Origin of the sequence: Mesorhizobium sp. M7A.F.Ca.US.008.03.1.1 (assembly GCF_003997495.1) — a bacterium.
Classification (GTDB): domain Bacteria; phylum Pseudomonadota; class Alphaproteobacteria; order Rhizobiales; family Rhizobiaceae; genus Mesorhizobium.
In genome coordinates, this window is record NZ_RZRU01000014.1 from 1 (window position 1) to 55953 (window position 55953).

The 55953-nt window shown below is 63.7% G+C and carries 56 protein-coding genes and 1 pseudogene (1 of these 57 only partly in view); 36 read left to right on the forward strand and 21 right to left on the reverse strand.

The annotated features are described in order from the left end of the window. Nucleotides 1–266: 266 nt before the first annotated feature. From EOA16_RS19565 to EOA16_RS19580, 4 genes are all read right to left on the reverse strand, one after another. Complete coding sequence (locus EOA16_RS19565; RefSeq protein WP_127259751.1) at nt 267–785, reverse strand: YcnI family protein; 519 nt, start codon at nt 783–785, stop codon at nt 267–269. A 40-nt stretch (nt 786–825) separates the two neighbouring features. After that, nucleotides 826–1365: a copper chaperone PCu(A)C gene (locus tag EOA16_RS19570; RefSeq protein ID WP_127259752.1), complete on the reverse strand. Its 540-nt coding sequence runs from the start codon at nt 1363–1365 to the stop codon at nt 826–828. 97 nt (nt 1366–1462) lie between these two features. Then, on the reverse strand, nt 1463–1819 hold the full coding sequence (locus EOA16_RS19575) for a hypothetical protein (RefSeq protein WP_127259753.1): 357 nt from the start codon (nt 1817–1819) through the stop codon (nt 1463–1465). Nucleotides 1820–2016: 197 nt separating this feature from the next. Beyond that, nucleotides 2017–2919, reverse strand: coding sequence for a GntR family transcriptional regulator (locus EOA16_RS19580; RefSeq protein ID WP_127259754.1), 903 nt, complete (start codon nt 2917–2919; stop codon nt 2017–2019). A gap of 228 nt (nt 2920–3147) precedes the next feature. On the opposite strand from EOA16_RS19580, the gene EOA16_RS19585 reads away from it, so the two are divergent. The 6 genes from EOA16_RS19585 (at nt 3148) to EOA16_RS19610 (ending at nt 10865) form a co-directional block, all read left to right on the forward strand. Further along, complete coding sequence (locus EOA16_RS19585; protein ID WP_127259755.1) at nt 3148–4653, forward strand: altronate dehydratase family protein; 1506 nt, start codon at nt 3148–3150, stop codon at nt 4651–4653. A gap of 60 nt (nt 4654–4713) precedes the next feature. Then, complete coding sequence (locus tag EOA16_RS19590; protein ID WP_127259756.1) at nt 4714–5712, forward strand: aldo/keto reductase; 999 nt, start codon at nt 4714–4716, stop codon at nt 5710–5712. 333 nt (nt 5713–6045) lie between these two features. After that, a complete protein-coding gene (locus EOA16_RS19595) occupies nt 6046–7038 on the forward strand; it encodes an ABC transporter substrate-binding protein (protein ID WP_013529529.1) in 993 nt (330 codons plus the stop codon). 195 nt (nt 7039–7233) lie between these two features. Then, nucleotides 7234–8787 (forward strand): sugar ABC transporter ATP-binding protein, encoded by a 1554-nt coding sequence (locus EOA16_RS19600; protein ID WP_127259757.1) that lies wholly within the window; start codon nt 7234–7236, stop codon nt 8785–8787. Continuing rightward, nucleotides 8784–9749: an ABC transporter permease gene (locus tag EOA16_RS19605; RefSeq protein WP_027037769.1), complete on the forward strand. Its 966-nt coding sequence runs from the start codon at nt 8784–8786 to the stop codon at nt 9747–9749. Before EOA16_RS19600 ends, EOA16_RS19605 begins: the two co-directional genes overlap by 4 nt. A 66-nt stretch (nt 9750–9815) precedes the next feature. After that, nucleotides 9816–10865 carry a zinc-binding alcohol dehydrogenase family protein gene (locus EOA16_RS19610; protein ID WP_127259758.1) on the forward strand — a complete coding sequence of 350 codons (1050 nt, stop codon included), beginning with the start codon at nt 9816–9818 and terminating at the stop codon, nt 10863–10865. 309 nt (nt 10866–11174) lie between these two features. Here the strand turns inward: EOA16_RS19610 and phnF are convergent, their stop codons facing one another. Continuing rightward, nucleotides 11175–11924 (reverse strand): phosphonate metabolism transcriptional regulator PhnF, encoded by a 750-nt coding sequence (gene phnF / locus EOA16_RS19615; RefSeq protein ID WP_127259759.1) that lies wholly within the window; start codon nt 11922–11924, stop codon nt 11175–11177. Between the two features lie 120 nt (nt 11925–12044). Between phnF and phnG the strand changes: the two genes are divergently transcribed. The 11 genes from phnG to phnE (EOA16_RS19675) all read left to right on the forward strand — a co-directional run bounded on the left by phnG (nt 12045) and on the right by phnE (EOA16_RS19675) (nt 22135). After that, nucleotides 12045–12506, forward strand: coding sequence for a phosphonate C-P lyase system protein PhnG (phnG, locus tag EOA16_RS19620; RefSeq protein ID WP_127259760.1), 462 nt, complete (start codon nt 12045–12047; stop codon nt 12504–12506). Next, complete coding sequence (gene phnH / locus EOA16_RS19625) at nt 12506–13117, forward strand: phosphonate C-P lyase system protein PhnH (protein ID WP_127259761.1); 612 nt, start codon at nt 12506–12508, stop codon at nt 13115–13117. Before phnG ends, phnH begins: the two co-directional genes overlap by 1 nt. A 2-nt stretch (nt 13118–13119) precedes the next feature. Continuing rightward, on the forward strand, nt 13120–14232 hold the full coding sequence (locus EOA16_RS19630) for a carbon-phosphorus lyase complex subunit PhnI (protein WP_127259762.1): 1113 nt from the start codon (nt 13120–13122) through the stop codon (nt 14230–14232). Continuing rightward, nucleotides 14229–15209 carry an alpha-D-ribose 1-methylphosphonate 5-phosphate C-P-lyase PhnJ gene (locus EOA16_RS19635; protein WP_245455981.1) on the forward strand — a complete coding sequence of 327 codons (981 nt, stop codon included), beginning with the start codon at nt 14229–14231 and terminating at the stop codon, nt 15207–15209. The genes EOA16_RS19630 and EOA16_RS19635 overlap by 4 nt, the downstream gene beginning before the upstream one ends. Further along, nucleotides 15206–15982 (forward strand): phosphonate C-P lyase system protein PhnK, encoded by a 777-nt coding sequence (gene phnK, locus EOA16_RS19640; RefSeq protein WP_127259763.1) that lies wholly within the window; start codon nt 15206–15208, stop codon nt 15980–15982. The genes EOA16_RS19635 and phnK overlap by 4 nt, the downstream gene beginning before the upstream one ends. 208 nt (nt 15983–16190) lie before the next feature. Next, nucleotides 16191–16898, forward strand: coding sequence for a phosphonate C-P lyase system protein PhnL (phnL, locus tag EOA16_RS19650; protein WP_127259765.1), 708 nt, complete (start codon nt 16191–16193; stop codon nt 16896–16898). Further along, complete coding sequence (locus EOA16_RS19655) at nt 16895–17512, forward strand: DapH/DapD/GlmU-related protein (RefSeq protein WP_127259766.1); 618 nt, start codon at nt 16895–16897, stop codon at nt 17510–17512. The genes phnL and EOA16_RS19655 overlap by 4 nt, the downstream gene beginning before the upstream one ends. A gap of 380 nt (nt 17513–17892) precedes the next feature. Beyond that, entirely contained in the window at nt 17893–18750 is an 858-nt protein-coding gene (phnC, locus tag EOA16_RS19660) for a phosphonate ABC transporter ATP-binding protein (protein WP_127259767.1), read from the forward strand. A 91-nt stretch (nt 18751–18841) separates the two neighbouring features. Beyond that, nucleotides 18842–19750 carry a phosphonate ABC transporter substrate-binding protein gene (gene phnD, locus EOA16_RS19665; protein WP_127259768.1) on the forward strand — a complete coding sequence of 303 codons (909 nt, stop codon included), beginning with the start codon at nt 18842–18844 and terminating at the stop codon, nt 19748–19750. Between the two features lie 58 nt (nt 19751–19808). After that, entirely contained in the window at nt 19809–20765 is a 957-nt protein-coding gene (phnE, locus tag EOA16_RS19670) for a phosphonate ABC transporter, permease protein PhnE (RefSeq protein WP_127259769.1), read from the forward strand. A gap of 2 nt (nt 20766–20767) precedes the next feature. Further along, on the forward strand, nt 20768–22135 hold the full coding sequence (gene phnE, locus EOA16_RS19675) for a phosphonate ABC transporter, permease protein PhnE (RefSeq protein WP_127259770.1): 1368 nt from the start codon (nt 20768–20770) through the stop codon (nt 22133–22135). A 295-nt stretch (nt 22136–22430) separates the two neighbouring features. Here phnE (EOA16_RS19675) and EOA16_RS19680 read toward each other — a convergent pair whose 3' ends face one another. The 3 genes from EOA16_RS19680 to EOA16_RS19690 form a co-directional block, all read right to left on the reverse strand. Next, on the reverse strand, nt 22431–23282 hold the full coding sequence (locus EOA16_RS19680; RefSeq protein WP_127259771.1) for a sugar phosphate isomerase/epimerase: 852 nt from the start codon (nt 23280–23282) through the stop codon (nt 22431–22433). A 36-nt stretch (nt 23283–23318) separates the two neighbouring features. Beyond that, nucleotides 23319–24506: a Gfo/Idh/MocA family oxidoreductase gene (locus EOA16_RS19685; RefSeq protein WP_127259772.1), complete on the reverse strand. Its 1188-nt coding sequence runs from the start codon at nt 24504–24506 to the stop codon at nt 23319–23321. 148 nt (nt 24507–24654) lie between these two features. Next, nucleotides 24655–25710 (reverse strand): sugar phosphate isomerase/epimerase, encoded by a 1056-nt coding sequence (locus EOA16_RS19690; RefSeq protein WP_127259773.1) that lies wholly within the window; start codon nt 25708–25710, stop codon nt 24655–24657. 400 nt (nt 25711–26110) lie between these two features. Between EOA16_RS19690 and EOA16_RS19695 the strand changes: the two genes are divergently transcribed. Genes EOA16_RS19695 through EOA16_RS19710 form a run of 4 tightly spaced genes read left to right on the forward strand, consistent with a single transcriptional unit; the run spans nt 26111 to nt 29933 of the window. Further along, nucleotides 26111–26998 carry a sugar phosphate isomerase/epimerase gene (locus tag EOA16_RS19695; RefSeq protein WP_023812461.1) on the forward strand — a complete coding sequence of 296 codons (888 nt, stop codon included), beginning with the start codon at nt 26111–26113 and terminating at the stop codon, nt 26996–26998. A gap of 60 nt (nt 26999–27058) precedes the next feature. Further along, nucleotides 27059–28228: a mandelate racemase/muconate lactonizing enzyme family protein gene (locus EOA16_RS19700; protein WP_127259774.1), complete on the forward strand. Its 1170-nt coding sequence runs from the start codon at nt 27059–27061 to the stop codon at nt 28226–28228. Between the two features lie 2 nt (nt 28229–28230). Continuing rightward, complete coding sequence (locus EOA16_RS19705) at nt 28231–28947, forward strand: FadR/GntR family transcriptional regulator (protein WP_127259775.1); 717 nt, start codon at nt 28231–28233, stop codon at nt 28945–28947. Nucleotides 28948–28952: 5 nt separating this feature from the next. Continuing rightward, entirely contained in the window at nt 28953–29933 is a 981-nt protein-coding gene (locus tag EOA16_RS19710; RefSeq protein WP_127259776.1) for a hydroxyacid dehydrogenase, read from the forward strand. 48 nt (nt 29934–29981) lie between these two features. On the opposite strand, the gene EOA16_RS19715 is transcribed toward EOA16_RS19710, so the two are convergent. Further along, nucleotides 29982–31277 carry an amidase gene (locus EOA16_RS19715; RefSeq protein ID WP_127259777.1) on the reverse strand — a complete coding sequence of 432 codons (1296 nt, stop codon included), beginning with the start codon at nt 31275–31277 and terminating at the stop codon, nt 29982–29984. 107 nt (nt 31278–31384) lie between these two features. Between EOA16_RS19715 and EOA16_RS19720 the strand changes: the two genes are divergently transcribed. Further along, entirely contained in the window at nt 31385–31732 is a 348-nt protein-coding gene (locus EOA16_RS19720; RefSeq protein WP_127259778.1) for a GFA family protein, read from the forward strand. A gap of 61 nt (nt 31733–31793) precedes the next feature. On the opposite strand, the gene EOA16_RS19725 is transcribed toward EOA16_RS19720, so the two are convergent. Next, nucleotides 31794–32702 (reverse strand): SDR family oxidoreductase, encoded by a 909-nt coding sequence (locus EOA16_RS19725; protein ID WP_127259779.1) that lies wholly within the window; start codon nt 32700–32702, stop codon nt 31794–31796. A gap of 98 nt (nt 32703–32800) precedes the next feature. On the opposite strand from EOA16_RS19725, the gene EOA16_RS19730 reads away from it, so the two are divergent. From EOA16_RS19730 to EOA16_RS19750, 4 genes and pseudogenes are all read left to right on the forward strand, one after another. Then, nucleotides 32801–33379, forward strand: coding sequence for a TetR/AcrR family transcriptional regulator (locus tag EOA16_RS19730; RefSeq protein WP_245455982.1), 579 nt, complete (start codon nt 32801–32803; stop codon nt 33377–33379). A 226-nt stretch (nt 33380–33605) separates the two neighbouring features. Further along, nucleotides 33606–33764 (forward strand): annotated as a pseudogene (locus EOA16_RS19740) (AraC family transcriptional regulator); the annotation flags it as partial. Between the two features lie 270 nt (nt 33765–34034). Further along, nucleotides 34035–35006 (forward strand): AraC family transcriptional regulator, encoded by a 972-nt coding sequence (locus EOA16_RS19745; RefSeq protein WP_127259781.1) that lies wholly within the window; start codon nt 34035–34037, stop codon nt 35004–35006. 147 nt (nt 35007–35153) lie between these two features. Further along, nucleotides 35154–35585 (forward strand): DUF4437 domain-containing protein, encoded by a 432-nt coding sequence (locus EOA16_RS19750; RefSeq protein WP_127259782.1) that lies wholly within the window; start codon nt 35154–35156, stop codon nt 35583–35585. A gap of 13 nt (nt 35586–35598) precedes the next feature. Here the strand turns inward: EOA16_RS19750 and EOA16_RS19755 are convergent, their stop codons facing one another. The 7 genes from EOA16_RS19755 to EOA16_RS19785 form a co-directional block, all read right to left on the reverse strand. Then, nucleotides 35599–36702: an ABC transporter ATP-binding protein gene (locus EOA16_RS19755; RefSeq protein WP_127259783.1), complete on the reverse strand. Its 1104-nt coding sequence runs from the start codon at nt 36700–36702 to the stop codon at nt 35599–35601. 106 nt (nt 36703–36808) lie between these two features. After that, nucleotides 36809–37912, reverse strand: a complete 1104-nt coding sequence (locus tag EOA16_RS19760) for an ABC transporter ATP-binding protein (RefSeq protein WP_127259784.1) — start codon at nt 37910–37912, stop codon at nt 36809–36811. After that, nucleotides 37909–38130, reverse strand: a complete 222-nt coding sequence (locus EOA16_RS19765; RefSeq protein WP_127259785.1) for a hypothetical protein — start codon at nt 38128–38130, stop codon at nt 37909–37911. The genes EOA16_RS19760 and EOA16_RS19765 overlap by 4 nt, the downstream gene beginning before the upstream one ends. After that, nucleotides 38127–39086, reverse strand: a complete 960-nt coding sequence (locus EOA16_RS19770) for a carbohydrate ABC transporter permease (protein ID WP_127259786.1) — start codon at nt 39084–39086, stop codon at nt 38127–38129. Before EOA16_RS19770 ends, EOA16_RS19765 begins: the two co-directional genes overlap by 4 nt. Before the next feature lies 1 nt (nt 39087). Beyond that, entirely contained in the window at nt 39088–39993 is a 906-nt protein-coding gene (locus tag EOA16_RS19775; protein WP_127259787.1) for a sugar ABC transporter permease, read from the reverse strand. 68 nt (nt 39994–40061) lie between these two features. Then, a complete protein-coding gene (locus EOA16_RS19780; protein ID WP_127259788.1) occupies nt 40062–41378 on the reverse strand; it encodes an ABC transporter substrate-binding protein in 1317 nt (438 codons plus the stop codon). Nucleotides 41379–41737: 359 nt separating this feature from the next. Then, complete coding sequence (locus EOA16_RS19785) at nt 41738–42433, reverse strand: TetR/AcrR family transcriptional regulator (protein ID WP_127259789.1); 696 nt, start codon at nt 42431–42433, stop codon at nt 41738–41740. 111 nt (nt 42434–42544) lie between these two features. Here EOA16_RS19785 and EOA16_RS19790 point away from each other — a divergent pair, with 111 nt between their 5' ends. Genes EOA16_RS19790 through EOA16_RS19800 form a run of 3 tightly spaced genes read left to right on the forward strand, consistent with a single transcriptional unit; the run spans nt 42545 to nt 45041 of the window. Beyond that, the gene (locus EOA16_RS19790; RefSeq protein ID WP_127259790.1) at nt 42545–43741 is read left to right on the forward strand and encodes a Tm-1-like ATP-binding domain-containing protein; all 1197 of its coding nucleotides are present in this window, start codon (nt 42545–42547) and stop codon (nt 43739–43741) included. Nucleotides 43742–43754: 13 nt separating this feature from the next. After that, nucleotides 43755–44618, forward strand: coding sequence for a phosphoenolpyruvate hydrolase family protein (locus tag EOA16_RS19795; RefSeq protein ID WP_127259791.1), 864 nt, complete (start codon nt 43755–43757; stop codon nt 44616–44618). Between the two features lie 6 nt (nt 44619–44624). Continuing rightward, the gene (locus EOA16_RS19800) at nt 44625–45041 is read left to right on the forward strand and encodes a cupin domain-containing protein (RefSeq protein ID WP_127259792.1); all 417 of its coding nucleotides are present in this window, start codon (nt 44625–44627) and stop codon (nt 45039–45041) included. 206 nt (nt 45042–45247) lie between these two features. Here EOA16_RS19800 and EOA16_RS19810 read toward each other — a convergent pair whose 3' ends face one another. Beyond that, nucleotides 45248–46438 (reverse strand): Xaa-Pro peptidase family protein, encoded by a 1191-nt coding sequence (locus EOA16_RS19810; protein WP_127259793.1) that lies wholly within the window; start codon nt 46436–46438, stop codon nt 45248–45250. Nucleotides 46439–46812: 374 nt separating this feature from the next. Between EOA16_RS19810 and EOA16_RS19815 the strand changes: the two genes are divergently transcribed. The 6 genes from EOA16_RS19815 (at nt 46813) to EOA16_RS19840 (ending at nt 52871) form a co-directional block, all read left to right on the forward strand. Continuing rightward, nucleotides 46813–48423: an ABC transporter substrate-binding protein gene (locus EOA16_RS19815; protein WP_127259794.1), complete on the forward strand. Its 1611-nt coding sequence runs from the start codon at nt 46813–46815 to the stop codon at nt 48421–48423. Between the two features lie 264 nt (nt 48424–48687). Then, entirely contained in the window at nt 48688–49674 is a 987-nt protein-coding gene (locus EOA16_RS19820) for an ABC transporter permease (RefSeq protein ID WP_127259795.1), read from the forward strand. Continuing rightward, nucleotides 49671–50495 (forward strand): ABC transporter permease, encoded by an 825-nt coding sequence (locus EOA16_RS19825; RefSeq protein WP_127259796.1) that lies wholly within the window; start codon nt 49671–49673, stop codon nt 50493–50495. Before EOA16_RS19820 ends, EOA16_RS19825 begins: the two co-directional genes overlap by 4 nt. After that, on the forward strand, nt 50492–51493 hold the full coding sequence (locus EOA16_RS19830; protein WP_281035898.1) for an ABC transporter ATP-binding protein: 1002 nt from the start codon (nt 50492–50494) through the stop codon (nt 51491–51493). Before EOA16_RS19825 ends, EOA16_RS19830 begins: the two co-directional genes overlap by 4 nt. Beyond that, a complete protein-coding gene (locus EOA16_RS19835) occupies nt 51490–52266 on the forward strand; it encodes an ATP-binding cassette domain-containing protein (protein WP_127259797.1) in 777 nt (258 codons plus the stop codon). Before EOA16_RS19830 ends, EOA16_RS19835 begins: the two co-directional genes overlap by 4 nt. A 62-nt stretch (nt 52267–52328) precedes the next feature. Beyond that, nucleotides 52329–52871: an L-2-amino-thiazoline-4-carboxylic acid hydrolase gene (locus EOA16_RS19840; RefSeq protein ID WP_127259798.1), complete on the forward strand. Its 543-nt coding sequence runs from the start codon at nt 52329–52331 to the stop codon at nt 52869–52871. Between the two features lie 139 nt (nt 52872–53010). On the opposite strand, the gene EOA16_RS19845 is transcribed toward EOA16_RS19840, so the two are convergent. Next, a complete protein-coding gene (locus EOA16_RS19845; RefSeq protein WP_127259799.1) occupies nt 53011–53622 on the reverse strand; it encodes an NAD(P)-dependent oxidoreductase in 612 nt (203 codons plus the stop codon). Nucleotides 53623–53663: 41 nt separating this feature from the next. Next, a complete protein-coding gene (locus tag EOA16_RS19850) occupies nt 53664–54302 on the reverse strand; it encodes a DsbA family protein (protein WP_127259800.1) in 639 nt (212 codons plus the stop codon). A 131-nt stretch (nt 54303–54433) separates the two neighbouring features. On the opposite strand from EOA16_RS19850, the gene EOA16_RS19855 reads away from it, so the two are divergent. Next, nucleotides 54434–55351 (forward strand): LysR family transcriptional regulator, encoded by a 918-nt coding sequence (locus tag EOA16_RS19855; RefSeq protein ID WP_127259801.1) that lies wholly within the window; start codon nt 54434–54436, stop codon nt 55349–55351. Nucleotides 55352–55363: 12 nt separating this feature from the next. On the opposite strand, the gene EOA16_RS19860 is transcribed toward EOA16_RS19855, so the two are convergent. Next, on the reverse strand, nt 55364–55953 hold the final stretch of the coding sequence (locus EOA16_RS19860) for a GMC family oxidoreductase (protein ID WP_127259802.1). Its footprint extends 1027 nt past the window's final position; the window shows 590 of its 1617 coding nt (coding positions 1028–1617); the start codon falls outside the window, past its right edge; it ends in the stop codon at nt 55364–55366.

A 55953-nucleotide genomic window follows, 5' to 3' on the forward strand; every position in this document is an offset into this window, starting at 1 on the left:
CGCCGACAACTCCAGACATGCCAGCCCTTGGGCTGCAAAGGTCTATCAGGACGCCAGAAAGCGAGGGTGCAGACACCCTCATGCCGTTCGCATCCTTGCCAGAGCTTGGCTCAGAATCCTCTGGCGCACCTGGCAGGACGGTACACTCTACAATCCAGACAGACACCCCGCCGCAGCCGTCTTGCTCGCCAAAGGTTGACACAGGAAGTCTCATGTCACCGCCACGAAAAGAGCGGCGCGCTCGAAAGAGCGCGCCGCCTGGGAAATCATTTCTTCGGCAGCAGCTTGATGCCGGGTGCCGGGCTTTCCAGCGCGTCTTCATCCTGCCCTGCCGCTGGAATCTCGATCCAGCGATCGGCCGCACCGTCGCATTCCTGCACCACCGGGAAATAGAGTTTTTGGCCGACAGGGAGATCGGCCGTCAGCGTCGCGCGGAAGACGAACTCGTCGTAGAATTCATCGGGCAGGCTGCCGCCGCTCCAGTCGACCTCCTTGACCCCGTCGGCAACCGCCTGACCATAGAGCTGGTAGGATTTGTCGTACTTGCCCTTCTTGGTCTGCAGCGTCCAGCCAGGCTTCGGCATCGGCTTCACCGCGATCACTCCTTCCGGAATCTGCACGCGCACGGCGGTCGTCGCCTTGCCGTCGCAGCCATGCGGCACCCGCAAAACGGCCTTGTAGGTCGAGCCGGCCGCCGCCTCCTGGGTTTCGAACGTGATATGCGCGAAGGCGGCACTGGTTCCGAGCGCGAGAAGTGCGCCGGCCGAGAAAAGATATTTGTTCATGATGGTCCCTCGGATTTTCAAATATGTCGACCTGGCCGGATCAATTGGCGTGATCGTCCATGGCGCCACCGCCCATGCCTTCGACAGCGAAATCGACACTGACGGGGCCGGCCTTTTCGAAAGTCAGCGTGGCGGAAAACTTCTCGCCCTGCTTGGGTTGCCGCTTCAGGCCGATGAACATCAAATGATAGCCGCCGGGTGCAAGGGCGACCTTGCCGCCGGCCGGAATCTCCAGGCCGCCGGCAACCGGCCGCATGGTCATGACGCCGTCCTTGACGCCCATCTCATGCAGCTCGGCCTTTTCAGAAACATCGGAGGAAATCGACACCAGCCGGTCCGGCGCGCTGCCGTTGTTGGTGATGGTGAAATAGCCGCCGGCCACCTTGGCACCGGCCGGCGTGGCGCGCGACCAGGGGTGGCCGATCTCGAGATCGCCAAGCTTGAACTCATGCGCAAAGACGGACGGGCCGCCGACGAACGACAGCGCAAGAGCCAGCACGGCAATGCCGACACGCTCTTCAAGGCGTGACAGAATGCGGCCGAGCGTATCGCCCGCCGCTATACGGAAAAAATAGGACATGGTTGCTCCATGAAGTGAAAGGCGCGCCGTTGCCGGTCGCGAGCAGTTTGATCTTTGGATGGGTACGCCCACGAAAGGTTCCGCCGGGCAAACAGGCTCAGGCCGTCAGCGGCGGCGCGCGCGGGTTCGACGGCGAGCGCTCACGCGCAAAGTCGAGATGGATGGCGGCCGGAAAGACAAAGGCGACCGTTTCAAGGGAAAGGCTGCCCAGCGCCAGGCCAGCGCCGGGCGGCGGCGCAAAGGCCGCCGAAACCATGCTGCAGCCGAGCACGCAGCATGCCGGAAGATGGGACGGCGGCTGGTTGCCGCCCGGAAGCCGGGTAGCGCCCTCATGGGTGCAGATGACGTTGCCGAAGGCATCGAGCTGCGATGCATTGGGACCGGCGCCGAAGGCGAATGCTCCGAGCGTCGACTGGAGCAACAGCAGGTAGGCCGCGACAAGCGCGACCGGCATGCTCCATCGTCTCCTCGATACGCCCAATGCCCTGCCTCTTCGCAGCAACGAACCATATCTAGCACGGGGCCGGCGGGTGGAAAATCGCCAAATCGCCGCGGCGCCGACGCGGCGGGCTCAATGCATGTCGCCCAAAAATGTATAGCGGTTTTGGGACGACGACATGCATGAAACGAGACTCTGAACCGCGATGCGGTTCAGTGTTTTTGCAGCGACCGGCTCTCCGGGATCGAGGTCAGCAATGTCTGGCGCGCCGACTTCAGGTGCTTGCGGCAAGCGGCGTCGACCTTGCCGAGATCGCGTGATTTCAGCGCCTCTATGTAGACCAGATGCTCACCGATCGCGACTTCGTTGCGCTCGCGTTCCTGCGCCTTGTTCCACTGGTAGTGGTAGTGGAAGATCATGGCGATGACATCGTAGAAATCGACGATGAAGCGGTTGCGCGACGCCCGGTGGATGAGCCGGTGGAAGCGCTCATCGAGCTCGGAGAATTCGGTGAAGCGGGCGGCTATGTCGTTTGCCAACTGGCGATGCTCGTCTTCCAAGCGGTCAAGATCGGTCCAGACCGCGCTGTCCTGCGGCAAAGCGGCAAAGGCGGCCGCCGAGCGCAGTTCGAACATCTCGCGGATTTCGGTCAGCTCCAGCGCGAAGGCGCGCGTAAAGCCCTTCAGCACCCAGTGGCTGTTGCGACGCTTCTCGATCAGGCCGAAACGGGAGAAGCGGATCAGGAACTCGCGCACGCTGGTGGTGCCGACGCCGATCTCACGCGCCAGTTCGAGTTCGTTGATCTGCATGCCGGCTTCGGCGCCGCCGGCGAGCAACCGACGCATGAACGACCGTTCGATGATCTCGGCCAGTGTGTCGGTCTCTTCCTCGGGGAAGAAATCATCGGGACGCGGTTCGCGCAGCACCGTCTTGGCGCGCTTGTTCCAGGCGATCAGCCCGGTCTCTTCCATGCGCGCGAGAATGGTGCGCACCGTGGTCCGGCTGACGCCAAGCAAGGTACCCAGTTCCGGCTCTGAAGGCAGGCTGCGTGTTTCGTCGAGCAGCCGCAGGCAGCGGTTGTAGGCATCCTTGTAGACGTTGTTGCTCTTCGACATCCCTGACCCGTTGCACGCCGTCGCTTGCGGCGGACGGTTTGAAGCGCAATATGACGTTCGCATGGCTCTGAGAAGCGAAATAGCTTCCCGAACAACCCAGAGACATGCGGAACTCCCCACGAAAAAACAATTGACGCAAAACTGTTTTTTCACGATAAAAGACAATATCTCTAAACAGACGCGTGTCAATCCGCCCCGCGCAACCCAGGATCACCCAGGAAACCGCCCGTGAACGCCTCCAACTGCATTCTTCTGTCCCCCGCCGACAATGTCGCCGTCGCCAACGGCCGCATCGAGATCGGCACCGCGCTGCCGGGCGGTGCCGTCGCCAGTGCCCTGATCGAGCCCGGCCACAAGGTGGCGATCAAGCCGATCGCCGCCGGCGAGGCCGTGGTGAAATACGCCCAGGCGATCGGTCGCGCGACACAGGACATTGCGGCGGGCGAGCACGTGCATTCGCACAATCTGGTTTTCGAATCCGGCCGCTTGCCGGTCGTGCCGCCGAGCGAGGCCGAGCACGCGACGGAGGCCGACCGCTCCCGCACCTTCATGGGCTATCGCCGCGCCGATGGCCGCGCCGGCACGCGCAACTTCATCGGCATCGTCGCCAGCGTCAATTGCTCGGCCACCGTCTGCCATTCAATCGCCGACACCGCCAACCGCACGCTGTTGCCGAAATATCCCGGCATCGACGGCTTCGTGCCGATCGTGCACGGCCAGGGCTGCGGCATGAGCGGCACCGGCGACGGCATGATGGTGCTGCACCGCACGCTCGCCGGCTACGCCCGCCACCCGAATTTCGGCGGGGTGCTGATGGTCGGCCTCGGCTGCGAGGTCAACCAGCTCACCCTCTACGGCCAGAAGGGCGTCGCTGCCGGCAAACGCCATTTCAACATCCAGGACGCCGGCGGTTCGCGCAAATCGGTGGAAAAAGCGATGGGCGTGCTGGCCGAGATTGCCGAGGAAGTCGGCCAGCTGAAGCGTGAGCCGATCCCGGTCAGCGAGATCGTCGTCGGCCTGCAATGCGGCGGCTCCGACGGCATGTCGGGCATCACGGCCAATCCGGCGCTGGGCGCGGCCGTCGACATCCTGGCCGGCGTCGGCGGCATCGGCATCCTCTCCGAGACCACGGAGATCTACGGCGCCGAACATCTGCTTGCCTATCGTGCGGCAACGCCGGAGATCGCGCAGAAGCTCGACGGCTTCGTGAAGTGGTGGGAGGACCACGTCGCCAAGCATGGCGCCTCGATCGACAACAACCCCTCGCCCGGCAACAAGCGCGGCGGCCTCACCACCATCCTGGAGAAGTCGCTCGGCGCGGTCGCCAAGGGCGGCCAGACGCCGCTCAACGGCGTCTTCGGTTACGCAGAGAAAGTCACCGGCAGTGGCCTGGTGTTCATGGACACGCCCGGCTACGACCCGGTTTCGGCGACCGGCCAGGTGGCGGGCGGCGCCAACGTCATCGTCTTCACCACCGGCCGCGGCTCATGCTTCGGCTGCCGCCCGACGCCGTCGATCAAGGTCGCCACCAACTCGACCATGTACCACCAGATGGAAGAGGACATGGACGTCAATTGCGGCGTCATCGCTTCGGGTGAAAAGACCATCGCCGGCATGGGCCGCGAGATCTTCGAACTGATCGTCGAAACGGCTTCCGGCCGCAAGACCAAGAGCGAGGACTTCGGCTACGGCGACAACGAGTTCGTGCCTTGGCATCTGGGCGCAACACTTTAGAGTTTACTGATATAAAGTAGACTGCGCGCCGGTCAGTGGCGGGCAACGGGGAGGTTGTGCATGGAAAGACGCCGCATCGGCCAGACAGCGCTGGAAGTCACCGAGGTCAGCTTCGGCGGCGCTGCACTTGGCGGCCTTTACCGCGCCTGTTCGCGCGAAGCGGCGATGGAGACGCTGCAGGGCGCCTGGGATGCCGGCCTGCGCTATTTCGACACCGCACCCTTCTACGGTTTCGGACTTTCGGAGCGCCGCTTCGGCGACTTCCTGCGCTACAAGCCGCGCGATTCCTATGTGCTGTCGACCAAGGTCGGCCGGCTGTTCCGCCCGGTGCCGGACGATCAGGTTCCCGACCACTCCTATGTCGATCCGCTGCCCTTCGCGCTCGACTACGACTATTCCTATGACGGCATTATGCGGTCGGTCGAGTTCAGCTATGCGCGGCTTGGGCTAAACAGGATAGACATCCTGTTTGTCCACGACATCGGCGCCTACACCCATGGTGTCGAGAAGACCAGGTTGCACTTTCGCGACCTGATGGACGGCGGCCTCAAGGCACTCGAAGAGCTGAAACGGTCCGGCGTCATTTCCGCCTATGGGCTTGGCGTCAACGAGGTGCAGATCTGTCTCGACGTGATGCGCGAGGCGCCGCTCGACTGCATCCTGCTTGCCAGCCGCTATTCCTTGCTCGACCGCAGCGCCGAAGCGGAGTTGCTGCCCCTATGCCGGGCGCAGCAGACCTCCTTGGTCATTGGCGGCGTGTTCAACTCCGGCATCCTAGCGACCGGGCCGGTGCAAGGCGCACATTTCGACTACCGCCCTGCCAGCCATGACGTGCTCGACCGCGTCGGCGCAATGGAAAGGATCGCCGCCGAGGGTGGCTATCCGCTCGCCGCCGCGGCGTTCCAATTCCCCTTGCATGAACCTGCCGTCGCCACCGTGCTGACCGGCACCGCCAAGCTGGCAAATCTGACGCGCAACCTCGAACTGCTCGACATCGACGTGCCGGAGACGGAATACGCCAGATTTCGCCCCTACACGCTGGTGCAGGAGCTGGCGTGAAGCGCGTATCCGCCCCGGTAAACAGTGACCCGGGCCTCACATTCTTGCGATCCTATAGAAGAATGAACATTCCATATTGACGAATATGTGGAATTAATATTCCATACATTCTCGGAACGGAACGGAAGCGTGACGGTGCCGATGGGAAGCAGCGCGGTGGATCTGCCTCTGCCAGACCTCGCAAGGACTGATCAAACACCGCTTGCATCGATCTGTTCGATGCATTATCAAAACATGGCAACTGTTTTTTATTGATAAAGTTCTGTTTTGGACCGCGCCTATCCGGACGGAGCTTCCGTATCGTTTCACCGGGCGACTTAGGGAGGAAACCTCATGAAATTCGTGACCAGCATTCTCAACCGCCGCGCCGTCATGGCGCTGGCAGCAGCTTCGATGCTCGCCGGCGTCATGCATTCGGCGCCGGTTTCGGCGGCGGACGTCACCATTCCGATCATCGTCAAGGACACCACGTCCTTCTACTGGCAGATCGTTCTGGCCGGTGCCCGCAAGGCCGGCAAGGATCTCGGCGTCAACGTGCCGGAACTCGGTGCCCAGGCTGAAACCGACGTCAACGGCCAGGTCTCGATCCTCGAGAACGCCGTTGCCAGCAACCCGGCGGCCATCGTCATTGCGCCGACCGAGTTCAAGGCGCTTGGCAAGCCGATCGATGAAGCCGCTGCCAAGGTCAAGGTCATCGGCATCGACTCCGGCGCCGACTCCAAGGCCTTCACCTCGTTCCTGACCACCGACAACGTCCAGGGCGGCCGCGTCGCCGCCGACGGCCTCGCAGCCGCCATCGGCGCCGCCAACGGCGGCAAGATCGAGGGCGACGTCGCCCTGATCACCAACGCACCGGGCGCCGGCTCGCTCGAACAGCGCAAGCAGGGCTTCACCGAACAGCTGGCCGCCAAATATCCGGGCCTCAAGCTGGTCGCCGACAAGTACGCCGACGGCCAGGCCACCACCGGCCTCAACATCGCCACCGACCTGATCACCGCGAACCCGAACCTCAAGGGCATCTTCGCTTCCAACCTGATCATGGCGCAGGGCGTCGGCCAGGCTGTCGCGGAAAACAACCTTGGCGGCAAGCTGGCGCTGGTCGGTTTCGACAGCGACGAGAAGCTGATCAAGTTCCTCAACGACGGCGTCATTTCCGCCCTCGTCGTGCAGGATCCGTACCGGATGGGCTATGACGGCATCAAGACCGCGCTCGCCGCCTCCAAGGGCGAGAAGGTCGAAGCCAATGTCGACACCGGCGCCAATCTGGTGACCAAGGACAACATGAAAGACCCCAAGATCGACGCGCTGCTCAATCCGAAGCTCTGAGCCGTCGCATCCGCAATCGTCTCCGGGGCACCTCGCCCCGGAGACACAAGCTGCCGCACAAACGGCTTTGCAATCCGCACGCCTGAGCCAGGCTGTTTTCGAGGCATATCCCTGCCTCGCCGCGTGCCAATCGTGAGGCCAGCCTGGGAAGCAATCTGCGAGGCCAATCTGGGAGGCCAATCTGGGAGGATTGTCATGATTTCGACGGCGCAGGAACTGCATCCCGCACCCGTCCTGGAACCGGGGCGGACCATCCTCGAATTGCGCGGGCTGGAGAAGCGCTATCCCGGCACCCACGCGCTGAAGCCGGTCGACCTGGCCTTCAAGTCCGGTGAGATACACGCCATCGTCGGTGAGAACGGCGCCGGCAAATCCACGCTCATCAAGCTTCTGACCGGCGTCATGCCGCGCACCTCCGGGGAGATTGTCTGGGAGGGCCAGCCGGCCGCCCTGGCGACGCCGCACGAGGCGATGGCGCTCGGCATCAATGCCGTGCACCAGGAAGTCGTGCTGTGCCGTCACCTGACGGTCGCCGCCAACATGTTCCTCGGCGAGGAGAATTCACGCTTCGGCATCCTGCAGCAGCGCGCCATGGTCAGGCAGGCGCAGACGATCATCGATGATCTCGGCTTCGACCTGCCGGCGCATGTCACGCTCGGCGACCTGACCATCGGCCAGCAGCAGCTGATAGCCGCCGCCCGCGCCACCGTGCGCGGCACCAAATTCCTGATCTTCGACGAGCCGACCGCCTACCTCACCCGCAAGGAGGCCGACCAGCTCTTCACCCTGATCCGCCGGCTGAAGGGCGAAGGCGTGACGATCATCTACATCAGCCACCGCATGGAGGAAGTGTTCGAGCTCGCCGACCGTGTTTCCGTGCTGCGAGACGGCACGCTGGTCGGCACCCGCAACATCGCTGAGACCAACGACGCCGAACTGGTCAAGATGATGATCAACCGCTCGATCGAGCAGGTCTATCACAAGGAGCATTTCACGCCGGGCGCCGCCATCATCGAGGCGAGGAACCTGTCCGGCAAGGGCTTCGAAAATGTCTCGATGACGGTCCGCGCCGGCGAGATCGTCGGACTCTATGGCCTGATCGGTGCCGGACGCAGCGAGTTCGTCACCACGCTTTACGGCCGCCACCGCAAATCCGCCGGCCAGATCCTCTGGGAAGACAAGGAGGTGCAGGTCAATTCCGAACATGATGCGATCAAGCTCGGCATGGCGCTGGCGCCGGAGAGCCGCCGCGACCAGGGCCTCTGCCTCAACCTGCCGGTCGGCTTCAACCTGAACCTGCCGATCTACAAGCGCATTTCGAACAATCTGCTGATTTCGAGCACGCAGGAGAAGACGCAAGCCGATCGCCAGATCGCCGATCTGCGCATCAAGACACCGACACGCGGCGCGCTGGCGTCCAGCCTGTCGGGCGGCAACCAGCAGAAGATCGTCATCGGCAAATGGCTGGCGCACGGCGCCAAACTGTTCATCTTCGACGAACCGACGGTCGGCGTCGATGTCGGCACCAAGGCCGAGATCTACCGCCTGTTCGGCGCGCTGCTGTCAAAGGGAGCCGGCATCATCCTGATCTCGTCCTATCTGCCGGAAGTCTATGAACTCGCCGACACGCTGCATGTGTTCCGGCGCGGCAAACTGGTGGCGACGCACGGTTTTCACGCCGCCAGCCACGAGGATATTCTCACTCAGGCGCTCGCCGAGAAACAAGAAAAGCTGGGAGGACAGATATGAGCACCGAGGCGATCGCCGTCGAAAAACCGAAGCGCAACTATAATGTCCTGTTTGGGCTGACGCTTTTGGCGCTGCTGGTTCTGCTCTGGATCCTCCTCTCCGTGGCGACGACCAGCTTCGCCTCGGCCAACAACATAGCCAATCTTTTGCGCCAGGGTTCGATGATCGCCATTATGGCGGTCGGCCAGACCTTCGTCATCATCACCGGTGGTATCGATCTGTCGGTCGGCGCCGTAGTCGGCTTCGCCACGGTCGTCGTCGCCATGATGATCAATGCTGGCTTCCCCATTTGGCTCGCCATTCTGGTGACGCTGCTGGTCGGCGTCGCCATCGGCATGTTCCACGGCTTCGGCATCGTCAAGATGGGCCTGCCGCCCTTCATCATCACGCTGGCAACGCTGACCTCGCTGCGCGGCATCGGCCTTTTGATGACCAACGGCAATTCGATCAACATCAACAGCGACACCTTCACCGCCTTCTCGCGCAATTCCTTCATCGGCATCCCCAACCTGTTCTGGATGGTGATCCTGGTCGGCATTCCGGCCTATATCTTCCTGCATCACAGCCGCTGGGGCCGATACCTGTTTTCGGTCGGCTCCAACGCCGAGGCCTCGCGCCTGTCCGGCGTCAATGTTCAGCGCACCATCTACATGGCCTATACGCTGTCGGGCCTGTGCGCCGCCTTTGTCGGCGTGTTGCTGGCGGCCCGCATCGGCATCGGCAACCCGACGCAGGCCGAGGGCTGGGAACTGCAGGCGATCGCGTCGTCGGTCATCGGCGGCACCTCGCTGTTCGGCGCCGTCGGTTCGGTGCATGGGCCGCTGCTCGGCGCCTTCATCCTGGCCACCATCAACAACGGCGCCAACCTGCTCAACGTCAACTCGTTCTGGCAGCGCATCATCACCGGCGCGCTGATCATCATCATCGTCTACTTCGACGGCCTGCGCCGCCGCGGCAAGTAGCGACCCCGCAATCAACCGCCGGTCCGCCACACCAACGGGCCGGCGATTTCATGACTGGATTAGCGCATGAAAGCCGTCCTCTGCCGTTCGCCCGGCGACCTTGTCCTTGAAGACCGGCCCGCGCCAGAGGCACCGCCTGCCGGCTGGGCGCTGGTGGCGGTCAGCCATGTCGGCATCTGCGGGACCGACTACCACATTTTCGAGGGCAAGCACCCGTTCCTCGCCTATCCCCGCATCATGGGCCATGAGGTATCGGGTACCGTGATGGAGACCGGCGAAGGCGTCGAACTGGCCGTTGGTGACCCCGTCGTCGTCAACCCCTATCTTTCCTGCGGCAAGTGCATCGCCTGCCGGCACGGCAAGCCCAATTGCTGTGTCAGGATCGAGGTGCTGGGCGTGCATCGCGACGGCGCCATGTGCGAACGCATCCTGGTGCCGGCGCAAAATCTCTATCCAGCCAACGGCCTTTCGCTGGCCGACGCCGCTGCCGTCGAGTTCCTGGCCATCGGCGCGCATGCCGTGCGGCGCGCCCGCGCCGACCCCGGCGCCCGCACGCTGGTCATCGGCGCTGGCCCAATCGGGCTCGGTACCGCCATCTTCGCCCGCATCGCCGAACTCGACGTGACGCTGCTCGACATGAGCAGTGAAAGGCTCGCCTTCGCTGCAAATGAGCTTGGTTTCCAGATCCTCGACGGGTCGCGCGGCGCGGTGCCCGATCTGGTCAAGGAAGCGACATCAGGCGAAGGCTTCGATGTGGTCTTCGACGCCACCGGCAACACCCAGTCGGTGCAGTCGGCCTTCGCCCATGTCGCGCATGGCGGAACGCTGGTGCTGGTCTCCGTCGTCAAGGACGACATCAGCTTTTCCGATCCGGAATTCCACAAACGCGAGATGACGCTGATCGGCAGCCGCAACGCGCTGCGCGCCGACTTCGATCACGTCGCCGCCTCGATCCGCAACGGCGCCGTTCCCCTGGCCAAGCTCGTCACCCACCGCACCACACTCGCCGGCACGCCGCGCGATCTGGCTCGCTGGGCGAATGAGAAATCCGGCCTGATCAAGGCAGTGATAGAGGTCGGGTCATACATGGCAGGCGGTGAATCCGGCCCGAATTGACGACGCCCCCGCGCAACTCGACCCCCACTCCGTCTCGGCTTCGCCGAGCCACCTCTCCCCCGATCGACGGGGTAGAGGAAGGCTGCGAGCCTATTGCAGCCAACGCTCCTCAACCAGACTCCCTCCTTCCCGCCGCCGACGGGCTCCTTTCCTCTCCCTCCGGAGGGGGGAGAGGTGGCTCGGCGAAGCCGAGACGGAGTGGGGGAAGCCGGTCCTCAATGCGCCGACGCTGACAGGTAAGCGCGACCGAACTGGCCTGATAGCACCGTGAGTCAGATAAATCGCGGTCTCGTATAGGGCTGGCACTGCCTACAGCGCCGACAGTTTAAGCTCCACCCGTTCGGCCGGGAAGCGCGACTCGGAAAACTGGATCGGCTGGCCGTCCGGCGTGACGTTGACGGCAACCGTGACCAGCACGATGGCGCCCGGCTGCAGGTCGAGGTCGGCAAGGTCCGCCGCATCGGCATGGCGCGCCGACAGCACGGTCGATTGCCGGAGATAATCGTCGATGCCGAACCGCGCCAGCGACGCGGTGATCGAACCGGTTTCAGCCATTGCGGCATCGATGCCGGCAAAGCGCCGGGCCTCGAACCAGCCGGCAGCGCGCGACACCGGCCGTCCGTCGGCTTCGCCGCGCGTTTCCAGCCGGATCACATCGGCTCCCTTGGCAAGACCCAGTCCCTCGGCGACGCGCTGGCTGGCCGGCTCGACCGACGAGGCGAGCAGGACGATGTGCCGTTCCGTCGTCTGCCCTTGTAGGCCTGTCGAAAAGCGTGTGCGCGCGCCGATCGGATAGGACAGCCGCTTGCGCGACAGTACGAAGGTGCCACGCCCCTGCTCGGCCCGCAGCACACCTTCCTGCACAAGGGCTGATATGGCGCTGCGCACCGTGTGGCGGTTGACGCCATAGCGCTCTGCCAGCGCCACCTCCGGCGGCAGCGCTGCATTCTCCGTGAAATCGCCGATGGCGATCGCATGCAGGATCTTGTCGGCGATCTGCCGCCACAGCGAGACGCCGCTGCGCCGCTCGATGCTGTCGGCTTCGTGTCGTTCGATCATGGATTGCCCCCGCCTTCCATCAGATGTCATCCGCCCGTCATGGACTCGCGTTAGATAATAGGTATAATTTGTATAGTTGTCTATATCAATAGACAAATTTAGCCACGAGGACTATTGCTTATGCGAGGACAGGAAGCCCGCGACCAGGCCGAACGCAAGGCCGCCATGGCAACACTGGCGCAATCCAGCGGCGATGACATCGTCCGGCTCTGGAATGAGGCCGGACTGCCTTCGGACGCCGAGCTGCTGCGCGGCCCCGAGACCGGCCTGGTCACCCTGCGCGGCCGCATCGGCGGCGGTGGCGCGCCCTTCAATGTCGGTGAGGCGACCGTCACCCGCGCCACGGTCCGGCTACCCACCGGACAGGTCGGCCATTGCTATGCGCTTGGCCGCGACAAGCAGAAGGCAAGGCTGGCGGCCATCGCCGACGCGCTATTGCAGGACCCTGCCCGCCGCAATGAGGTCGAGACCGGACTGTTAGCGCCTCTGCGGTCGGCTCTGACTAAGGCGCATGAAAAACGCCGCGCCGAGACGGCGGCAACGAAGGTCGATTTCTTCACCATGGTTCGCGGAGAAGACTGATGGACATTGCAGCGCAATCGATCGAGGGCGGTTTCGCCGATCCGGTCTTCAATGCCCAGACCGTGTTCCGCGCTGTCATGGATGCGATGGCGCGGCCGGGCAGTGTGCAACCCCTGCCGCCCTTCGCCCGCCCGCCGGTGCCGCTCTCGGCCGCCGCTGGCGCCATAGCGCTGGCACTTTGCGACAATGACACGCCGCTCTGGCTCGACCCGGCTCTGCAAGCTTCCACCGCGGTCAGATCCTGGCTTGGGTTCCATACCGGCGCGCCATTGGCCAATACACCGGCCGATGCGCATTTCGCCTTGATCGCAGCACCTGCCGAGATGATGGCGCTCGATGGCTTTTCGCAGGGCACGCAGGATTATCCCGACCGCTCGACCACGCTGATCCTACACGTCAGCGATCTGGTCTCCGGCACGCCGCTATTGCTCGAAGGTCCCGGCATTGAAACCAGCGCCACGATCGCGCCGGCGCAGATGCCGCGCCATTTCGTCGAGCAGTGGAAGCAGAACAACAAGCGCTTCCCGCGCGGCGTCGACATCATCCTCGTCACCGCTGATGGCATAGCCTGCCTGCCGCGCACGACGCGCATCAAGACGATGGAGGCGTAAGAATGTATGTCGCGGTAAAAGGTGGCGAAGCGGCCATCGCCAACGCCCACAGCCTGCTTGCCGACCGCCGGCGCGGCGACCGTTCGGTGCCGGCGCTCCGCCTCGACCAGATCGTCGAGCAGCTGGCGCTTGGCGTCGACCGGGTGATGAGCGAAGGCTCGCTTTACGACCGTGAACTGGCCGCGCTCGCCATCGTCCAGGCGCGCGGCGACATGATCGAGGCGATCTTCCTGGTGCGCGCCTATCGCACCACGCTGCCGCGCTTCGGCTACTCCAGGGCGATCGACACCGCCAACATGCTGGTCGAGCGGCGCGTATCGGCGACCTACAAGGATCTGCCCGGCGGCCAGCTGCTCGGGCCCACATTCGACTACACCCACCGGCTTCTCGATCCCGAGCTTGCCGCCGGCGCCGAAGTCGCCGAGCCCTTGCTGCGCGAGAGCGAAGCGCAAGCCATGCCGCGCGTCTCGGCGATCCTCGCCCGCGAAGGTTTGATCGAACCCGACGGCGACATGCCGCAGGACCATGTCCCCGGCGACATCACCCGCGAGCCGCTCGAATTCCCGATGGCGCGCGACATCCGCCTGCAGGCGCTGTCACGCGGCGATGAAGGTTTTCTGCTGGCGCTCGGCTATTCCACCCAGCGCGGCTATGCCCGCAACCACCCCTTCGTCGGCGAGATCCGCATCGGCGAGGTCGAGCTGGAGCTCGACGTGCCCGAGCTGCCCTTCGCGGTGCCGCTCGGCACCGTACGGGTCACCGAATGCCAGATGGTCAACCAGTTCAAAGGCTCGGCCAAGGCGCCGCCGCAATTCACCCGCGGCTACGGCCTCGTCTTCGGCCAGAGCGAGCGCAAGGCGATGGCCATGGCGCTCTGCGACCGGGCGCTGCGCGCGAAGGAGCTCGGCGAGGATGTCGTCGCCGCGGCCCAGGACGAGGAGTTCGTCATCTCGCATTCCGACAACGTCCAGGCGACCGGCTTCGTCGAGCATCTGAAGCTGCCGCACTATGTCGACTTCCAGGCCGAACTCGACCTCGTGCGCCGCATGCGCGCCGAATATGACGCGCGTGAAAATGCGGGCAAGGCAGAAGACAAGAGGGAGGCCGCGGAATGACCGCGCAATCGACCGACATCGCCACCTACAACTTCGCCTATCTCGACGAGCAGACCAAGCGGATGATCCGCCGGGCGATCCTCAAGGGCATCGCCATCCCCGGCTACCAGGTGCCGTTCGCCTCGCGCGAAATGCCGATGCCCTATGGCTGGGGCACCGGCGGCGTCCAGGTCACCGCTTCGATTATCGGTCCCGACGATGTGCTGAAGGTCATCGACCAGGGCGCCGACGACACCACCAACGCGGTGTCGATCCGTGCCTTCTTCAAGAAGGTCACCAACGTCGCGGTGACGACCGACACTGCCAGCGCCACCATCATCCAGACCCGTCACCGCATTCCCGAGCATCCGCTGACGGCGGACCAGGTGCTGGTCTACCAGGTGCCGATCCCCGAACCGCTGCGCTTCCTCGAACCGCGCGAGACCGAAACGCGCAAGATGCATGCGCTGGAAGAATACGGCCTCATGCATGTGAAACTCTACGAGGACATCGCCAAGCACGGCCGCATCGCCACCACCTATGCCTATCCGGTCAAGGTCGAGGGCCGCTATGTGATGGACCCGTCGCCGACGCCGAAATTCGACAATCCCAAGATGCACCGCTCGCCGGCTTTGCAATTGTTTGGCGCCGGCCGCGAAAAGCGCATCTATGCGGTGCCGCCCTTCACTGAGGTGGTCAGCCTCGACTTCGAGGACCATCCGTTCGAGGTGCAGACCTTCGACCAGCCCTGCGCGCTGTGCGCGGCCGAGAATGTCTATCTCGACGAGGTCATCCTCGACGACCATGGCGGCCACATGTTCGTCTGCTCCGACACCGACCACTGCGAGAAGCGGCGGAACGCCCCTACCTCCCCCTTGTGGGGAGGTCGCGCCGAAGGCGCGGGTGGGGGTCTTGACCAATCTACGCCCCACTCAACCCCCACCCCGGCGCCGCGCGCCGACCCTCCCCACAAGGGGGAGGGTAAGGAGATACGATGACCGACGAACCGCTGCTGCGCGTCTCGGCGCTCTCCAAATTCTACGGCTCGCGCGTCGGCTGCGACAACGTCTCCTTCGACCTGTGGCCGGGCGAAGTCCTGGCTGTCGTCGGCGAGTCCGGCTCCGGCAAGACGACATTGCTCAACTGCCTGTCGACCCGGCTGCTGCCCAGTTCCGGCACCGCCAGCTACCGCATGCGCGACGGCCAGTTCCGCGAACTCTACCGCATGAGCGAGGCCGAGCGCCGCTTCCTGATGCGCACCGACTGGGGATTTGTCCATCAGAACCCCGCCGACGGCCTGCGCATGACGGTGTCGGCCGGCGCCAATGTCGGCGAGCGGCTGATGGCGGTCGGCGACCGTCACTACGGCAGGATCCGCGCCACCGCCGTCGACTGGCTGTCGCGCGTCGAGATCGACGAGGACCGCATCGACGACGAACCGCGCGCCTTTTCCGGCGGCATGCGCCAGCGCCTGCAGATCGCCCGCAACCTCGTCACCGGCCCGCGCCTGGTGTTCATGGACGAACCGACCGGCGGGCTCGACGTCTCGGTCCAGGCGCGCCTGCTTGATCTGCTGCGCGGACTGGTCACCGACCTCGGCCTCGCGGCCATCGTCGTCACCCACGACCTCGCGGTGGCACGGCTGTTGTCGCAGCGCATGATGGTGATGAAGGACGGCCGCGTCGTCGAAAGCGGTCTCACCGACCGCGTGCTCGACGACCCGCGCGCGCCTTACACGCAATTGCTTGTTTCCTCGATTCTGCAGGTGTGACGATGGCGCCAAGGCACCCCCCTCTGGCCTGCCGGCCATCTCCCCCTCAAGGGGGGAGATTGGCTAACGTCCTCGGCTTCGCCACTCCCCACCGCCGCATAAAGGCAGCGACAGTGACGCTGCCAATCTCCCCCCTTGAGGGGGAGATGCCTGGCAAGGCAGAGGGGGGTACTGGCCCGCAAACGAATGACAATTGGAGGACCTTCTGATGCCGACGCCCCTCGTTGTCTCCGACGTCGCCAAGAGCTTCACCATGCATCTGCGCGACGGCATCAAACTGCCTGTTATCGCCGGTGTCTCGTTCTCGATCAGGGCCGGCGAGTGCACCGTGCTCGGCGGCCCGTCCGGCGCCGGCAAGAGCTCGATCCTGAAGATGCTCTACGGCAACTACGCCGTCGACGAAGGCCAGATCATCGTCACGCATGATGACGGGCTGATCGACCTCGCCACCGCCAGCCCGCGCACCGTGCTTGCTGTGCGCCGGCAAACGATCGGCTATGTCAGCCAGTTCCTGCGCACCGTGCCGCGCGTCTCGGCGCTCGATGTCGTCGCCGAGCCGCTGGTCGAGCGCGGCGAGGATCGCGAGATTGCCCGCGGCAAGGCACGCGCCTTGCTGGCGCAACTCAACCTGCCGGAGAAACTTTGGGCATTGCCGCCTGCGACTTTCTCCGGCGGCGAGCAGCAGCGCGTCAACATCGCACGCGGCTTCATCACCGAGCACCCGATCCTGCTGCTCGACGAGCCGACCGCCTCGCTCGATGCCAGGAACCGCGATGTCGTGATCGAATTTATCGCCACCAAGAAGGCGGCTGGTGTCGCCCTGCTCGGCATCTTCCATGACCATGACGTGCGCGAGGCAGTTGCCGACCGCATCATCGACGTCACCGCTTTCGCGCCCGGAAAAATCGCCGCATGACCAGGAAATTGTCCGAGACGCCGCTGGTCCACCCGACGGCGGAGGTGCAGAACTCGACGCTCGGCCGCTGGACCGAGATCGCCGACCGCAGCCGGGTCTCGGAAAGCGAACTCGGCGACTATTCCTACATGATGCAGGACTGCTCAGTCTGGTGCGCGACGATCGGCAAGTTTTCCAACATCGCAGCCAGCGTGCGCATCAACGCCACCAATCACCCGACCTGGCGGCCTACGCTGCATCACTTCACCTATCGCGCCTCGGATTATTGGGACGACGCCGAGCACGAGAGCGAATTCTTCGCCCAGCGCCGCGCCAAGCGGGTCACCATCGGCCACGACACCTGGCTCGGCCATGGCTCGACCATCCTGCCCGGCGTCACCATCGGCGATGGCGCCGCGGTCGGCGCCGGTGCTGTCGTCTCGAAGGATGTCGCGCCTTACACCATCGTCGCCGGCGTGCCGGCAAAGCCGATCCGCGAGCGCTTCGACCGCCGCACGGCAGAGCGCTATCAGGCGCTTGCCTGGTGGAACTGGGACCATGCAAGGCTGCGCGCTGCGCTCGATGATTTCCGCGAGCTTGAGGCCGAGGCGTTCCTAGAGAAATATGGCGGATAGCAACGTCCAGGAATGGCCGTCACTGACGCTGGGCAGCGGGACATTATCACAAGCCGCCCCGGCCCCTGCTATCCGGATGGCGTGCCTCTCGACACCAGCATCGACGCCATGACAGCGCTTGTCTGGAACGCCTGAAGGACGGCCTCGCCGTTGCCAGCGCGCGACGGACGAGTATGTGCGCATGAAGTGGCGCCGTCTTGCCACCGGCACCAACTCGCCAGGCCTGCGTTCCACATCACCTTCGACTGCTGGTCCTGGGCCGGCCGCAGACTCCGGCCTGTGGAGCGTAACGAAACTGACATCAACGCGACACGGCAGGTTCATGTGGCTGCGCTAGGCGAATGCCTGACGATCAATGGTCCGGACTGGAACCTGCCCCCATGCCAGCAAATTCCGCCACGCTCGAAATCCGCGGTGTCACCCGACGATTTGGCAAGAACACTGCCGTCAGCGATATCAACATCGCGATCCCGCAGGGTCAGATGGTTGGCATTATCGGCCGTTCGGGCGCCGGCAAATCGACCCTTCTTCGCATGATCAACCGTCTCATCGATCCCAGCCAGGGATCGATTTTTTTTGACGGCGCCGAGGTTTCCCAGTTGCGCGGCTCGCCGCTGCGGCGCTGGCAGCGTGACTGCGCCATGATCTTCCAGCAGTTCAACCTGGTGCCGCGCCTCGACGTGCTGACCAATGTGCTGCTGGGCAAACTGAACCACCGCTCGACCATCACCAACCTGTTCGGCATGTTTTCACGCGCCGAATGCGCCGAGGCGGTCGCGGCCCTTGAGCGGCTCGACATTGCCCGCACCGCGCTGCAGCCGGCAGGCACCTTGTCGGGCGGCCAGCAGCAGCGCGTCGCCATTGCCCGCGCCATGATGCAGCAGCCCAGAGTGATCCTTGCCGACGAGCCGATCGCGTCGCTCGACCCGCTCAACGCCAAGGTGGTGATGGATTCGCTGCAGGACATCAATCTGCGCGAAGGCATCACCGTCGTCACCAATCTGCACACGCTGGACACCGCCCGCACCTACTGCAATCGCATCATCGGCATGGCCGCCGGCAAGGTCGTCTTCGACGGCCCGCCCGAAGAGCTCAACCGCGAGGCCGTGCGGCTCGTCTATGGCGCCGACAGCAATGGCCAGGAAATCTCCGAGGCCATCACCTCGACCAGCGTTGCCTTCAAGCCAAAGATCGCCGCATCCGCCGGACCGGTCGAGCCCGCATTCCCGGGATATTGAGAGCGGTGGGATCGCCAGCCCGCGTCAAGGGCACCTGTCAAAATCGATAACGCTGCCGGCGCGGGGCCGGAACCCACAGGAGAGATTACAGATGTTCAGGAAGATGGTTTTTGGCGCCGTTTCGGTGCTCGCCATGGCGACCAGCATGGCCCATGCCGCCGACATGAAGGAATTTCGCGTCGGCATTCTCGGCGGCGAAAACGAAACCGACCGGCTGCGCAACTACCAGTGCCTCGCCGACCATTTGAAGACCGAATTCGGCTTCGAAAAGGTCTCGCTGTTCCCCGCCGCCGACTATGACGGCGTCATCCAGGGCCTGCTTGGCGGCACGCTCGACTTCGCCGAACTCGGCGCTTCCGGCTATGCCAGCATCGCGCTCAAGGACCCGAAGGCGGTCACCCCGATCCTCACCACGCAGCAGACGGACGGCGCCACCGGCTATTATTCGATCGGCTTGGCGCTGAAGTCCTCCGGCATCACCGACATCAAGTCGGCCAAGGGCAAGAAACTCGGCTACGCCGATCCGGATTCGACCTCCGGCTATCTGATCCCGCTGACCCAGATCCCGAAGGACACCGGCGCTTCTAACGAGACCTTCTTCGCCTCGACCCAGTTCAATGGCGGCCACGAGAACAATGTTCTGGCCGTGCGTGACGGCAAGGTCGACGTGGCGGTGGACGATTCCTCCGGCATTGGCGACTTCAAGGACGGCTACACCTCCGGCACCTTCCACAAGGAAGTCGCCAAGGGCGCCGTCGACCCCAACGACTTCGTCGAAGTCTGGCGCTCGGGCCTGATCCCGAACGGCCCGCTGGTCGTGCGCACCGCGCTCGGCGACGACATGACCGCCAGGCTGGCCGACTTCTTCACGCAGTTGCCGAAGAAGGACAAGGCTTGCTTCGAAGGCGTCGAAGGCGGCGACTTTACCGGCTACGTTCCGGTGAAGGCAGACTTCTACAACGTCATCGTCGAAGCCCGTAAGGCAGCCATTGGCGGCTAACGGCAGAAATCAGGAAGGGCGGCGTCGAGAAGACGCCGCCCTTCTTGCATGTCCGATCATGACCATTTCCGAGACAGCCCCCTCCGGCGCCACTCACCAGATGGCCGACGCATGGCGTCGCCAGACGTCCTTGCGCCGGCTCTACACCGCCATCGGTGTCGGCCTGCTCATCATCGCGCTCGGCAGCACCATGTGGTTCGCCGACGAGGCCAATGCCGGGCATTTCTTCGACCGGTTGCCGCATTTGCTGGACTTCCTGAGCTGGCTCGTCCCCAAGGACTGGAACGATGTCTGGCGGGCGATGCTCGACATCGCTTCCCCGCATGACACCGGCACCCAGGAATTCAACTTTCCGCTTGGCCGCTCCTATGTCTGGGGCAGCTTCTACGTCCCCGAATATTTCGAATTGATGCTGACCACGCTCAACGTGGCGCTGGTCTCGACCTTCATCGGCTTCGTCTTCGCCGTGCCGTTCTCTTTCATCGCGGCGCGCAATTTGACGCCGCATCCGATGCTGCGGCTGATCGTCAAGCGCTTCATGGAACTGCTGCGCGCCTTTCCCGAGATCGTCATCGCCGGCCTGTTCGCCGCCATCGTCTCTATCGGCCCGATCGCCGCCATCATCGCCATCGGCCTGCATTCGATCGGCGCGCTGGGCAAGCTCTTCTACGAGATCAACGAGAACATCGACATGCGCGCCGAAGAGGGCCTGAGGGCCGTCGGCGCCAACTGGTTCTCGCGGGTGCGCTTCGCCGGCCTGCCGCAGGTGCTGCCCAACTTCATGTCCTACACGCTGCTGCGCGTTGAGATAAACGTCCGCATTTCCACCATCATGGGCGCGGTCGGCGGCGGCGGTATCGGCGAAGAACTGAAGCTGTCGATCTCGCGCGGCTTCGGCGCCAAAACGATAGCCCTTGTGCTGCTCCTGTTCACGACGATCTTCATCGTCGACCAGTTCTCCGCCTGGCTGCGCCGCAAGCTGGTCGGCGAGCAGGCTTTCGTGATGGGGGCTTGACCATGGCTGCCTTGACCGCCGATCAAATCCAGTCGATCGAAGAGCGCTTCCCGCGGGTTTTCCAGCGGCCGTTCCACAAGCGCTTCGGGCCGCTGATGCTGCTTGGCGGCATCTTTCTCTACCTGCTCTATGCCCTGTGGTTCTTCAACCTGCCGCAGGTCATGCGGGAATCGCACTGGGAGCGGCTGCCGCTGTTTCTGACCCAGTGGATCAGTTACGACGTGCAGCCGATCTTCCGCCTCGACGAACCGCAGATATCGGCCAAATATCCACGCTTCTCGGTGCTCGGCCCGAACCCAGATCCGGACTGGGTCAAGACCAATGCCGATGGCTCGGTGACGGTCCTTATCGACGGCACCGCCAAGTCGATCACCTTCACCAAGACGCAGGCGACGATCATTGCCAATGGCGAGACCGTTGCGGTCGCGCTAGGCACCGGCAAGCCGCTGATCTCGGGGCCGGTTCCCGGCTGGACCACCGCGCATGAGGATGAGGTCGTCGCCGACATGGGCTTTGCCGGCGAGGCCCGCGTCGCCGTTGACCGCGTCAGGATACGCAAGCGCTTTCTCGGCTGGGCAAACTTCGTCTTCGACACGCGCTCGCCATTCTTCGGCAAGTCGGCAAGCGAAGTGGCCTCGCTGATCGTCTCCGGGCCGGAACTGAAACCGGGCACCTCCAATCTGGCGCTGGCCGGCGACAACATCTGGAACAACGCCCAGTGGCAGCATGGCGACGTCTGGACGAAGCTCTTGCAAACCATCGTCATGGCTTTTCTCGGCACGATGCTTGGCGGCATCGTCGCCTTCCCGCTCGCCTTCTTCGCCGCCCGCAACATCACGCCAAGCCGGCTGGTCAACCAGGTGCTCAAGCGTTTCTTCGACTTCATGCGCTCCATCGACATGCTGATCTGGGCGCTGTTCTTCACCCGTGCCTTCGGGCCGGGACCGCTGGCGGGCAGTGCAGCGATCTTCTTCACCGAGATCGGCACGCTCGGCAAAACCTATTCCGAGGCGCTGGAGAACATCGACGACAAACCGCGCGAGGGTATTACCTCGACCGGAGCCAATGGCCTCCTGGTGCAGCGCTACGGCGTGCTGCCGGAAGTGGTGCCGGTGTTCATCAGCCAGACGCTCTACCAGTGGGAATCCAATACTCGCGGCGCGACCATCATTGGCGCTGTCGGCGCCGGCGGCATCGGCCTGAAGCTGTGGGAAGCGATGCGCACCAACTCCAACTGGGCCAACGTCTTCTACATGGTTCTGCTGATCCTGGCTGTTGTCTTCATCTTCGACAACATCTCCAATTTCCTGCGCCGCCGGCTGAGCCGGACGATCCACGACTACAACAGGATCCAGGCCGAGCAGGGGTAGCCTTGTAATGCAGAGCGCAAGCATCATCTCGCCCGGCGCCAAAGGGTCGACCCCCACTCCGTCGAGCTGCGCCCGACACCTCTCCCCCGATCGACGGGGTAGAGGAAAGGCGCCAGGCTGTCCGAGCCGGCGCCTATCCTCCTAGACCGAGGCTTTCTTCCTCTCCCGAGCCACCAGGCTCCCTTTCCTCTCCCTCCGGAGGGGGGAGAGGTGGCTCGGCGAAGCCGAGACGGAGTGGGGGAACCACCTGGCAACCGCCGCGAACGCGAATAGAAAATGGGCCAGGCGCAGGCGCCTAAGCCGCCTTCTTCCACCCATTTTTGATATGCTTGTACCCTTCCCGATACACCGCCTCCGGCGTCTCGGAAAAGTCGCGCCACACCTTGGTTGCCGCCGCCAAATCCTTGAGCGAGCGCCCGAACGCCTCGATCGTCAGCCAGTCGTCATAGCCGCTCTTGCGGATGGCGGAAAACGTTTCGGCCCAGGGGATGTTGCCGCGCCCCGGCACGCCGCGATCATTCTCCGAAATATGGATATGCACGACATTCCGGCGGTGTTTCGTATAGGCGCCGATCGGATCGGCCTCCTCGATATTGGCGTGGAAGGTGTCGTACATCGCCCTGATGTGCGGCCGGTCGATGGCGTCGATATGCTCGGACAGATCCGCCATCGTGTTGAGCAGGTAGCATTCGAAGCGGTTCAGCGCCTCGAGCCCGATGGTGACGTTCCTCTTGCCGGCATGGTCGCCGATGGCTCGCTGCGAGGCGACCGAGCGCTTTTTCTCGGCAGCCGTTGGCCCAGCGCCGGAAAACGCGCCGAGCGTCGAATGCAGCGGGCCGCTCAGCGTGCTGGCGCCAAGCGCATTGGCGCAGTCGATCGCCCATTTCATGTAGCCAACACCGGCCTTGCGCGTCGCCGCGTCGGCCGAGATCAAGTTCATCGCCGGATCGCCCATGGCTGAAACCGCGGTCCGCTCCAGCCCGATGCGGTCGAGCAGTTCGCCGAGTTTTTTATAGTCGTCCGGCGTGCCGGCGAAGATCGGTATCTCGACGCCATCGAAGCCGGTCGCCTTGATATCGCGCAGCAACGGCTCGTGTTTCTTCGACACCGCCGTCGTCCACAAGAACATGCACATGCCGATTTTCATCGACGCCCCCTCCCCTGGATCCCCCGGATTTCTATTTTAGAGCTTAGTCCATGCTCCGTTCTTCTTCGACGACTTCACACAAGCCTCGATGAAGGCCATGCCTTCGACGCCGTCGTGGATGGTCGGGAAGACGACGTCCTTGGCCGGCTTGCCGCCCTTGCGGCGTGCCGCCCGGATGGCGCGCGCGGCCTCCTGGTAGATGTTGGCGAAACCTTCCAGATAGCCCTCGGGATGGCCTGACGGCACGCGGCTGACACGGCCCGCCACCGGCAGCGCACCGGCACCGTTGCGGGTGATCAATTGCTTCGGCTGGCCGAACGGCGTGTACCAGAGATAGTTCGGGTCGGCCTGCACCCATTCCAGTCCGCCTTTCGAGCCATAGATGCGCAGCTTCAGGCCGTTCTCATGGCCGGGCGCCACCTGGCTTGCCCAGATCATGCCCTTGGCCGGGTGCGTCTTGCCGGCCGGCTTGAAGCGCAGCATGACGTTGACGTTGTCATCGAGAAGCCGGCCCGGCACGAAGGCGTCGAGATCGGCCGACAGGGAGTCCAGCTCCAGCCCCGAGACGAAGCGGGCGAGGTTGTAGGCATGCGTGCCGATATCGCCCAGCGCGCCGCCGGCACCTGCCTGCTTGGGGTCGGAGCGCCAAGCCGCCTGCTTCTGGCCTGTCGCCGCCAAATCCTCGGTCAGCCAGTCCTGCGGATATTCGGACTGCACGATGCGGATGTCGCCGAGCACACCCTTGGCGACCATTTCGCGTGCTTGCCGGACCATCGGATAGGCGGTGTAGTTGTGCGTCAGCACGAACACCTTGCCGGTCTTCTCGACGATCGCCGCAAGCTTTTTCGCCTCGGCGAGCGTCGTCGCCAGCGGCTTGTCGCAGATGACGTGGATGCCGGCCTCGAGGAAAGCTTTAGCCGCCGGCACATGGACATTGTTGGGCGTGACGATGGCCACCGCCTCGATGCCGTCGGAGCGCTTCGCCTCGGCCCTGGCCATCTCGGCATAGGATGCATAGCTGCGTGCTGGGTCGAGCCCCAGTTCGGCGGCCGAGGCCTTGGCGCGCTCGGGATTGGCCGACAACGCGCCGGCCACCAGCACGAAATCATTGTCCATGCGCGCCGCGATCCGATGCACCGCGCCGATGAAGGCGCCTTGCCCGCCGCCGACCATGCCGTAGCGGATCGGGCCGCCTCCCGTTTCCGACTTCGATGCGCCGACCATGTCTTGCTCCTCGCTGTTGCTCACCTCCCCTCGAGGGGAGGTCGATCCGCGCAGCGGATCGGGTGGGATCGTCGAGGCAGAGCTCGGCATAAACCGACCTCTCCCGGCCCTTCGGCCACCCTCCCCGCGAGGGGGAGGGAAAGGCGCGCTAGATTCCCATCATCCCGCGCAGCACCTTCTTGTCGGTGGTGCCGCCGGCGAAATCGTCGAATGCCTTTTCTGTCACTCGGATGATGTGATGCTGGATGAAAGGCGCGCCTTCGGCCGCACCATCCTCCGGATGCTTCAGGCAGCACTCCCACTCCAGCACCGCCCAGGAATCATAATTGTACTGCGTCAGCTTGGAGAAGATGCCGCCGAAATCCACCTGCCCGTCGCCCAGCGAACGGAAGCGGCCGGCGCGGTTGGTCCAGCTCTGGTAGCCGGAATAAACGCCTTGCCGGCCAGTCGGGTTGAACTCGGCGTCCTTGACGTGGAACGCCTTGATGCGCTCGTGATAGATGTCGATGAATTCGAGATAGTCGAGCTGCTGCAGCAGGAAATGCGACGGATCGTAATTGATGTTGCAGCGCTTGTGGCCGCCGACCGCATCGAGGAACATCTCGAAGGTGGCGCCGTCGAACACGTCTTCGCCGGGATGAATCTCGTAGCCTATATCGACGCCATTATCCTCATAGACATCGAGGATCGGCTTCCAGCGCTTGCCGAGCTCAGCGAACGCTTCCTCGATCAGCCCGGCCGGCCGCTGCGGCCAGGGGTAGAGGTAAGGAAAGGCCAGCGCGCCGGAGAAGCTGACCGAGGCCTTGAGGCCAAGGTTCTTCGAGGCCTTCGCGCCGAACTCCATCTGTTCGACCGCCCATTTTTGCCGCGCCTTGGGATTGTTGTGCACCGAAGCCGGCGCGAAGCCGTCGAACTGCGCGTCATAGGCCGGATGCACCGCCACCAGTTGCCCCTGCAGATGCGTCGACAGTTCGGTGATCTCGACGCCGGCATCCGCGCAGATGCCCTTCACCTCGTCGCAATAGGCCTTGGAAGAAGCCGCCTTCTTGAGGTCGAACAGCCGCGCGTCCCAGGTCGGGATCTGCACGCCCTTGTAGCCGAGACCGGCCGCCCATTTGGTGATCGCCGCCAGTGAGTTGAACGGCGCGGCGTCGCCCGCGAACTGCGCCAGAAACAGCCCGGGGCCCTTCATTGTCGTCGGCATCGGCATCCTCCCTCATTTCTCTCGCGACCGAGCATAGCGCCGATTGGAAACGGGGCCAGCCACTTTGGTCTTTTCTCAACGGGTGCTTGCACGCACCGCCATTCTGGTATTACCAAATATGGAAATCTGGTCAAGCGGTGCAATGCGCTACCTTGACCCCAAAACCACCTGGCGCAGGCACATATATCTCAATATAATCAAGGAAATAATCCACAGCAAAAGTTGCGCCCCAGCGCTTCTTGCCGATCTGGAGAATTTGCTGTAGACCTCGCTTCAGGCCCAATTGGTCGAACCAGTTTGCGAGAAAAGGCTGGGAACGCCTTGGGGAGGAACCTTTGTGTCGCCTTTTGGCAATGCATGTCGCAGGCGAACCATAGAGACGAATTGGGAAGGACAGACCATGCATCTTTCGACGCACAACTGGATGCGCGCGGAACCCTTGGAAACGACGCTCAAGCGCATCAAGAAATTCGGCTATGAGTCGATCGAGATTTCCGGCGAGCCCGAGCAGTACAAGACCAAGGAAACCCGGGCGCTGCTGAAGGAGCATGGTATTCGCTGCTGGGGCGCGGTGACCCTGATGCTGGGCGAGCGCAACCTTGCCGCCAGGAACCAGGGCCAGCGCGAGCGTTCCGTTCAGTATGTCAAGGACGTGCTGACCATGGTCAGCGAACTCGATGGCGAGATCATCACGCTGGTTCCGGCGACCGTCGGCAAGGTGGTGCCCGACGGGACCGAGGAAGAGGAATGGAAGTGGGTCGTCGACGCCACCCGCGAATGCTTCACCCATGCCAAGAAGGTCGGCGTCAAGATCGCCGTCGAGCCGCTTAACCGCTTCGAGACCTATCTGTTCAATCGCGGCGCCCAGGCGCTGGCTCTGGCCGACGCGGTCAGCCCCGAATGCGGCGTGTGCCTCGACGCTTACCACATCCACATGGAAGAATTTAACGTCTATGACGCGATCCGGCAGGCCGGAAAGCGCCTGTTCGACTTCCATGTCGCCGACAACAACCGGTTTGCCGCCGGCCTCGGCCAGATCGACTGGCCGAAGATCGTCGCCACCTTGCGCGAGATCGGCTACGACGGCGCGCTGACCAATGAGTTCGTCGCGCCCGTCGACCGGACACCGGCCGCACCCTATCCCGACATGGTCGAGCGCAATCCGGTCGACATCTCGCCAGAACAGCTGAAGTTCATCCAGGACCACGGCTCCAGCGTGCTCACCGAGAAATTCTACACCGACCAGATGCGCATCAACGCCGAGACGTTGCTGCCGCTGATCAAGTAGTCGACTGCCTCAGGGAAATTCGCCCTTCCGCCCTGACCGGCGGCAGGGCTGGGGAAGAATATGCGTATCAAGTCCGTCCAAGCCTGGTGGATCCGCGTTCCGATCGAAGCCGCTCGGCAGCACCGCAGCGACTTCGGTCAGGTGACGACCTTCGACGCCGCCATCCTGCGCATCGAGACCGATGACGGGCTGGTCGGCTGGGGCGAAGGCAAGAACGCTGCCGGCAGTGCCGGCAGCTACGGCGCACTCGTCCACATGCTGAACCATGAGGTCGGGCCGCAGCTGGTCGGCCGCGATCCGGCCGACATCGGCGTTATATGGGAGATGCTCTACAATGGCGTGCGCCACGACAGCGCAGCGCGCAGCGGCCACGCTATGCCGCAACTGGCGCGGCGCGGCATGAGCATCGCGGCGATCAGCGCCGTCGACATCGCGCTGTGGGACATTCTCGGCAAATCGCTTGGCGTTCCTGTCTGGCGGCTGCTCGGCGGCCGCAAGCTCGATCGCATGCCGGCTTACGCGTCCGGCGGCTGGGCTGCCGCTGACGCCATCGGCGAGCAGTTGAAATCCTATATCGCCAAGGGCGGTTTCAAGGCACTGAAGATGCGGGTTGGCGCGATGGACGGCGCGGCGCACATCTCCGCCGCCCGCGTGCGGGCCGCACGGCAGGCGCTCGGCCCCGATGTCGAACTGATGGTCGACGCGCACGGCACCTATACGGTGGCGGAAGCAAAACGCTTCATCCACCTCGTCAACGACCTTGATCTGGCGTGGTTCGAGGAGCCTGTTATCGCCGACGACAAGCCCGGCATGGCCGAAGTGCGGGCATCCGGCGTCGTCCCGATCGCCACCGGCGAAAGCGAGGCGACACGCTACGCCTTCCGCGACCTCGCCGTGCTCAAAGCCGCCGACATCTTCCAGCCCGATCCCGCTTTCTGCGGCGGCATCAGCGAAGCGATGAAGATCGGCACCATCGCCAGCGCCTTCAATCTGCGCTTTGCACCGCATTTGTGGGCCGGCGCGCCCTGTTTTTTCGCAGGCTTGCATGTCTGCGCCGCCTCGCCGTCGAGTTTTACCGTCGAATATTCGCTCGGCGCCAACCCGATGATCCATGATCTGGTCGAAGAGACTGTCGAAGCCAGGGACGGTATGATAGCGATCCCGGAAAAACCGGGGCTGGGATTCACCATTTCGGAGCGGTTCCTGGAGGCGCACGCGCAACGCGGTTGACGATGAAAGAAAAGAACCTCCTCGCGGAACTCGCCGCCTACCTGTTCTCCCATTCGGACAAGGAGAGTGGCCGAACGCCTTCGGAACGCGAACTGGCGGAGCATTTCGCCGTCAGCCGCGGCCAGATCCGCGAGGCACTGGCCATCCTGGAGGCTATGCGCATCGTTGAGCGCCGGGCCAAGTCCGGCATCTACATCGACACCAAGCAGGCCAGTGTGGAGGCCATGGCGCTGTTTGCCCGCGCGGGCCTGCCGCTCGACCCAATCCAGATCTACGAGACGGTCGAACTGCGCAAGATCCACGAGATCAAGGCGGCCGAACTTGCCTGTTCGCGTGCCACAGAGGAGAATTTCGAGCGGCTGCGTGAAATCCTCAAGGTTTCGGAAGAGCGCATCGCCGCCGGCGAAGGGCTTGCCAGGGAAGACCGCGAATTCCACCTCGAAATCGTGCGCGCCACCAAGAACAGCGTCTTCCACAATGTCTGCAGCGTCTACTACATGATGGGCGAGCAGCGCCTGCCGATCTATTTCAACGACCCCGAGCGCAACGTGCGCTCGCATGCCGAGCACATCCAGATCTATGAGGCGCTGCTGCGCCGCGATGGCAATCTCGCCCAGGCGCTGATGAGCGCCCATCTGCAAGGGGCTGAGAGCTACTGGAAAGGCCTGATCGAGGGCCATGGCGAGGAACCCCAAAGCCCGGCGCTCGAAAAAGCTTGATCGACATGGCCCGTATCCTCACGACCCACGCCCTGCACCCGCGCGCCTCGGCCATGCTGGCCGGCGCCGGAGAACTCGTCGTCGCCTCCGCCATCGATCCGGCCACGCTGGCCGCCGAGGCGAGGAATGCCGACATCGTCATCGTGCGCGCGCCGCTGCCACCACAGGTTTTCGACGGCGCGACGCAACTGAGGGCGGCAATCCGTCACGGCGCCGGGCTCGACATGATCCCCATGGAAGCAGCGACGGCCGCCGGCGTGCTGGTGGCGAATGTGCCGGCGGTCAATGCCCGCTCGGTTGCCGAACACGTCATGTTCGTGGCGCTCGCCTTGCTGCGCAACTACCGCGTCGTCGACCGCGACCTGCGCACCAAAGGCTGGCTCGCCGGCCGCGAGCACGCCAATTCCAACATCGAGCTTGCCGGCAAGACGATCGGCATCGTCGGCCTCGGCGCCGTCGGCCAGGCGGTTGGCCATATCGCCGCGCACGGCTTCGACCTGAAGGTGGTGGCAACGACGCGCAGCATGCAGCCGGCGCCGGACAAGGTCGGTTTCCTGTCGATCGACGCTCTCGTCGAGCAAAGCGACATCATCGTTCTGTGCTGCCCGCTGACGCCGGAAACGCGCGGCCTGATCAACCGTGAGCGGATCGCCCGCATGAAGCCTCATGCGCTGCTGATCAACGTGTCGCGCGGGCCGGTCATCGATGACGACGCGCTGATCGAGGCGTTGCAGAAACGCCGTATCGGCGGTGCCGCGCTCGACGTGTTTGCGACGCAGCCGCTGCCGTCGAACCATCCCTATTTCGGCTTCGACAATGTTATCATCACGCCGCACATGGCCGGCATCACCGAGGAATCGATGATGCGCATGGGCGTCGGCGCGGCGGGTGAAGCCTTGCTGGTGCTGGCGGGCAAGCTGCCGGTCAATCTGCGCAATCCAGAAGTGGTCGATCGCTATCGGCGGCGGTTTCCGGCGAGCCTATGACACATCGCGGTTTCGCCCCAATCGCGCTGATAGTCGGTTCAGCCCTGATCACGCGCCAAGCAGCTGCTCTATTTCAGCAGCGATCCGCAGCAGACGCCGGTCATGCCCGTTGCGCGCCACCAGCATCAATCCGGCAGGCAGCTCCGTGCCTGGCATCGGCAGCGAAATCGCGCAGAGATCGAACTGGTTGGCGACCTGCGTGTTGCGCAGCAACAGGCTTTCGGTGCGGTCACGCAGCTCGGCGTCGTCAGCCATCGAGACTATGGTCGGCGCCGTCACCGGTGTGGTCGGCAAGGCCAGCACATCGACCGATGCCAGCCGCTCGTCCATGGCGGCAACGAGCGCTTTGCGACGGCGCATTGCCCTGATGTAGACAGGCGTCGGCAGCATTGCCGCCCGCGACAAAGGTCCGCTGACATGCGGGTCGACCGGCACCGATGCCCCTGTCGCCAGCCAGTCGGCATGCACTTCGGCCCCTTCCATGGCAGCGATCGAGCCACGCTTGGTGGCCGCGCGCAAATCGGCAAGCAGATCGTCGATCGACAGATCCGCGATCCGCGCGCCTGCCTGCTCGATCTTGCCAAGGCAGAGGCCGAACGCGGTCGCCACCGCGCCTTCCGTCTCGTCGAAAAGGATGCCCCGCGGGATGCCTACGCGAAGCCCTGCAAGGGCAATCGGCGTCAGCGCGGTCGCCAACTCACCGGCCATCACGGCGTCGGCGGCGGCACATTGGGCGACGGTTCGGGCAAGCGGGCCGATCGAGTCCAGCGTGGCGGACAGTGGGAACGCACCGGCGAGCGGCACGCGTCGCGCTGTCGGCTTGAAGCCGACGACGCCGTTGAGTGACGCCGGAATGCGTATCGAACCGCCAGTGTCGGAACCGATCGATATTTCGCTCGTCGCCTCGCCGACGGAAACGCCGGCGCCCGAGGAAGAACCGCCCGGAATGCGGCCGGCGTCCACAGCATTGCCAGGCGTGCCGAAATGCTGGTTGTCGCCGATCGCGGTGAAGGCGAATTCGGTCATGTTGGTCTTGCCGATGATGACCGCGCCGGCCTGCCGCAGCCGGCTGACGATCACGGCATCGCGCAGCGGAGGTGCTGCGGTCCTAAGCATCAGCGAGCCGGCCGTGGTTGGTTCGCCGGCTACATCGAACAGATCCTTGACCGAGACGATGGTGCCATCGAGCGGCCCCAGTGTTACGCCCGCGCGCTGGCGCGCATCGCTGGCGTCAGCCGCGGCCCGCGCAGCTTTGGCATAGAGCTTCGTGAACACGCGCTCCTCGCCGGCACGGGCGGCGAGGCGCGCGAGAATGATTTCCAGACGATCGCGGACGGATTGCATTTCGGTGTCGGACTCCAGACGTCTTGAACGTCCTTGGGGCATGGATTGCCGAGACTTAACCCGGCGCAGGCGGTTTTGCACCCTGTCTAATGCGAGGAAAAATCCCGATGCTCTACAAAGGCAGCTGCCACTGCGGCAAGGTCGCCTTCGAATTCAAGGCCGAACTGACCGGCGCCATCAGGTGCAATTGCTCGATCTGCTCGCGCAAGGGCGCCCTGTTGTACGCCATACCGCATCAGACCTTGCGGGTCCTGGCGTGGGGCGATGATTTGGGCATCTACACATTCGGCAATCATGCCATCGCGCACCGGTTCTGCCGGGCTTGCGGTATCCATCCCTTTGCGGAGGATGTCCGTGAAGGCCGTGAACGCAGCGCCTACATCAACATTAACTGCGTGGCCGATCTCGACCCCTCGACCCTGTCGGTTTTCGATTTCGACGGGCGGTCGGCCTGACGCAATTCCGGGAAAAGTGCGCGGCGGTTTTCCGTCCGGAATTGCGCGGGAACCAAATTACCTATCGATAGCCCGTCGCATCGGCGGGCTTGCCGGCGTCCTGGACCTCCGGAACATAACGCCAGGCGTCGGGCCGTGAACCGTCGAGGTCGGTAAAGCCGTAGACCTGCGCCAGCCCGCCGCTGGACAGCGACTGCCCGCTCCAGCGCAAGCGATCCGGATCCGCCGCCAAAGCCGCAACGGCGCGCCCGACGAAGCGTGGCGTCTCGGAAATGACGAAATGCGGCACCTCAGCGGTGGCGTCGCGCCAATTGTCCTCGCTCACGCCAAAGGCTTCCAGCATCATCTCCGAACGCAGCCAGCCGGGCGTCAGCGACACCGACGTTGCGTCGTGTTTTGCCAGATCCTTGGCATGCGCCCATGCCATGCGCGTCACCGCGACCTTGGCAAGATCGTAGAAGGGTGACAGCCGGTAGTGATCGGCATTGTATTCGGCCGTGCCGTCGGTGACTTCGACCAGCAGCCCACCCGGACGTTCGATCAGCAGCGGCAACGCATGGTGTGCGGTGATCAGATGCGTATCGATGCCGAGCCGAAGCATGCGCAGGCCATTGTCCAGATTGTGGTCCCAGACCGGCTTGTTCCACTCGAACAGCTTTTCGCCACCCCAGATGTCGTTGACCAGTATGTCGAGCCGGCCCTGTTCGGTGCGGATGCGTTCAACCAGTCTGTGCACATCTTCGGCCACGAGATGATCGACTTGCACGGCGATGCCCTTGCCTCCGCTCGCCGAGACCAGTTCCGCTGTTTCCTCGATGGTTTCGGGCCGGGCATATTCGGATTGCTGGGCGCGCGTGCTGCGCCCGGTGACGTAGACGGTGGCGCCGGCAGCGCCAAGTTCGACCGCTATGCCTCGACCGGCGCCGCGCGTCCCGCCTGCGACCAGGGCAACTTTCCCTTGCAACGTCATTGAACTCTCCCAAAAACGGTTCCATCGATCAGGCACGGGCTAGCCTGCGCTGCTCACATCATATATAAATGATCATTCGGTTATATCAGGATGTCAAGATGACCCGGCCAAAAACCCAGTCCGACGAGCAGGTGCTGGAGACCGCGCACCGGTTGATCCACGAGCATGGCCCCGAAGCACTCACCTTCGAGCGTCTGGCAAAGGCTTGTGGTCTCTCCGGTGCAACGCTGGTGCAGCGCTTCAAGAACAAGGCGCAGCTTAAACAGCGCACCTTGCTGCACGCCTGGGACGGTCTCGACGACAACACCAGGATCCTGGCAGCTACCGTCCCGAGAACGCCCGCTGGTGCGGTCGCGCTGCTGGTGGCGCTGTCGCAACACTACGGCGGCATCGAATCCTATGCCGAAGGCCTGCTTGTCCTGCGCGAGGACTTGCGCGACCCCCTGCTCAGGGCGCGCGGTGCAGCCTGGAAGGCGTTCCTGTGCGACGCTCTTGCAGCCTGTTTTGCTGAAACGCCCAACCCGCCACGCGACATCGGCCTGTTGATGGCATCCCATTGGCAAGGCTCGTTGCTGTGGTGGAGCTTTGACCCGGCGATCGAAGTGGCCGCCTTTGTCGAGGACAGCCTGAACCGCTTTGTCGCTGCCATCACAATGGCGCCGGTCCGAAAACCGTGATGGTTCTCGGGCCGACGCGCAGTGTCGGGGAAGCCTGATTGCGTCCAGGCTACTCGGCTGCTTCGGCCCGCGCAGGAACACCACAACGGCCGCCAGCAATGTCGCCGCGCCGCAATAGGCGAAGGCACTGCCGACGCCGTGTGGTCGACCAGCAGGCCACCGGGACGGCGCCGAGCGCGATCGCCACCTGGAACGTCGCCACCATCACGTGAGGTGACGATGGAGGGGCTGGATCGCCGCCGTCAGGGACCCGGAAAACGGCCGCGTGCTGGCTGCCATCCATCTCGAACCGAACCACGACTGGACGGTTGAATCGCTGGCAAGGATGATGGGCGCCTCGCGATCCGGATTCGCCGAGCGCTTCGCCACAATCGTCGGCGAAACGCAGCCAGGTCGGCGGTCTTGGCAGTTTTTGTGCCGGCAGCTCTTCGCGATAGGAATTTTTTCTTGACTCGGTGACCTCAGATAAGGTACATATTTGCCTATGGTGCTGATTTGCGCCAATGACCCGCCGCACAGGCGGGTTTTTCGTTTGATGCTCCCTCAGCCAACGCCCCGGCGAAGGCTCCGAAGGAACCCGTTGACCCGAGTTCGTTGCCCTGAGCTGACGCATGGAGGCCGTGACGGACTGGTGATTCCAGGCTAGAAAATCCGCATGGTTTTCACCTCGCCCAAGACTGGCCTGCCGGCCTCGGACGGTCCGCTCACCGACATCTTGCGCGGATTGCGGCTTGATGGCGTCGACTATGGCCGCTGCGAACTTTCAGACCCATGGGCCGTGTTCTTTCCTGCCCAGAAGGCAGCAAGGTTTCACTTTATCGGCCGCCGCCAATGCTGGCTGTTTTCGCCAGCCGGGGAATGGATCGAGCTGACACCCGGCGATGCATTGCTCTTGCCGCGCGGTGCCGAGCATGTCGTTGCCAGCGCGCCCGGCATTCCTGCCGTGCCGATCGAAAGCTACACGGTCGAGCCCTTGCAGGACAATTTGTTCAATGTCTCGAACGGCGGCCACGGCCCGAAAACCTTGCTGTTTTGCGGCAGCATGCACTTCAACCTGGACGGATCGCACCCCTTGCTGGGCATGATGCCGGACATGATGCGCGCCAGGGAATTGATGGCTGGTGAGCCCGGCATCCCTCACCTGCTGGAAGCCATGGCCGGCGAAATCACCATGAATCGGGCCGGCTCTGGCGGCATGCTGGCGCGACTGGCCGACGTGCTGGCTGCGAGCATCATCCGTTCCTGGGTAGAAAACAGTGGCGGCGACACCAGAGGCTGGATCGCGGCGATCAAGGATCGCGACATCGGCCGCGTACTTGCCGCCATTCATCTGCAGCCCGACAGGAACTGGACCGTCGAAGCGCTCGCGCGCGAAATGGGCGCCTCGCGATCGGCCTTCGCCGAACGCTTCGCGGCCATCGTTGGCGAAACACCGGCGAGATATGTCGCGCGGATACGCATGCACCAGGCGCGGCAATGGCTGATCGACGATCGGATGCGGGTATCGGTGGTCGCCGCCAGACTGGGTTACGATTCCGAAGCGTCGTTCAGCCGGGCGTTCAAGCGCATCATAGGCACCGCGCCCAGCCGCCTGCGCACCGTCGACGGCACCTCCGAAAACCGCTGAGGCGATCCCGGGTCCGTGGATTGCCGGGTCTGGATGAATTGCCAAGTCTTCCGGACGCAATGCCATTGCCGGACCACCCGCATGCAATAGCTTGCCAGAACCAGGCAGCGAGGGGCCGGCGGCAAGCCGGTCCGAAGAGGAGAGCAAATGCCAAATCATCCGAAGGTCATCGCACTCGCCGTCATGCTTGCGGTTCCCGGGCGCGCCTTTGCCCTCGAGGACAGCTACCTGCCGGCCGACAAGATCCCCTATGTCGCGGAAGTGCCCGACCAGCCGCATCGTCTTGGCGCATTGTGGGGCGAGCGGGCCAAGGGTCCGGCAGGCACGTTGCTGAAGGTTCCCGGCAACTGGCGCGCACCGGTCCATGCGCACACCGCGGATTATCGCGCGGTGGTCATAAAGGGGCTGTGGGCGCACTGGCAGATGGATGGCGGCGAGGCGACCAAGGTCGAACTGCCTCCTGGATCCTACTGGACCCAGAAAGCCGATGAGATGCATGACGACGCCTGCGTCTCCGACACGGAATGCGTGATCCTGCTGATCAACGACACGCCCTACGAAACCTACTTCCAGAAATAGGCTGGGATGCAGCCTATGAGGCGTGTCGCAAGCTGACGCCGCTGCCCTTGTCGAACAGCACCACCTTGTCGGGGTTCCAGGCAAAGCGCACCGCCTGCTCGATGGCGACATCGGTTCTGGCCGGCACGGTGGCACGCAGTGTCGCGTCGCCGACGCGCAGCGTCAGGATCTTTTCGACGCCGTGGTTCTCGACGTCGTGGACACGCGCCTCGACCGGCGCGCCGCTCTCGAGATAGACATCCTCGGGACGAATGCCGAAGACGAGCGGGCGACCGTCGGTCGCCGCACCCGCCTTTAGCCCCCCAAAAGTCTTGGCACCCCCCGAAAAAGGCAGTTCGAAATTCAATGGAGCCATCACCGCGCGGCCATTCACAAGCTTGCCGTCGATGAGGTTCATCGGCGGCGAGCCGACGAAGCTCGCCACATAGGTGTCGCGCGGATTGTTGTAGATCTCGTGCGGCGTGCCGGTCTGGACGATGCGGCCATGGTTGAGCACGCCGACCTTGTCGCCCATCGACATCGCCTCGATCTGGTCGTGGGTGACGAACAGGAAGGTGGCGCCGAGCTGCATCTGCAGGTTCTTCAGTTCAGTCCGCAGCGCCTCGCGCAGCTTGGCGTCGAGCGCAGACAGCGGCTCGTCCATCAGGAACACACGCGGCTTGCGCACGATGGCGCGGCCGATCGAGACGCGCTGCATCTCGCCGCCGGACAGCCGATCCGTCTTTCGGTCGAGCAGATGCTCGATCCGCAGCGTACGGGCGGCACGGTCGACGCGATCCTTGATCTCGGCGTCGGGCAGCCGGCGAATTTTCGGCTTCAGCGGGAATTCGAGATTTTCGCGCACCGTGTAGCGCGGATAGAGCGAATATTGCTGCAGCACCAGCGCCACGTCACGCTCGGCCGCACCCCAGTCGGCGACGTCGACGCCGTCGATGAAGACCTGGCCTTCGCTGGGCCTCTCCAGTCCGGCGATCAGCCGCAGCGTCGTCGTCTTGCCGGCGCCCGTCTCGCCCAGCAGCACGAAGAATTCGCCGTCGGCGATGTCGAGATCGAGCCCGGTCAAGGCGGTGTGGTTGCCGAAGGTTTTCGAGATGTTCTTGAGCTGGATATGGGCCATGTCTACCGTCTCAATTTCTTTTTCGAGGGCGTCTGCCCTCCGCTATGGCTCCGGGCGTTCGATTGTTCGAAAGACCAAATCGTTGGCCTTTCGTGCCCTTCGGCCATCACAATCTCACTTCCAGCGACTTGCCGCTTGCCGTGTCGAAGAAATGCGCCTGGGCCGGATCGATCCTGGCGAACACCTTCTCGCCTGGACCGCCGACGAAGCCGCTCTTGGTGCGTGCCCGCAGCATCTTGGAGCCGACCTTGAGGTCGACGATGTCGAACGAGCCGAGCGGTTCGACGATCTGCGTCTCCACCGGCAGGAAGCCTTCCGCCGCATCGTGGCGGATAAGCACGCCTTCCGGTCGGATGCCGAGCGCCAGCTGGCTGCCGGCATGGCCGTTGAGCTTCGACAGCAGCGCCCGCGGGAATTCAAAGCCGGCGGCAGCGCCGCCGACCGTCACCGAGGCCGAAGACGCGGTTTCGGCGACCGCCGCATCGGCGACGTTCATCACTGGACTGCCGACGAATTGCGCCACGAACAGATTGGCCGGCCGCGAATAGACCTCATCCGGCGAGCCGACCTGCTGCAGCACGCCCTCATGCATGATGACGATGCGGTCGGCGAGACTCATCGCCTCGATCTGGTCATGCGTGACATAGATGGTGGTCGAGCCCTGCTTGATGTGCAGCCGTTTGATCTCGGCGCGCATCTCCTCGCGCAGCTTGGCGTCGAGCGCGCCGATCGGCTCGTCCATCAGCATCGCCTTCGGCCGACGCACCAGCGCCCGGCCGATGGCGACGCGCTGCATGTCGCCGCCCGAAAGCGCCGAAGGCTTCCTGTCGAGCAGTTCGGTGATCTGCAGCGTCTTGGCGACCGAGCGTACCTCACTGTCGATCTCCGTCTTGCTCTTGCGCGTGGCGCGCAAGGGGAAGGCGATGTTCTCGTAGACGCTCATATGCGGATAGAGCGAGAACGACTGGAAGACCATGGCGATGTCGCGGTCCGCGGCTTTCAGATGCTGGATCGGTTTGCCGTCGATAAGGATGTCGCCTTCGTCGATCGTCTCCAGTCCGGCGATGGCGCGCAGCGTCGTCGTCTTGCCGCAGCCCGACTGGCCAAGCAGAACGATGAACTCGTTGTCGCTGATCTTCAGGTTGAGGTCCTTGATGACCTGGACGGCGCCGAAGAATTTCTGGACGCCGCGAAGCTCGATCTGGGTCAATGCTGTGCTCCCGGATTTCGCACCTGGCCGGTGCCGGCCTTCTCCTCAGGCGCGATCTTCGAGGTGATGTTGAAGCCGATCAGCCCGATCAGGATGATGGTCAGGCCATAGCTGTGCAACAGCAGGTTCCAGGGCTGGCAGAGCGCGATGATGCCGAGCACCATCAGCACCTGGCTGCCGGGCTCCAGATATTTCTGATTGATGGCGCGAAAGCTCATTTGCGGATCGCTCCGAAGGACATGCCGCGCAACAGATGGTTGCGGAGCAGGAAGGTGAAGATCGCGACCGGCAGCAGGAACAGGAAGGTTCCCGCCGCGATCACCGTCCAGTCAGGCAGGCCGGAGCCAACCTGGCTCGGGATGAACGGCGGCGCGGTCTGGGCGCGGCGGTTGGTCATGATCAGCGCGAAGGCATATTCGTTCCACGCCGTGATGAAGCAGAACACGGCGGTGGCGGCGATGCCTGTGGCGGCCTCGGGCAGAACGATCTTGAAGAACGCCTCCATGCGCGTGTAGCCGTCGACCAGGGCGGCCTCCTCATACTCTTTCGGTATCTCGTCCATGAAGCCCTTCATCAGCCATACCGAGAAGGACAGGTTGAAGGCGGTGTAGAGGATGATCAGCCCGATATGGGAATCGTTGAGCCCGACCGCCCGGTACATCAGGAACATCGGGATCGCCACCACGACCGGTGGCAGCATGCGTGTCGACAGGATGAAGAAGAGCAGATCCGCCTCCCCCTTCACCTTGAAGCGCGAAAAGCCATAAGCGGTGAACGTTCCCATGCCGACCGCCAGCACCGTCGAGGTGATGGCGATGATCAGCGAGTTCAGGAAGCGGCTTGGATATCCCGACCACTGCACCTGGCCCTTGCCGTCGCGCACGATCTTCTCGCCGCCGTCGAAGACGACGCGCTCCCACCACGGGGCGGCGGCGTATTCTTCCGGCGTCGGCGGGCTGCGCAATTGCGAGCGCTTGGTGAACAGCTTCACGAAAGGCGAAATTTCCGGCTGGAAGACGACCGTCGGCGGAATGGTGGTGGCCAGGTTGCGCGGCTTGAACGCCGTCGAGGCGATCCAATAGATCGGCGCCAGGAAAATGATCGTTACCACCAGGACGGCGACGATGGCGACACGGTTGAAGCCGATTTCGGAAGAAGTGCGGACGGCGGCCATCTCAGCGCTCCTTCACCTTGTTGAGGTATTTGACGTAGATGTTGGTGATCGCCAGCACCATGATCAGCACGATGTAAGCCATCGCGCAGGAGCGCCCGGTCTGCCATTCCTGGAACGCCATCTTGTAGAGCCGGATCGAGATCAGTTCGGCCGTCGGCTGGCTGGTCAGGATGTAGGCGAGATCGAATGTCTTGAACGCTTCCATGGTGCGGAAGATGACCGCGATCATCAGGATCGGCGCGACCAGCGGCAAGGTAATGCGGAAGAAAGTGTAGAACGGTCCGGCGCGGTCGATGGCGGCGGCTTCGTAGAGGTGCTTCGGCACCGCCGAGAGGCCGGCCAGCGACAGCAGCATGACGAAGGGCGACCACATCCAGATGTCGGTCAACGCGACAGCGTAGAGCGCCATCTTGGGGTCAGCGAGCCATTCGAAATTGCCCAGCCCAAGCGCATAATTGATGACGCCCCATGACGGGTCATAGAGCAGTTTCCAGAACAGGCCGACGACAGCCATCGACAGCATCATCGGCAGCAGCAGCAGCGTGGTGATGAGGCCCTTGAGCGGAATGTCCCGGTTGAGCAGCATCGCCACGCCGAAGCCGACAAGCAGTTGTCCGGCGACCGAGACAATGACGTACTTCGCAGTGATGGCGAAGTTCGACCAGACATAGGGGTCGTTGAGTAGGTCGCGATAGTTTTGCAGCCCGACGAAATTCGCCGGCGCGTTGGTCGACGCGCGAAAGTCGGTGAAGGAATAGCCAAGCGAGTAGATCAGCGGAAAGATGTTGAAGACGATCAGGAACAGGACCGTCGGAATGATGAAGAGGTTGCGGATCGAAATGTCGCTGAGGCCGCGCGCGGCCGCTCTTGAAGACCTGTCCAGTGTGGTGATCATCGTGGTCGCCAAGACCCTGCTCCCGTTTGCGGAAAAAGAAACGGAGGAGGCACCGACGCCCCCTCCGTGAGGCATGATTGTTACTGGCCGCGGCCGTACTTCTTGAAGGTCGCGTTCCAGTCTCCGGCCAATGCGTCGAGCGTCTCCTTGGCGGTACCACTGCCGCCGATCATGTATGGATAGACGCGCTGGTTGAGCTGCTGCAGCAGTTCGGCATATTCCGGCACCGCCCAGAAGTCCTTCACCTTGAACATGGTCTCGTAGAAGGCCTTGTTGTACGGCGTTGCGCTCTGGAATTCCGGCGATTTCAGCACCGCGGCGCTGCAGGTGTAGCCGCCGAGAGCCGCCCACTTCTTCTGGGTCTCGTCCTTGATGAACCATTCCAGGAACTTCATCGCCTCGTCCTGCTTCTGCGAGTAGGAGACAACCGAGATGCCCTGGCCGCCGAGCGCGGCGAACTGATCGCCATCGGGACCGGGAGGATTGGCGAAGAAGCCGGTGTTCTTGGCATTCGGGTTCGACGCCTCGTTGATCAGCGAGGGGAAGAACGCGAAGAAGTTCATGCTCATTGCGGCCAGGTTTTCGGTGATCGCCTGATTGTCCTCGACGAAAAACGACTTGGCCCAGCCTGGAGGCGTGAACTTGTAGAGCTCCTTGTAGGCGTCGAGCGCCGCCACCGCCTTCTCGGAATTGATATGGCCATCGACCTTGTAGGTCGAATAGTCACCCAGATCGCCGCCATAGGAGAACAGCGCATTCTCGAAGCCCATCGCCATGGCGTCATAGGAGTTGTCGGTGTAGATGGCGATGCCGTAGCGCTTCTGGTCCGGCCGATAGAAGAACTCAGCGATATCGCGCAATGCCTTGAAATCCTTCGGCACGTCGAGATCGTAGCCGTATTTGGCCTTGAACGCCTCCTTCTCCTTCGGGTCCTCGAACCAGTCCTTGCGATAGGACCAGCCGACGGCGTCGCCTTCGAGCGGGATGGCCCAGTACTTGCCGCTGTTGCCGGGATACTCGGCGTAATATTTCACCGTCGCCGGCGCCATCACATTGCCGAGATCATGCTTTTTGAAGAAGTCTGTCAGGTCGACATAGTGGCCGCCGGTCGAGCCGGCACCAAGCCATTGCGAGTCGCCAACAACCAGATCGTAGGCGTCGCCATGGGCGTTGAACTCGGTGAAGGCCTTGGTCTGGAAGTCGGACCACGGCGTCGTTTCCACGTTGATCTTGACGCCGGTTTCCTTCTCGTACTCGTTGCCGAGTTCCTGCAGATAGTTTGCGGGATCCCATTCCGCCCAGAAGATGGTGAGTGACTTTTCCTGCGCGTAGACAGACGTTCCGCAGGCAAGCGTTAAGCCGATACCAGCAAGTACGCTGGTCACTAACTTGCGCATAATGATTTCCTCCCTTGTGCGCGTTCTACCTTATCGTGCGAGCCGGCGACGTGGCCGGCCCTGGTAGTTCCTCCCGTGATCGCACCTTTCCGGTTTCGAGCCTCCTCGCCCCGCCGGAAAATGGATCGCAGCCCTCACTTTCGATCCGCTTTTCTGATCCAATCTGGTATTACCAATTTTGCATGCACGTCAAGCCCTTTCTTGGCAGCTTGACGTGGCCATTGCCATCGGATTCCGGCTTTATCTGCCTGTTTTACCAAGTTTTTCCTACTCAGTGATATGATTGGGTATTGTCCCACACCCCAATCAACGGCTAGGATCGGTAGTGTGCATGCCAATCTGGTCGAACCAGTTAGGCCCTATTTCACGACTGCCTTCGGATCGAGGCTGCCTCCTTCATCGACCGATTCCGCGACTGCCGCACGCACCAGCGCCCCGGCCGCCCACTGTGCGACTGACATCGTCCGGCGGCTGTCCAGCCTCCAGATATCCTTGAGCACGATCAGTACCTCGACGCCGAAGATAAGCGACAGCGCCTGCGCCAGCCGCTTGAAGTCGCGCGGCGGCAAACGGCCCTTGAGCGGCGCGATCGCATCTTTCAGCAAGTCGATGCGATGGCCGCGCGTAAAGGCGGGCTCACCGCCCAGCGTGCCGGCCTGACGCCGCGCCCATTGATCGAGCGACAGCTTCAGTGCTGCCTTGAACGTGGCTTCGAAGGCCTCGATGCGCGGCATGGCCGTATCGAACAGCTCGGCGACCCGGCGCTCGGCGTCAGTGGAGGTCGATTGCCAGGTGAGGATTGGCCCCAGCCCCTCGTCGACGACGGCCTGCACCAGTGCCGACTGGCTCGGGAAGTAACGATAGGCGGTGGCGCGGGAAACCTCGGCCGCCTCGGCGACCTCGCTGACCGAGGGCGTGACGCCCGCCTGCATCAGCCTTGTTGCCGTCTCCAGCATCAGCCGCTTGGTCCGCGCCCGCGGCCCACGCTCGGGCACTGGGCCGGTTGCCCGTTCAGCGTCGTCACTCGCAGCGGATTGTTGACGTGAGACATCCATACCAATACGATACGCGCGTCTCAAAAATTTGCAATGGTGTCCGCATCGTCGAGTGGCCCGGGCAATGAGCGATGGGGGCGGCGTCGCGCCTGCCAGGATTGGGGGAGCGCAATGAAGCGTATCTATGTGGTGGGTACCGCGGACACCAAGGGCGAGGAACTCGCCTTCCTGGCCGACGCGATCACTGCTGCGGGCGCCATCGTTTGTCGTGTCGATGTCGGAACGCGCGACGCAACCATCCCCGTCGATATCAGCGCGGGGGAAATCGCCGACCATCATCCCGGCGGCCGGGACGCCGTGCTCGGCGGCAATGATCGTGGCGCCGCGGTCGCGGCGATGGGCATCGCCTTCGCCCGCTTTGCCCAATCGCGCAACGACATCGCAGCCATGATCGGCATCGGTGGCGGTGGCGGCACATCGATCGTCACGTCGGGCATGCGCGCCCTGCCGCTCGGCCTGCCCAAGATCATGGTCTCGACGCTCGCCTCCGGCGATACCGCACCCTACGTCGATGTCTCCGACATCATCATGATGCCGGCGGTGACTGACATGGCCGGACTGAACCGGCTCTCCCGTGTCGTGCTGCACAATGCGGCTCAAGCCATATCAGGCATGGCGGCCAGACCGGCGCCGCCGCCAGACGGCCGGCCGTCGATCGGCCTCACCATGTTCGGCGTCACCACGCCTTGCGTGACCGCCATCGCCGACCAGCTCCGTTCGACCTATGACTGCATGGTCTTCCACGCCACGGGCACTGGCGGCCGCAGCATGGAAAAGCTGGCCGACAGCGGCTTGCTGTCCGGCGTCGTTGACATCACCACGACCGAAGTCTGCGACCTCCTGTTCGGCGGTGTGCTGCCGGCGACTGACGATCGTTTCGGCGCCGTCGCTCGCACGGGGCTGCCCTATGTCGGCTCCGCCGGCGCGCTCGACATGGTGAACTTCTGGGCGCCTTCGACCATTCCGGAGCACTATCGCTATCGGCTGTTCTACGAACACAATCCCAATGTCACGCTGATGCGCACCACGGCGGACGAATGCCGTGCGATCGGCGAGTGGATCGGCACCAGGCTCGCCCGCTACGGGGGGCCGGTGCATTTTCTCATCCCGGAAAAAGGTGTCTCGGCGCTCGACATCGAAGGCGGCGCCTTCTTCGACCCGGAAGCCGACGCCGTTCTGTTCGAAGCCATCGAGCGCACCATCAAGCCCGACGGCAAGCGCCGCGTGACGCGCCTGCCGCTGCATATCAATGACCCGGAATTCGCAAAGGCTGCAACATCAGCCTTCCTCGACATCGCCAGACAGTGAGAGATCTCAAAAAATGCCCGCCATACCGCGCAAGGACATATTGAAGAAATTCAGGGGAATGGTCGACAAGGGCGTGCCGATCGTCGGCGGTGGCGCCGGCACCGGCCTGTCGGCGAAAGCCGAGGAGGCCGGCGGCATCGACCTCATCATCATCTACAATTCCGGCCGCTACCGCATGGCCGGGCGCGGCTCGGCCGCCGGCCTGCTCGCCTATGGCAATGCCAACGAGATCGTCAAGGAAATGGCCTACGAGGTGCTGCCGGTGGTCAGACACACGCCGGTGCTGGCCGGCGTCAACGGCACCGACCCGTTCGTCATCATGCCGCTGCTTCTGGCCGAGCTGAAGACAATGGGCTTTTCCGGCGTGCAGAACTTTCCCACCATCGGCCTGTTCGACGGCCAGATGCGGCAGAGTTTCGAAGAGACCGGCATGGGTTTCGGCCTCGAGGTCGACATGATCGCCGAGGCGCACAAGCTCGATCTCTTGACCACGCCCTATGTCTTCAACCCGGATGAGGCCCGCGCCATGGCAAAAGCCGGCGCCGACATCGTCGTCGCCCATATGGGTGTGACGACAGGCGGCTCGATCGGCGCCACGTCAGCCAAGTCGCTCGACGACTGCGTCGTCGAGATCGACGCCATCGCCAACGCGGCGCGCTCGGTGCGCAAGGATGTCATCCTGCTTTGCCATGGCGGCCCGATTTCGATGCCCGACGATGCCCGCTACATTCTCTCCCGTGCCAAGGGCCTGCACGGCTTCTATGGCGCAAGCTCGATGGAACGGCTGCCGGCGGAAGCCGCGATCGCCAAACAGACGGCCGATTTCAAGGCGGTGACACTTGGTGGCGGGACGGCCACGAAGAAAAAGAAGGGATGATGAGAGATGACCGACAAGAGCAAAATGTTTGTCTACCCGAAGGACGTCAGCGCCTTCGGCTTCGACTGGGGAAAATTGGCGCTGACGGTGGCGCCCGAAGTGAATGGCGCGACCCGCTTTTCCGGCGGCGTCGTCGACCTGCCTTCCGGCAAGGGCCACACGCGCCACAACCATCCGGGCGCGGAAGAAATCATCTTCGTCATCTCCGGTCATGGCGAGCAGATGGTCGAGGACGAAAAGGGCAATCCGGTGGTCGAGAAAGTCGGCCCCGGCTGCACCATCTATGTGCCGGAAAGCCGCTTTCATTCGACGCTCAACACCGGCGATGGGCCGATGCAGCTTTTCGTCGTCTATTCGCCGGCCGGGCCTGAACTGGTTTTGCGCGAGTTGCCGGATTTTAGGCTGATTCCGCCGGGACAGTGATGAACTTATTATAGCGCGGCGCCGCCCCTCATTGTCCTGCTGGACATTTCTTCCAGTAGTGACGGGGAGAAAGACGCGGTCATCGGCGCTTTCGCCAATTTTCAACGCCGCAAAATAGTGCCGAGGGCGCGGCTGCCTCTTCTCCCCGTCACTATTCGGGGAGAAGGTGCCGGCAGGCGGATGAGGGGCGGCGCCAGCCTCGGGTTCTATGAAATCCCGCCTATGTTCCATCCCCTGCCACGGTCGCCGAACATCACATAACCGGTTTCGGTGACCGCCAGCGTGTCCTCCAGCTTGATGAAGCCGCGTGTCGGGTGGAGCATGGTTGTCTCCACCGACAGCACCATGTTCTTCTCCAGTGGCTTTGCCGCATAGGTTCCCTCATAGGTCACCGGGTGGTTGGTCATCAGGAACGGCGCTTCATGCGTGATCAGCCCCATGCCGTGGGCGAAAAAATCCGTGTAGGGCGCGACCTTCGAGGCTTTCAGCACGCCCTCGGCGTGCGAAATCATGTCGCCGCCCAGCGTGCCCGCTCTGACCTTTGAGAAGGCCGCCTGCTGCACCGTCTCGACCTCGGCCAGCAAATCCTCGAGCTCGGCGTCCGCTTCGCCCAGAATGCCCATGCGGCAGAGGTCGCCGATATAGCCGTGATAATTGCCGCCGGAATCGATCGACAGCACCTCGCCCTTCTTCCAAGCCTGCGGTGAGGCGGCGCGGTTGTGACTGGAGCCCAGCGTCAGCAGGCAATATTCGAAATGGATGCCGCGATTGGTTTCCTCGCGCCGCAGCTGCTCGATGATCTCGCTCTTGGTCGTGCCTTCGCGCGCCCAGGCAATGGTCGCCAGCATGGAATCGGTGATCAGTTCGGAGGCGGTGCGCAGCTTCTCCAGCTCCGCGTCGGTCTTGATGGCGCGCATGCGCTCCAGCATGTCGGTCGCGTCGATCAGCCTGGCATCCGGCAATGCCTTGCGGATCAGCGTATAGGCATCCGACGGCAGGAATCCGGGCTCGATGCCGATGCGCGCGCCGGCCTTGCCGATCTTCTGCAGGTGCTCGACGGCGAGATTGGCGGCATCGAGCGTGCCCCAGCAGGCGGCGTGCAGCGTCGGCGTCCAGAACGGGTTGTTCTGATGCTCGCCGCCTTCCATGCGGTTGCCGATATAGGCGGCATGGTCCGGCCCGCCCTTTTCGTACACGACGATCGGCAAATAACGGCTGTGGCCGATCGCATCCATGGCGGCAAAGAAGATGAACTTGTAGCCGCCCAGCAGATATTGCGTGTTGTGCTTGGAGGTGGCGAGCAGCACATCGATGCCGGCCTCCTCCATCAGCCGGTCGACCCTTGCCTGGTCGAACGGGATATTGCCGACCGCATTCTTGCCCGGAGCAATGTTCATCTCTCTCTCCCTGAATTGCCCGGGATCGTCGGCTGTTCTGCTCCCGATCCCCTGGCTATGGCTCAAATCTGCACCATTTTGCCCGTTCTGGTCCAGCCAGAAATAGGGCAAACAGTACCGTTCGATGTCACCATATCGTCATTCGTCGCACATCAAGCCAATCTGGTCCTACCAGATTGATCGAATTGACCCGCTTCCTCCAAACTGGTCCAGCGGACAAAAATTTCAAAGCCAAGCGAGGATGCGCCAATTCCGTCTCTGGCGAAACCCTCGGCAAGGCTCATAATCGCCACCGCAAGGATGCCGGCGGGCTTGCCGACGTCCGAGGGGTATTGGCGCACCCGACCGGGTCGCGGAGAGGACGGAGTTCGACCATGTCAGGTTTCACGATTTCCAGACGCACGATGCTTGCCGGTTCGGCGATGCTGCTGGCCTCCACCGCCATGCCGGCACCGGGCTGGGCGCAGACGCCGAAGAAGGGCGGGCGGCTGGTGCTTGCCGCCGATTCCGAACCACGCAACCTCAACCCGGCGATTGTCGCCTCCAATGGCGTGTTCTTCATCTCCAGCAAGATCGTCGAAACACTGGCCGAAGCCTCCTTCGACGGCAAGGACGGTCTCGCGCCACGGCTGGCGCTGAGCTGGGAGGGTGCCGCCGACGGGCTCTCGGTGACGTTCAAACTGCGCGACGGTGTCAAATGGCATGACGGCAAACCGTTCACCTCGGCCGACGTCGCCTTCTCGGCGCTGCAGATCTGGAAGCCGCTGCAGAATCTCGGCCGTACCGTGTTCAAGGATCTGGCCAGCGTCGACACCCCGGACGATCTCACCGCCGTGTTCAAATTTTCCAAGCCGACGCCGTTCCAGTTGATCCGCAACGCGCTGCCGGCGCTGAGCAGCGTGGTGCCGAAGCACATCTACGAGGTTGGCAAGATCGAGGACAACCCGGCCAACAACGCGCCCATCGGCACCGGACCGTTCAAATTCGGCGAGTACAAGGCCGGCCAATATTACCGGCTGACCAGGAACACGGATTACTGGGGCAAGGACGAGCCCTATCTCGACGAGATCATCTATCAGGTGCTGCCGGATCGCACGTCAGCGGCGAGCGCGCTGGAGGCTGAAGAGATCCAGCTGGCAGCCTTTTCCGCCGTGCCGCTGGCCGACCTCGACCGCATCTCGAAAGTGCCGGGCCTGAAGGTGATCTCCAAGGGTTACGAAGGGCTGACCTATCAGCTCGTCGTCGAGATCAACCATCGCCGCAAGGAACTGGCCGACGTCAAAGTGCGGCAGGCGATCGCCCATGCCATCGACAAGGATTTCGTCGTCAAGACGGTGTTCCTCGGCTATGCCGCGACGGCCACCGGTCCGGTGCCGAAGAACGATCCGCAATTCTACACCGCCGATGTGCCGACCTATGCCTTCGACGTCGCCAAGGCCAACGCGCTGCTCGACGAGGCCGGCTACAAGAAAGGCGCCGACGGCAACCGCTTTTCGCTGAAACTGCTGCCCGCTCCCTATTTCAACGAGACCAAGCAGTTCGGCGACTATCTGCGCCAGGCGCTCGCCGCCATCGGCATCGACGCTCAACTGGTCAACAACGACTCGGCCGCGCACATCAAGGCGGTCTACACCGACCACGCCTTCGACCTCGCGGTCGGCCCACCGGTGTTCCGCGGCGACCCGGCGATCTCGACCACCATCCTGGTGCAGAGCGGCATTCCGGACAGCGTGCCGTTCTCCAACCAGGGCGGCTACAAGAACGACGCACTCGATGCGCTGATCTCCAAGGCATCGGAGACGCTCGACGCCACTGCCCGCACCGACCTCTACAAGGAGTTCCAGAAGGAGGTGGCCACCGACCTGCCGCTGATCAACGTCGCCGAATGGAGTTTTATCAGCGTCGCCCGCGACACGGTCGGCAACATCGCCAACAACCCGCGCTGGGCGGTATCGAACTGGGCGGACACGTATTTGGAATCGTGACAGAATTGCGCGGATGAAAGTTCGCGAGATCATCGTAGGCGTCGAGCTTTACGAGGCCCCCCTCTGTCCTGCCGGACATCTCCCCCTCAAGGAGGGAGATCAGCAGCTTGTCTGTCCCGCGAATTCTTCAACGTTGGAGATTGGCGAAGCCAAAAATGACAGCCAATCTCCCCCCTTGAGGGGGAGATGTCCGGCAGGACAGAGGGGGGCGCTCAGGCGCGACATCTCTCTTGGGCGACTCGGCGCCAAACTTTCGATGCCCCCATGACCCGCGCCCTCACGCTCATCCGCCGTCGCCTCGTCGGCAGCATCTTCGTGCTGCTGATCGTCGTCGTCGGCACCTTCCTGCTGCTTGAAGCGGCCCCCGGCGACGCGGTCGATGCCTATATCGTCTCGACCGGCGGCGACGCCGGCATGATCGAGCTGTTGCGTCATCGCTGGGGCCTCGACCAGTCCGAGCTGACGCGGCTGGCCAACTATCTCTGGGCCCTGCTGCATCTCGACCTCGGCCAGTCGGTGACGTTCTCGCGGCCGATCCGCGACGTGATCCTCGAACGCCTGCCCAACACGCTGCTGTTGATGGTCAGCGCCACCGCGCTCTCCTTCGGGCTTGGCTCGGCACTCGGCATCTATGCCGGCGCGCGGCCAGGCAGTTTCCGCGACCGCTTCCTGTCGATCGGCTCGCTGGCGCTCTATGCCGTGCCGGGTTTCTGGCTCGGACTGATGCTGATCGTCGTCTTTGCCGTCGACCTGCGCTGGTTGCCGATCGGCGGCATCGAAACCCTGGCTTCCGACAAGACCGGCCTTGATCGCGCCGCCGACATTGCCATCCATCTCGCCCTGCCCGTTTCCGCCCTCGGCTTCATCTATCTGGCGCTCTATCTGCGCATGATGCGCGCCGGCATGGCCGAGGTCTGGCGGCAGGATTTCGTCCTGGCCGCGCGGGCCAAAGGATTGTCACGCCGCCGCATCGTGCTCGCCCACGTCGCCCGCAATGCACTGCTGCCGCTGGTCACCATGCTCGGCCTGCAGTCGGCGCAGATGCTCGGCGGCAGCGTCGTCATCGAGAGCGTGTTTTCCGTGCCCGGCCTCGGCCGGCTGGCGCAGGAGGCAGTCGCCTCCCGCGACACGCCGCTTCTGCTCGGCATTATCCTCACCAGCGCTGTCCTGGTCATCGTCATCAATTTGCTCGTCGACATCGCCTACGCCTTCCTCGATCCCCGCGTCGGCGCCGGCGAGGCCGGCGCATGAGTGCCCTCCGCCGCTTTCTGCGCACGCCCGAGGCGGTCGCCGGTGCCATCCTCCTGGCGGTGCTGATCGCCATGGCGCTGTCGGCGTCGCTGTTGTTCCCCGGCGATCCGCAAGCGATTGCCGGGCCGGCGCTGCTGCCGCCGTTCCAGGACTGGTCGCTGCCGCTCGGCACCGACCGGCTTGGGCGCGACGTGCTGGCCGAGCTTTTCCACGGCGCCCGCACATCGCTGGCTGTGGGGCTGGCGGCCGCGGCGGCCGCACTTGTCGTCGGCGCGGTGGTCGGCACGCTGGCCGGCTTTGCCGGCGGTCTCGTCGACGAGGTGCTGATGCGCATCACCGACGCCTTCCAGACCGTGCCGAGCTTCCTGCTGGCACTGGCCTTCGTCAGCGTCGTCGGACCGTCGCTCGGCGTCGTCGCCATCGCGCTCGGCACCTGGACCGGACCTGCTCGGGTCGCCCGCGCGGAAGTCCTGTCCATTCGCGAACGTGATTATGTCGCCGGGGCCAGGGTCATCGGCATGCACCCGCTGGCAATCGCCTTTCGCGAGGTGCTGCCCAATGCCTTGCCGCCGGTGCTGGCGATGTCGTCGGTGATCGTCGCCGCCGCGATCCTCACCGAAGCGGCCTTGTCCTTCCTCGGCTTGGGAGATCCCAACCGGGTCACCTGGGGCGGCATGATATCAGAAGGCCGCGCCGTCCTGCGCACCGCGCCCTTCCTGTCGATCGTCCCGGGCATAGCGCTGGTGCTGACCGTGCTCGGCGTCTATCTCGCCGGTGAAGGCATCGTCGAGACGACAGCGGTCAGGAGAGGCCTGTCGTGACCGCCCTGGCTACGATCCGCGACCTGACCGTCACCTATCGCCGAGACGGCAGTGAGGTGACGGCGCTGAAGGGTGTCAACCTCGACATCGTCGCTGGCGAACGCCTCGCCATCATCGGCGAAAGCGGCTCTGGCAAGAGCACGCTGGCACTGGCCGTTGCCGGGCTGTTGCCGGCGAGCGCCAGGATCGAGGGGCATATCGATTGGTTTATGCCACCAACATTGGGTGCCAAGGCACCCCCCTCTGTCCTGCCGGACATCTCCCCCTCAAGGGGGGAGATTGGCAGTTCCACGGTCGGTTCCTCCCCTACTGCCAGCGTGATTGGCGAAAGCGGAGATGAGGGCGCAATCTCCCCCCTTGAGGGGGAGATGTCCGGCAGGACAGAGGGGGGCGCCGTAGAGCGCCAACCTTTTCATCGCAGTGGAGTGCCCCTCCACGGCCGCGACATCGGCTTCGTCTTCCAGGATCCCTCCGCCAGCCTCGATCCTGTCATGACCATCGGCAAGCAAATCGCCGAAGTCGCGCGCACGCATCTCGGCCTCACCTGGTCCCAGTCCTATGCCAGGGCCAAAAGCCTGCTGGAGCGCGTCCGCCTGCCGGACCCGGACTCGGCCTTGCGCGCCTTCCCGCATCAGCTTTCCGGCGGCCAGAAGCAGCGTGTGGCGATCGCCGCAGCCATTGCGGCCGGTCCGAAAGTGCTGATCGCCGACGAAGCGACCAGCGCGCTCGATACCATCGTGCAGGCCGAGATCGTCGCCTTGATCCGACGCCTGGTGACCGAGGACGGCATGACGCTGCTGTTCATCAGCCATGACATCGCGCTGGCGGCCGAGCTTGCCGAGCGCGTCGCCGTTTTCCGTCATGGCCAGTTGGTCGAGCTTGGCATGACGGCGCAGATTGTCGGCGCCCCGGCCCAGCCCTATACGCGCGCATTGCTCAATGCCCATATCGGCCTCGACACCAGGCCATTGCTGGACCGAGCCGGGCTCCACGCATGAGCCTGCTGGCGGTGTCCAACCTCACCAAGCGCTACCGTCGCGGCGGCAAGACCATTGCTGCCGTCGACGATGTCTCCTTTCACGTCGACCCAGGCGAAACGCTGGCGTTGGCAGGACCTTCCGGCAGCGGCAAGTCGACGATCGCGCGGCTGGTGCTGCGATTGATCGAGCCGGACGACGGGCGCATCGAATTCGAAAGCGACGATTTCCTGGCCCTGCGCAGGGCAGCACTGCGAGCGCGCCGTGCACGCCTGCAGATGGTGTTCCAGGACCCGCTTGCCGCCTTCAACCCTCGCGCCACGGTGGCGCGTGTGCTCGACGATCCCTTGCGCATCCATGGCATCGCCTCCCGCGCCGAGCGCCCGCGCCGCATCGCGGCCTTGCTGGAGCGCGTCGGGCTCACGGCGGACCTCGCCCCACGCGCCATCCACGAAATCTCCGGCGGCCAGCGCCAGCGCGTCGCCATTGCCCGGGCCATCGCCACGAAGCCGTCGCTGATCGTGCTCGACGAGGCGGTGTCGGCGCTCGACGTCTCCGTGCGCGGGGAGATCCTCGAGCTTTTGCTCGACCTGCAACGCCAGGAAAAGATCGCCTATCTCTTCATTTCACATGATCTCGGCGTCATCCGGTCGATCGCCCACCGCGTCATCCTTCTCGACGCTGGACGAGTTGCCGAGAACGGCGATGCCCGAACCGTCATCGACGCACCGCAATCGGCCATTGGCAAGGCGCTGGTGGCGGCAGCACCGAGATTGAACCGGGCCGGACCATGATCCCGAAAAGTGGGATCCGGTTTTCGGACAAGATCATGGTCAAACAACAACCAGGACGCAACATGACCGACGCCGAAGCCAGAGCTGCAAAACTGTCGCGCGAACTCGATTCCGCCTTTCGCAACCGCGCCGATCTCTACCGCCTGTTCCTCGACGAACTGACCGGAGAGCTGGGCGCCGAAAAGGCCGAAGCGATCATGATCCGCGCCATCGAACAGCGCGGCAAGGAAGTCGCGGCTGCCGCCTTCGCCAGCTTTGGCCCCAATGACGCACGCGCCATCGGCGAGGCCTTCCTGGCTGTCAGCCCGGATGGCGGCCTGATGTATCCGACCGACGTCGAACGCAGCGATGACCGCATCGCCTTCAGGGTGAAGCGCTGTCCTCTGAAGGACGCCTGGGTCGAGGCCGGTGTCGGCGACGAAAAACTCGCCACGCTCTGCCGCATTGCCGGCGCCTTCGATCGCGGCCTATTCGAGGCGACTGGGGTGCGTTTCGACAATGTCACGTGGACGCCGGGCCACGGCTCCGGCTGCTGTCATATCGCGCTGACAAACAGAGCCAAGGCTCAAAAAGCAGACGATGCTGGACGCATCTCGCAGGCATGACAGCCCAGCACTTCCTGCGAGGCGCTGAGACAGGACGGGCTCGTCACCGAGACCTACCGGCGTGCCGGTGTCCGCGAAGCGCTGATGCGGCTGGCGTCGGCCGGCCTCGATTGAGGCTCGGCCGCCGCCGCCCGTTCGCTCAATAGCCGACAGTGAAGCGCTGCCTGATGTGGGCCGGCTTCTCGATCTCGTCGACCATGACGATCGCATAGTCCTCGAAGGAAATGCTGCTGCCCTTGTCGGAGGCGAGAAGCGTGTCCTTGCCGAGACGGAATTTGCCGGTGCGCTCGCCAGGCACGAACATGGCGGATGGCGACAGGAACGTCCAATCGAGGTCGCCGACCGTCTTCAATCTGTCCAGGAAGTCGGCGCCCTTCTGCGCTTCGGCCTTGTAGATATCAGGGAATTCAGGCGTGTCGACCAGCCGCTTGCCGGGCGCGACTTCGAGACTGCCGGCACCGCCAACGACGAGATAGCGCTTCACGCCGGAGGCCCGCACCGCCTCGATCAGCGTATCGGCATCGCTGTCCAGGAAGTGCACGGAGCTGATCACCGCGTCATGGCCGCGGATCAGGTCCGCGAGACCTTGACTGTCGAAGACATCGCCCTTCCTGGCCGTCACGCCCGGAAGCGCTGCGATCTTTTCCGGGTTGCGCGCAATGCCGGTGACTGTATGGCCGCGATCGGAGAGTTCCCTGAGAAGGCGCGAACCGACAGCGCCCGATGCACCAATGAGAGCGACTTTTGCCATGTCTATTTCCTTATTTCTTGTTGGGGGTCTGGAGGATGGGATCACGCCGCCGCGATATGGGCGACGAGATTGTCGAAGCTGCCGAACAGTGCGTTCGAACCGATGAGCCGGGGCGCATCATTGCGGATGACCGCCAGGGAAGGCACGCCATCGGCATGCAGGCGCTGGAACAGCGCACGGCCACGGCCAACCAGATCGCGGTGAACCGTCAGCAATGTTTCAGTCGGCGCCTTGAGCATTTCGGCGGCGTCCGCCATGCCGGCGGCGGCAAGCACCTCGGCGACGCCACCGATCGTCACGACATCGCGGCCATCGACATAGCGCGCCCGCTGGATCGCCTTCAGCGCCGCAAGCCGGCGGCTGGGATCTTCCAGGCCGGCAGCGCTGATGCCGAGCGTGGCGGCATGCGAGTCGAGAAGGGTCCCACGGACATTGAGGACATTGTGCCGGTAGGCCGGGGTGAACACTTGTTCGGTCAGGCGCTCGATGCGCTGGTCGTTCGCCCAGGCGTGCGCCGCAAAACCTTCATCCATCGGCCGCGCGCCGGCGCCGGAAAACAGGCCGGTCGGCAGCAGTTCGACGCGCACGCCGGCGGCCGACAACCGGTCGAGCATCGGGGCGGCACCATAGCACCAGCCGCAGAGCGGATCGAAAAGATAGGTCACTTCTGAATTGCTCATAGTCGCTGCCATTCCTGTCCGGCTACCGGACTCATCGAGGCCGTCGCTCATATGTGGCAGACGGCGGCCTTGCGATAAATGGCGCCCAATTATACAAACTGTCTGATCTGATCATACAAAAGGCAGTCAGCTTGGCCGAACTTCTGAACCTCAATAGGCTCGCCTACTTCACCACGGTGATGGAAACCGGCTCGTTCACTGCCGCAGCCGACCGGCTTGGCGTCGCCAAGGCCGTGGTCAGCCATCAGATCGGCAAGCTCGAAGAGGAACTGGGCGCAACGCTGCTGCAGCGCACGACCCGGCGTGTCACGCCGACCGAAGAGGGTCGCCTCTTCTATGACCGCGCGATGATCATCCTGCGGGAAGCGGAGGCGGCCTATGGCGAAATCTCGCGCGGAGCCGTCGAACCGAGCGGAACGCTGAGGCTGACGGCGCCGCTCGACTACGGCACCAAGATGGTGGCTCCGGTCATGGCGGCCTATCTCAGAACCTATCCGCATATGCGCGTCGAGGCGATCTTCGACGACGCCGTCAGCAATCTGGTGGACGAGCAGATCGATCTCGGCATCCGTGTCGGCTGGCTCACCGATTCCTCGAACCAGGCGCGGCGCCTGGGGACGATCCGGCAAACCGTGGTGGCGAGCCCTGGCTTCGCGGCGAGCCTGCCGCCCGACGTGACGCCGCGCCAGGCAAGATCGCTGGCCTGGGTCGGCAACACCCAGTTGCGCGGCATCGGCCAATGGCTGTTTTCCAGGGATGGCGAGACGGTGTTGACCGAACTCAATCCGGTGATCATGTGCGACAAGAGCCCCGCCGCCCTGGCTTGCGTGCTCGTCGGCATCGGGCTCGGTGTCTTTCCGGACTACAGCGTCAGCGACGATATCGCCGAGGGGCGGCTGGTGCCGGTGTTCGCCGACTGGAGCCTGCCGTCAGGCGGCATCCACGCCGTCTTTCCGCCGGCCCGGTTCCGTCCCGCCAAGGTGCGCACCTTCGTCGATCTGCTCGCGGCGGCCGAGAGACGGCGATCGCGCGGTGTTGCCACGGCTTGAAGCCGATGGCGGTCAGCGGGCCTCTTGCAGGATCATCTCGGCTGCCTTTTCCGCGATCATGACGACCGGCGAGTTGGTGTTGCCCGAGACGATTGTCGGCATGATCGAGGCATCGACCACGCGCAGCCCGCCAAGCCCGTGAACACGCAGGCCATCGTCGACCACCGCCATCGTATCCGAACCCATCTTGCAGGTGCCGACGGGGTGGAAAATTGTCGTACCGATATCGCCGGCCTTGCGGATGAGCTCTTCATCGCTGTCATACTGCGTGCCGGGCAGCATCTCTTCCGGCGCAAAGCACGCCACGGCCCGGGCCTTCATCAAACTGCGGACATGGCGCAACGACGCGACGGCCACGCTGCGGTCTCCCGCGGTGGAAAGATAGTTCGGTCGGATCTTCGCCGCCTCCCGTGCATCGGATGACCCCATATGTACGGTGCCCCGACTTTCCGGACGCAGATTGCAGACCGAGACGGTGACCGCGGGAAAGCGATGCAGTGGCTCGCCCAGACGGTCGGTGCTCAGCGGTTGCACATGATATTCGAGATCGGGCGTTGCGAGGCGCGGATCGCTCCTGGCGAAGATGCCGAGCTGGCTTGGCG

Coding starts and splice junctions, on each gene's coding strand:
- EOA16_RS19715 (WP_127259777.1), bottom strand. CDS start 31,277: ATGCAATCCGTCCGCGATCGTCTGGAAATCATTCTCGCGCGCCTCGCC.
- EOA16_RS19695 (WP_023812461.1), top strand. CDS start 26,111: ATGCATCTTTCGACGCACAACTGGATGCGCGCGGAACCCTTGGAAACG.
- EOA16_RS19725 (WP_127259779.1), bottom strand. CDS start 32,702: ATGACGTTGCAAGGGAAAGTTGCCCTGGTCGCAGGCGGGACGCGCGGC.
- EOA16_RS19825 (WP_127259796.1), top strand. CDS start 49,671: ATGAGTGCCCTCCGCCGCTTTCTGCGCACGCCCGAGGCGGTCGCCGGT.
- phnH (WP_127259761.1), top strand. CDS start 12,506: ATGGACATTGCAGCGCAATCGATCGAGGGCGGTTTCGCCGATCCGGTC.
- EOA16_RS19815 (WP_127259794.1), top strand. CDS start 46,813: ATGTCAGGTTTCACGATTTCCAGACGCACGATGCTTGCCGGTTCGGCG.
- EOA16_RS19850 (WP_127259800.1), bottom strand. CDS start 54,302: ATGAGCAATTCAGAAGTGACCTATCTTTTCGATCCGCTCTGCGGCTGG.
- EOA16_RS19790 (WP_127259790.1), top strand. CDS start 42,545: ATGAAGCGTATCTATGTGGTGGGTACCGCGGACACCAAGGGCGAGGAA.
- EOA16_RS19785 (WP_127259789.1), bottom strand. CDS start 42,433: ATGGATGTCTCACGTCAACAATCCGCTGCGAGTGACGACGCTGAACGG.
- EOA16_RS19770 (WP_127259786.1), bottom strand. CDS start 39,086: ATGGCCGCCGTCCGCACTTCTTCCGAAATCGGCTTCAACCGTGTCGCC.
- phnK (WP_127259763.1), top strand. CDS start 15,206: ATGACCGACGAACCGCTGCTGCGCGTCTCGGCGCTCTCCAAATTCTAC.
- EOA16_RS19765 (WP_127259785.1), bottom strand. CDS start 38,130: ATGAGCTTTCGCGCCATCAATCAGAAATATCTGGAGCCCGGCAGCCAG.
- EOA16_RS19750 (WP_127259782.1), top strand. CDS start 35,154: ATGCCAAATCATCCGAAGGTCATCGCACTCGCCGTCATGCTTGCGGTT.
- phnE (WP_127259769.1), top strand. CDS start 19,809: ATGACCATTTCCGAGACAGCCCCCTCCGGCGCCACTCACCAGATGGCC.
- EOA16_RS19720 (WP_127259778.1), top strand. CDS start 31,385: ATGCTCTACAAAGGCAGCTGCCACTGCGGCAAGGTCGCCTTCGAATTC.
- EOA16_RS19700 (WP_127259774.1), top strand. CDS start 27,059: ATGCGTATCAAGTCCGTCCAAGCCTGGTGGATCCGCGTTCCGATCGAA.
- EOA16_RS19580 (WP_127259754.1), bottom strand. CDS start 2,919: ATGTCGAAGAGCAACAACGTCTACAAGGATGCCTACAACCGCTGCCTG.
- EOA16_RS19575 (WP_127259753.1), bottom strand. CDS start 1,819: ATGCCGGTCGCGCTTGTCGCGGCCTACCTGCTGTTGCTCCAGTCGACG.
- EOA16_RS19795 (WP_127259791.1), top strand. CDS start 43,755: ATGCCCGCCATACCGCGCAAGGACATATTGAAGAAATTCAGGGGAATG.
- EOA16_RS19810 (WP_127259793.1), bottom strand. CDS start 46,438: ATGAACATTGCTCCGGGCAAGAATGCGGTCGGCAATATCCCGTTCGAC.
- phnD (WP_127259768.1), top strand. CDS start 18,842: ATGTTCAGGAAGATGGTTTTTGGCGCCGTTTCGGTGCTCGCCATGGCG.
- EOA16_RS19655 (WP_127259766.1), top strand. CDS start 16,895: ATGACCAGGAAATTGTCCGAGACGCCGCTGGTCCACCCGACGGCGGAG.
- phnE (WP_127259770.1), top strand. CDS start 20,768: ATGGCTGCCTTGACCGCCGATCAAATCCAGTCGATCGAAGAGCGCTTC.
- EOA16_RS19605 (WP_027037769.1), top strand. CDS start 8,784: ATGAGCACCGAGGCGATCGCCGTCGAAAAACCGAAGCGCAACTATAAT.
- EOA16_RS19690 (WP_127259773.1), bottom strand. CDS start 25,710: ATGCCGACGACAATGAAGGGCCCCGGGCTGTTTCTGGCGCAGTTCGCG.
- EOA16_RS19610 (WP_127259758.1), top strand. CDS start 9,816: ATGAAAGCCGTCCTCTGCCGTTCGCCCGGCGACCTTGTCCTTGAAGAC.
- EOA16_RS19800 (WP_127259792.1), top strand. CDS start 44,625: ATGACCGACAAGAGCAAAATGTTTGTCTACCCGAAGGACGTCAGCGCC.
- EOA16_RS19730 (WP_245455982.1), top strand. CDS start 32,801: ATGACCCGGCCAAAAACCCAGTCCGACGAGCAGGTGCTGGAGACCGCG.
- EOA16_RS19780 (WP_127259788.1), bottom strand. CDS start 41,378: ATGCGCAAGTTAGTGACCAGCGTACTTGCTGGTATCGGCTTAACGCTT.
- EOA16_RS19600 (WP_127259757.1), top strand. CDS start 7,234: ATGATTTCGACGGCGCAGGAACTGCATCCCGCACCCGTCCTGGAACCG.
- phnL (WP_127259765.1), top strand. CDS start 16,191: ATGCCGACGCCCCTCGTTGTCTCCGACGTCGCCAAGAGCTTCACCATG.
- EOA16_RS19755 (WP_127259783.1), bottom strand. CDS start 36,702: ATGGCCCATATCCAGCTCAAGAACATCTCGAAAACCTTCGGCAACCAC.
- EOA16_RS19685 (WP_127259772.1), bottom strand. CDS start 24,506: ATGGTCGGCGCATCGAAGTCGGAAACGGGAGGCGGCCCGATCCGCTAC.
- phnG (WP_127259760.1), top strand. CDS start 12,045: ATGCGAGGACAGGAAGCCCGCGACCAGGCCGAACGCAAGGCCGCCATG.
- EOA16_RS19595 (WP_013529529.1), top strand. CDS start 6,046: ATGAAATTCGTGACCAGCATTCTCAACCGCCGCGCCGTCATGGCGCTG.
- EOA16_RS19845 (WP_127259799.1), bottom strand. CDS start 53,622: ATGGCAAAAGTCGCTCTCATTGGTGCATCGGGCGCTGTCGGTTCGCGC.
- EOA16_RS19565 (WP_127259751.1), bottom strand. CDS start 785: ATGAACAAATATCTTTTCTCGGCCGGCGCACTTCTCGCGCTCGGAACC.
- EOA16_RS19710 (WP_127259776.1), top strand. CDS start 28,953: ATGGCCCGTATCCTCACGACCCACGCCCTGCACCCGCGCGCCTCGGCC.
- EOA16_RS19835 (WP_127259797.1), top strand. CDS start 51,490: ATGAGCCTGCTGGCGGTGTCCAACCTCACCAAGCGCTACCGTCGCGGC.
- EOA16_RS19745 (WP_127259781.1), top strand. CDS start 34,035: ATGGTTTTCACCTCGCCCAAGACTGGCCTGCCGGCCTCGGACGGTCCG.
- phnC (WP_127259767.1), top strand. CDS start 17,893: ATGCCAGCAAATTCCGCCACGCTCGAAATCCGCGGTGTCACCCGACGA.
- EOA16_RS19590 (WP_127259756.1), top strand. CDS start 4,714: ATGGAAAGACGCCGCATCGGCCAGACAGCGCTGGAAGTCACCGAGGTC.
- phnF (WP_127259759.1), bottom strand. CDS start 11,924: ATGATCGAACGACACGAAGCCGACAGCATCGAGCGGCGCAGCGGCGTC.
- EOA16_RS19705 (WP_127259775.1), top strand. CDS start 28,231: ATGAAAGAAAAGAACCTCCTCGCGGAACTCGCCGCCTACCTGTTCTCC.
- EOA16_RS19635 (WP_245455981.1), top strand. CDS start 14,229: ATGACCGCGCAATCGACCGACATCGCCACCTACAACTTCGCCTATCTC.
- EOA16_RS19680 (WP_127259771.1), bottom strand. CDS start 23,282: ATGAAAATCGGCATGTGCATGTTCTTGTGGACGACGGCGGTGTCGAAG.
- EOA16_RS19840 (WP_127259798.1), top strand. CDS start 52,329: ATGACCGACGCCGAAGCCAGAGCTGCAAAACTGTCGCGCGAACTCGAT.
- EOA16_RS19630 (WP_127259762.1), top strand. CDS start 13,120: ATGTATGTCGCGGTAAAAGGTGGCGAAGCGGCCATCGCCAACGCCCAC.
- EOA16_RS19570 (WP_127259752.1), bottom strand. CDS start 1,365: ATGTCCTATTTTTTCCGTATAGCGGCGGGCGATACGCTCGGCCGCATT.
- EOA16_RS19820 (WP_127259795.1), top strand. CDS start 48,688: ATGACCCGCGCCCTCACGCTCATCCGCCGTCGCCTCGTCGGCAGCATC.